The following is a 57,127-nucleotide window of genomic DNA, read 5'->3' as shown; positions in this document are numbered from 1 at the left end:
GCCGACCTCCTCCATCGTGGAGCGGAACGCCTCGACGAGGTGATGCGGGAGATGCCGGACGAAGCCGACGGTGTCGGCGAGGGTGTAGAGCCGCCCGCTGGGCGTCTCGGCCCGTCGGACGGTCGGGTCCAGAGTGGCGAACAGGGCGTTCTCCACCAGGACACCGGCGCCGGTCAGGCGGTTGAGCAGGGAGGACTTGCCGGCGTTGGTGTAACCGGCGATGGCGACCGAGGGGACCTTGTTGCGCCGGCGTTCCTGGCGCTTGATGTCCCGGCCGGTCTTCATCTCCGCGATCTCCCGGCGCATTTTCGCCATCTTCTCGCGGATCCTCCGCCGGTCCGTCTCGATCTTGGTCTCACCGGGACCACGGGTGGCCATACCGCCGCCCGCCGAACCGGAGCCACCGCCACCCATCTGCCGGGAGAGCGACTGACCCCAGCCACGGAGCCGGGGCAGCATGTACTGCATCTGCGCCAGCGCGACCTGCGCCTTGCCCTCCCGGGACTTGGCGTGCTGGGCGAAGATGTCGAGGATCAGAGCGGTCCGGTCGACCACCTTGACCTTGACGACATCCTCCAGGTGGATCAGCTGGCCCGGGGAGAGCTCACCGTCACACACCACGGTGTCCGCCCCGGATTCGAGCACGATGTCCCGCAGCTCCAGGGCCTTGCCCGAGCCGATGTACGTGGCCGGGTCGGGCTTGTCACGGCGCTGGATGACGCCGTCGAGCACCAGGGCGCCGGCGGTCTCGGCGAGGGCGGCGAGCTCGGCGAGCGAGTTCTCCGCTTCCTGGACCGTGCCGGTGGTCCAGACGCCGACGAGCACCACCCGCTCCAGGCGGAGCTGTCGGTACTCGACCTCGGTGACGTCCTCGAGCTCGGTGGAAAGGCCCGCTACACGGCGTAGTGCGGCACGTGCCGAGCGGTCGTACTGGTCGCCGTCACGCTCCCCGTCGATCTCGTGGCTCCAGGCGACGTCCTCTTCCATCAGGGCGTTCGCCCGAAGGCTCTCGGGGAGGCGCTGCCGGTCCTGCGGAAGGGAAGAAGAGGAGGTCATTTGATCCTTCGCGTCGTTGGGAAGCCCTCACGGGGACCTGGCGGTCCCACCGGGACTGTCGTCGTGGCGACCGTCGCGGTGGTGCCGCGGCCGTCGCTGGTGTCAACGTCCGAGCCGTCCCGGAGATTCCCGGGCCGGGCCGGTGCCGACCCCACGATGGTCCCACGACCGGCAGGGGCCGTCACGCGGGTTTCCCGGGGTTTGCGGCGGCTCCCTTGGGTCCTGCGGGGGCCGGAGCGGCTCCCTTGGCCCCGGGACCGGGGGCGACCCCCTTGGGCGCCGGCTTGTCCGCGCCCTTCCTGGGCTGCCACTGCGGCTGCCCCGGCATCGGCGGGGTCCGGTCGCCGTAGAGCCATCCCTGGAAGAAGTCGGTGAGGTTCTCTCCGGAGACCTGGGAGGCCAGCTGGACGAAGTCGGCGGTGTCGGCCACACCGTCGCGGTGCCGGGTCACCCACTCGCGTTCGATCCGGTCGAAGGCGGCGGGGCCGATCTTCTGCCGCAGCGCGTAGAGGACCACCGCACTGCCGTCGTAGACGATCGGGCGGAAGATGCTGATCTTCTGCCCCGGGCTGGGAGTCTTGGGCGCGGCGGGCGGCCCGCCCTCGGCGCGCCAGCCGTCGGACTGTTCGTAGGCGTGGCGCATACGGGCCTCCAGAGAGGCCCGGCGGTCGCCCTTCTCCTGGGCGTAGAGGGCCTCGTACCAGGTGGCATGGGCCTCGTTGAGCCAGACGTCGGACCAGCGGCGCGGGCTGACGCTGTTGCCGAACCACTGGTGGGCCAGTTCGTGCACCATCACGGACTCGACGTACCAGGCTGGCAGCTGGTCGGTGGTGAACAGGGCCTTCTCGAAGAGCGACAGGGTCTGGGTCTCCAGCTCGAACCCGGTCCTCGCGTTGGCGATCAGCACCCCGTACGCCTCGAAGGGGAACGGACCGATCTTGCGCTCCATCCAGGCCACATGGCCCGGGGTCTTGGCCAGCCAGTGCGCCAGGGTGGCCCGGTCCGCGGTCGGTACGACATCGCGGAGGGGCAGACCGTGCGGCCCGTGGCGCAGCAGCACGCTGGACTTCCCGATGGAGACCTGCGCCAGCTCGGTGGCCATGGGGTGGGTGGTGCGGTACGTCCAGGTGCGGCGCCCCGCGCGGGTGCCGGGGCGCAGGGGCAGCCCGTTGGCGACGGCGGTCAGCTGCTGGGGCGCGGTGATGTGGAAGGTGAAGAGCGCTTTGTCGGAGGGGTGGTCGTTGCAGGGGAAGACACGGTGCGCGGCGTCGGCCTGGTTGGCCATCGCGAGCCCGTCGGAGGTGCGGATCCAGCCGCCGTCGCTTTTGCCGCGGGGGTCGCTGGTGTGCTCGATGGAGATCTTCAGTTCCTGCCCCCGGGAGACGTGGAAGGCCGGGATGAGCACCAGGTCCTCGCCGTGCTGCTCGTGCCGGGCGGCCAGGCCGCCGATCTTCACGGAGCGGACGGCGGCGCGGGCGAAATCGAGGTTGAGGTGGTCGAGCTCGCTGGTGGCGCGGGCGGTGATCTCGGTGGTGGCGTTCAGCGGCCGGTCGTTGTGGCCGGAGTAGTCCAGGGTGACGTCATAGGACGTGACGTCGTAGCCGGTGTTGCCGAGGGTGGGGAAAAGGCGGTCGCCGAGGCCCTGCGGCCCCACGGCCGGCGGCTCGGCCACGCCGAGGGTGGCCAGGGCGGCCAGCCCGAGGGCGGTGGCCCGCAGACCGGTCGACCGGCCCCGCCCGCTCGGGCCACGGGACAGGGCGGGGACGGGGCGGTCGGGGTCGCGGGACGGGCGGCGCAAGGGAAGGGACATGAACTACGGCTACCAACGCGGCCCCCTCCCCCGCGGGTGACGGGGCAAACGGCACCCGAACGGGCGGCGGATCGGGCATCCGTCTTACGCCGCCGGACGGAGGCGCTGCCGACGGGCCGTCAGCTGTCGGCCCCCTGGGCCCTTCAGGGACGCAGGGCCGCGGGCTGCCGGGACCGGCCGGCGCGCAACACGTCGAAGACGCCGGGCACTTGGCGCATGGCGCGCATCAGGGACGGCAGCCCGGCGGCGTTCGGGAGATGCAGCGTGTAGGTGTGGCGGACCCGCTGCTCGTGCGGGGGTTCGACGGCGGCCGACACCACGGCGGCGCCCTGGGAGGCGATGGCTTCGGTGAGGTCGGCCAGGAGGTGCGGCCGGCTGAAGGCCTCGGCCAGGAGGGTGACCCGGCAGCCGTGGCCGCCCTGGCCGGCGCCGCGCCAGCGCACCCCGACCGGCTGCCGGCCGGTGGCCGCCATCCGCGCCACGACGGGGCACAGGGCGCGGTGCACGGTGACCGTGCCGCCACGTACGGCGAAGCCGGTGACGGCGTCCGGCGGCACCGGGGTGCAGCAGCGGGCCAGCCGCACCGCCGCACCGGGCAGATCCGCCACCGCGAGGGCCGAGGCGGGGACGACCGGGTCCGCTCCGGGGCGGTCGTGCCCCGTGCTGCGGCGGTCGGCGGGAGGCGCCGCCGTCAGCCCCTCGCCGGGGCCTGCCGGGCGGGCGCAGGACTCCCGTGATCCGGCCAGCCACCGGGCGATGGCCAGCCGGGCGGCCGGGGTACGGGCGTGCTCGAGCCATTCGGGAGAGGGACCGGCCGCGGAGTCCGGAGCCATCAGCAGCTGCAGGCTGTCGCCGTCGTGCAGGACGGTGGAGAGGGTGGCGAGCCGGCCGTTGACGCGGGCGCCGATGCAGCAGTGCGCCGCCTCGCCGTGCCGTTCGTACGCGGCGTCCACGCAACTCGCTCCGGCGGGCAGGCCGATGACGCCGCCCGTGCCGCCGGACGAGCCGTCCGGCGGGGCGTCGGTGCAGAAGACGGTGATCTCCCGGTCCTGGGCGAGATCGTCCCGCAGGGAGGTCCAGAACGTGTCCGGGTCGGGGGTGGTGCGCTGCCACTCCAGCAGCCGGGAGAGCCATCCGGGGCGGGTCGGGTCGGCCCGCTCGCCCTCCGGGGCGTCCACGCCGTCCGTGGGGGCGTAGGGGTTGCCGAGCGCGATCACCCCGGCCTCGGCGACCCGGTGCATCTGGTGCGTACGGATCAGGGTCTCGGCGACCTCCCCGGACGGGCCGGTGACCGCGGTGTGCAGTGACTGGTAGAGGTTGAACTTGGGGGCCGCGATGAAGTCCTTGAACTCGGAGATCACCGGGGTGAAGCAGGTGTGCAGCTCGCCGAGGACGGCGTAACAGTCGGCATCCTCGGCCACCAGCACCAGCAGCCGCCCCAGGTCCGCGCCGGTCAGCTCACGGCGGGCGAGGCGCACCCGGTGGACGGAGACGAAGTGCCGGGGCCTGACGAGGACTTCGGCGTCGATACCGGCCTCGTCGAGGACCGTGCGTACCCGCTGCGCGAGGGCGGCGAGCGGATCGGGCCGGGAGGTGTACTCCATGACCAGGGCCCGGGTGGTGGCGTACTCCTCCGGGTGCAGGATCGCGAAGACCAGGTCCTCCAGCTCGGCCTTCAGCGCCTGGACGCCGAGGCGTTCGGCGAGCGGGATCAGCACATCGCGGGTCACCTTGGCGATCCGGGCCTGCTTCTCGGGGCGCATCACGCCGAGGGTGCGCATGTTGTGCAGCCGGTCGGCGAGCTTGATGGACATCACCCGGACGTCGTTGCCGGTCGCCACCAGCATCTTGCGGAAGGTCTCCGGCTCGGCGGCCGCACCGTAGTCGACCTTCTCCAGCTTGGTGACGCCGTCGACGAGATAGCAGACCTCGGCGCCGAACAGGTCCCGCACCAGATCCAGTGTCACTTCCGTGTCCTCGACGGTGTCGTGGAGCAGGGAGGCGGTCAACGTCGTGGTCTCCGCGCCGAGTTCGGCGAGGATGAGGGTCACCGCGAGCGGGTGGGTGATGTACGGCTCGCCGCTCTTGCGCAGCTGGCCGCGGTGCGAGGACTCGGCGAGCAGATAGGCCTTGGTGAGGGTGTCCAGGTCGGCGTCGGGGTGGTGGCCGCGGTGCACCTTGGCGACGTGTTCGAGGGCGTGCGGGAGGCCGTCGCGCGGGGCCGGGCCGAGCAGCGCGGCGCGGCCGATGCGGCGCAGCCCTCTGAGTTCCAGTCGGCGGCGGCCGCGCTTGCGGCCCGCTGCTCCAGGATTACCAGGGTTAGTGGCCTCTGCGCTCATGGGCACCTCCGGCAGCGTCGACCGGCGGTGGGACGCGTCAGTTCGGGCGTCCGGGCCGGTGCTTGATGCTACCGAGCCCATCACGCACCGCTGTCCACCTCTCGCCCAGCGTGATACGGATCACCCGTTCGAGCGAATCCTTTGGCCGGAACCGCCTCTCGGACAGGGCCCGGGAGCCGGAACGCCGCAGGTCACGTCAGGCGAGCGCGGCGGCCAGCCAGGCGGGGTCGAAGGTACCCTCGGCGACGATCTCGGCCGGGCCGGTCATCTCGACCGTGCCGTCGGGCTGCTCGGTGATCGAGAGGCTGCCGCCGAGCACATCGACCGTGTACGTGACGGGCGCAGCGGTCTCGGCGGGGTCCAGCCCGTCCCGGCGGGCGGTGGCGACGGCCACCGCGCAGGCGCCGGTGCCACAGGAGCGGGTCTCGCCCGAGCCGCGCTCATGGACCCGCATCGCCACATGGCGCGGCCCCCGGTCGACGACGAACTCGATGTTCACGCCGTCCGGATAAACCGACGCTGGGCTGAACGGCGGTACGGCCAGCAGGTCGCCGGCGTGGGCCAGATCCTCGACGAAGGCGATCGCGTGCGGATTGCCCATGTTCACGTTGCGGGCCGGCCAGCTGCGGCCGCCCAGTGTGACGACGACGCTCTCCTCGGGGAGTTCGGCGCGGCCCATGGAGACCGTGACATCGCCGGTCTTGGCGACGTGGACGCGGCGTACGCCGGCGCGGGTGGCGATGGCGAGGTCGCCGGCCTCGACCAGGCCGGCGTACAGCAGATAGCGCGCGAAGACACGGACGCCGTTGCCGCACATCTCGGCGATCGAGCCGTCACCGTTGCGGTAGTCCATGAACCACTCGGCCTCGTCGGCCTGGGCCTGCGCCTCGGGGTGTGCGGCGGAGCGAACGACGTGCAGCACGCCGTCGCCGCCGAGGCCGGCCCGCCGGTCGCAGATCCTGGCGACAGCGGTCGCGGAAAGGTCGAGCCGGCCGTCCGGGTCGGGGACGATCACGAAGTCGTTCTCGGTGCCGTGGCCCTTGAGGAAGGCGATGCGCTGCGTGCTGGTCACCCTTGCATCGTACGGGGAGGGCGGGCGGAGCGACTGTACGGGCCCTGGGGGAAGGGGGTGGGCGGCGGGGAAAAGACGGGCGGCATGAAACGGGGGCGGCATAAAAAGGGAAGCGGCACAAAAACGGCCTGCCTACCACCAGCCGGCCCAGGCCTGCCACAAGCGGCAACGGCAGCCAACGGCAACCCGCCCGGCTGAGCCGCCCCCTGCGTCAGCGCAGCCGGGCCACGCGCCAGATGGCCAGCGACGCCGGAATGGCCACCAGGACGGCGTAGATCAGCACCACGCGCCAGCCGACGCGGCGGCCGGAGCCCTGCGCCGGGAGGCCGGGCCAGGTGTGGCCGACGCGGCGGGCGGCCATCATGCCCCAGCCTGCGGCGCAGCAGCACAGCAGCAGGCCGAGCATCGCGATCATCGCGCCGCCGTCGCCGCCCAGCTCGAAGGCGAGGGGGAAGGCGAACATCAGCGAGCCGAGGGCGGCGAGCGCGACGATCGGCGCCAGCTGCCACAGCCGCAGCCGGCGCGGCGGGCGCAGCTCCCGGAAGGACTCGCCGCCCTCGCCGGGGCCGTCGGCGCCGGATTCCGGGGCGTCGGAGTCGTCCAGGGCGTCGGGGTCGTCCAAGGCGTCGGTGAGCGGTCCGCTGCCGGCACCGCCGGCGCCGGACAGGCTGTCGTCGGGGTCCGGACCGTCATCGGTCAGGGGTGCCGTGTCGGCGCCGCTGTCCGGTTGCTGCGCTCCGTTGCGAGGGCCGGCCTCCATTGCCACGCGCCCTCCCCACTGCAGACTGCACGCCTCGATCGAAGGTCGATGATGACACGCCCTCAGGGGCCCGGATGACGGCCGGAGCGTCCCGATGCCATGACGTGATCAGGCTGTGACCGGTCGTTCGAGCAACGCCAGTGCCTGCTCCGGAAGTTCCCCCCGGTGCTCGGCGGCGCCGCTGAGCCAGTGGACCCGCGGGTCCCGGCGGAACCACGAGTCCTGGCGGCGCGCGAAGCGCTTGGTGGCGCGCACCGTCTCGTCACGCGCCTCCTGGTCGGTGCACTCCCCCGCGAGCTGGGCGAGCACCTGCTGGTAGCCGAGCGCCCGGGAGGCCGTACGGCCCTCGCGCAGCCCCTCGGCCTCCAGCCGGCGCACCTCGTCGACCAGGCCCGCCTCCCACATGCGGTCGACCCGCCGCGCGATCCGCTCGTCGAGCTCGGGGCGCGCGACATCAACGCCGATCTGCAGGGTGTCGTAGACCGCTTCATGGCCGGGGAGGTTGGCGGTGAAGGGGCGGCCGGTGATCTCGATGACCTCCAGGGCGCGCACGATGCGGCGGCCGTTGCTCGCCAGGATCGCGCGGCCGGCCTCGGGGTCGGCGGCGGCCAGCCGGGCGTGCAGGGCGCCGCTGCCCGATGCGGCCAGTTCGGCCTCCAGGCGGGCGCGTACCTCGGGGTCGGTGCCGGGGAAGTCGAGCGCGTCGATGGCACCGCGTACGTAGAGGCCGGAGCCGCCGACCAGGACCGGGGTGCGGCCCTCGGCGAGCAGCCGGTCGATCTCGGCGCGGGCCAGCCGCTGGTACTCGGCGACGCTGGCGGCGCGGGTCACGTCCCAGATGTCCAGGAGGCGGTGCGGAACGCCCTGCTGCTCCTCGGGCGTGAGTTTGGCGGTGCCGATGTCCATGCCGCGGTAGAGCTGCATGGAATCGGCGTTGATGACCTCGCCCCCCACGTGCTGCGCGAGCGCGACGCCCAGATCGGACTTTCCGGCCGCGGTGGGACCGACGACGGCGATGACCCGCGGAGCGGGAACGGCGGTGTTCACCCCGTCAGTCTTGCAAACATCACGCCCCCATCTCGAACGAGCGACGTGACGGGCCACCGGTGACCTCGTTGCCTGTTGCGAGGTCCCGAGAGCCGGAGCAGCACCCGGCCGCCCGCGGGCGGCGCAACGGTCCGCTCCCGGGCGGCCGGGGATTTCGCCATATGAAGAGCGTAGGAGCAGTTATGGGCGTGTTTTCGCGGTTTCGCCGCCGTAAGTCCGAAGCGATGCCGGAGGAAGGCGCCGCTACGGCGGTGACGGCCGAGGCGGAGGAGCCGACAGCGCCGGCGGCTTCGGCGGACACCGGGGATACCGGGGATGCCGGCGACTCCGCGGACGATGCGGAGCGCCCGGCAGCGGCCGAAGCGGAGGATGCGGGGGCCCCGGAGGCGTCCGGTGACACGACGGCGGCGGACGCCGGGGCGCCGCGGGCGGAGCAGGCCGGCGAGAGCGCCGGGATCCCCCGGCAGCAGTCGGCGGAGGCCGCCGCGGACAGCGAGAGCACCCGGCACCAGGCGCGCTGACCGGAGCACCGCCACAACGGCCGCGAGGCGCTGCAGCCCGCGGCCGTTGCCGTACCCGTCGTGCGGTCGCGCTACGACCAGGCCGCCACGAAGTAGCCCACGCCGTAGGGGGCCTCCTCGCGGAGCAGCCGGCCGCTCAGGCCCGCGCCCCGGGCCGCCCCCGCCAGGACCTGCCAGCAGGCCCGTCCGGACGCCTGGAGGCCGGCGGCCGGCTCCTCGTCGAGCGCGGCCAGCGCGGCGATGTCGGCGTCGCCCAGGGCGCGGGCCACCCCGGCGTCGAAGGCCTCGGCCCGCTCGTCGAAGTAGCCGGGCGCCTTCACCGTCCGGCAGGCGCTGCCGTCCCCCATCACCAGCAGTGCGACCCGGGGAGCGGCCGCGGCGATCTCCTGGCCCATCGCGAGACAACGGTCGCGGGGCAGCGACTGTGCCACCCCGAGCGCCTCCACGGGGGCGTCGTCCCAGTCCGTACGGGACAGCAGCCAGGCCCCGACGGACAGCGACGGCGGAAGGTCCCGGTCCGGTGCCCTCTCCGCGGCGCCCAGCGGCACTTCGAGATCCACCCCGAAGCCGCGGAAGGAGCCGATGGTGCCCTGGGGGTACGGGCCGCGGCCGGCCTCGTCGACGGGCCCGAGGACGACCAGCCGGTCGGGACGGGCCGCGGCGAGCACGCCGACCGCGTCCAGACAGGCGGCGCGCAGCGCATCGAGTTCGGGTGCCGCCCCGGCGGCCACCTCCGGGACGAGCAGCGGCGGGCAGGGGCTGACGGCGGCGGCTACGAGCATGACACGCAGCGTAACGCCCCTGGTGCGGGACCGGTCGCCGTGCCCTGCGGGCCGCCCGGCGCGGGCCGGGTCAGTCGCAGCCGCAGCCGGCGGCGGGCGCCGGGCTCGGCGCCGGGGCCCCGATGGTGGGCAGGCCCAGCAGCACGCCCTTGGGCTTCTCCGCCGGGGCGGCGTTGCGCTTCTCCCAGGCGTCCCCGGCCCGGGTACGGCGGACGCCCTGGGCCGGGCCCTCCGCCAGGAGGTGGTGCGGAGCGGCGTAGGTGATCTCGACGGTCACCACATCGCCGGGGCGGACCGGCTCGTCGGGGCGGGTGAAGTGGACCAGTCGGTTGTCGGGGGCGCGGCCGGACAGGCGGTGGGTCGCCTCGTCCTTGCGGCCCTCGCCCTCGGCGACCAGGACCTCCAGGGTGCGGCCGACCTGCTTCTTGTTCTCCGCCCAGGAGATCTCCTCCTGGAGGGCGACCAGGCGCTCGTAGCGTTCCTGGACGACGGCCTTGGGGATCTGGCCGTCCATGTCGGCGGCCGGGGTCCCGGGGCGCTTGGAGTACTGGAAGGTGAAGGCCTGGGTGAAGCGGGACTCGCGGACCGTGTGCAGGGTCTGCTCGAAGTCCTCCTCGGTCTCGCCCGGGAAGCCGACAATGATGTCCGTGGAGATGGCGGCGTCCGGCATCGCGGCGCGCACCTTCTCGATGATGCCGAGGAAGCGCTCCTGGCGGTACGAGCGGCGCATCGCCTTGAGGACGGTGTCCGAGCCGGACTGGAGCGGCATGTGGAGCTGCGGCATGACGTTGGGCGTCTCGGCCATGGCGGCGATGACGTCGTCGGTGAAGTCGCGGGGGTGCGGCGAGGTGAAGCGGACCCGCTCCAGGCCCTCGATCGTGCCGCAGGCGCGCAGCAGCTTGCTGAACGCCTCGCGGTCGCCGATGTCGGAGCCGTAGGCGTTGACGTTCTGGCCGAGCAGGGTGATCTCGCTGACGCCCTCGGCGACCAGTGCTTCGATCTCGGCGAGGATGTCGCCGGGCCTGCGGTCCTTCTCCTTGCCGCGCAGCGCGGGCACGATGCAGAAGGTGCAGGTGTTGTTGCAGCCCACGGAGATGGAGACCCAGGCCGCGTAGGCGCTCTCCCGCCGGGTGGGCAGGGTCGAGGGGAACGCCTCCAACGATTCGGCGATCTCGACCTGCGCCTCTTCCTGGACGCGGGCACGCTCCAGCAGCACCGGCAGCTTGCCGATGTTGTGCGTCCCGAAGACCACATCGACCCAGGGGGCCTTCTTGACGATGGTGTCGCGGTCCTTCTGGGCGAGGCAGCCGCCCACGGCGATCTGCATACCGGGCCGCGCGGCCTTCTTCGGGGCGAGCTGGCCGAGGTTGCCGTAGAGCCGGTTGTCGGCGTTCTCCCGCACCGCGCAGGTGTTGAAGACCACTACATCGGCGCCGTCACCCTCGCCGTCCTTGGGAGCGGGCACGTATCCGGCCTCTTCCAGCAGGCCGGACAGCCGCTCGGAGTCGTGGACGTTCATCTGGCACCCGTAGGTGCGGATCTCGTAACTCTTGTTGACGCCCACTGCCTGGCTCCGGTCGCTGCTGCTCATGCCACAAGGGTAGGCGGTGCCGGAAGTACCTCCCGACGCCGGAGGCCCGCGCGGGATCATCCGGCTCCGGGCGCAGCAGGGCGGGGCGGGTGACCGCTCACAGGGCCAGCACGAGGGCGGCGCCGAGGCCGCCGGCCCCCAGGGCGAAGGCGGCGCTGCGCCAGCCGCCGTGCCCCCAGCGGAAGGGCCGGTCGAGAGCGAAGCGGCCGGGTCCGGTGGCCGCGACGGTCAGCGCGACGACGGCGATGATCAGCGGATATTCGAAGCCGCCGGTCTCCGTCCAGAGCCCCTTGGGCGCCGCGAGGGCCACGGCGTTGATCATCACGCCGATCAGTGCGGCGGCTGCCAGGGGGGTGAGCAGACCGGCGGCGAGGCCGAGGCCGCCGAGGAGCTCCGAGGCTCCGGCGAGGCCGGCGAAGAAGGGGCCGGGGCGGTAGCCGATGGCCTCGAAGCCCTTGGCGGTGGCGTCGAGCCCGTGGCCGCCGAAGAGACCGAAGAGCTTCTGGGCGCCATGGCCGGCCAGGATCAGTCCCACGGTCAGCCGCAGAAGGAGCAGCCCGACATCGGCGGCGGCCGGGGGCGGGCGGACGGCTTCGGACCTGGCACGGGTGTCGGACCGCAGTTCGGTGCGCGGTTTCATGAGGTGTCGCTTCCCGCACCGGCGCGTCTGGGGGCCGCGGTGTGGGGCACCGGCGCCGGTGCGCTCAGGGTGGAGGGATTCTCTCGGTGTGCGCGCCGCCGGGCGCGCGGTGGGGACGTGCCGGGTCCCCGCTGGGTCATGAGGTGGGAAGGGGCGGCCCGCTGCCGCCGGAGCGGATCGGGCGCCACTTCGCCACCGTAACTCCTGCTGATCTGCGTGCAAGCCTCAGGCGGCGGCGCTCGGGCCCGGCACCCGGCCCCGGCACCCGGGCCATGGCGCCCGGCCGCTGCCGGCGCGCGAGCCGAGGGCGGCCGGCGGTGCCGCACCCACAGCCGGGAGAGCCGGTCCGGCCACCGCTGATATCGCCGGACCGGGCCCCACCCCTCCCCTTCCCGCCGCGGTCCTGGCAGGATCCCGCCCATGGTCACAGCACTCCCCCGCACCGGCCGCCGAGCCGCCCAGGCGGCGATCGCGGCACTGGTCGCCCTCGGGCTGGGGCTGTGGTGGCTGATGTCGATGGGCGGTACGCCCGTTCCCCGGGGGCAGGTGACGCTGGCGACGGGTGTGCCGACCGGCGTCTATGCGCGCTACGGGGAGCTGCTGAAGCAGGATCTGGCCCATGACATGCCCGAGGTGGATCTGCGGCTGACCCGCAGCGAGGGCTCCATCGACAATCTGCGGCAGCTGATCGCGGGGCGTGCGGAGTACACCATCGCGACGGCCGACGCGGTGGCCGCGTACAAGGTCAGGGGCGAGCCGGGCGCGGACCGGCTGCGGGCCTGCGCGCGGCTGTACGACGACTACATGCAGCTGGTGGTGCCGAAGGGCTCCGCGGTGCGCTCGACGAAGGATCTGCGGCGGCTGCGGGTGGGTGTCGGGGCCGACAGCTCCGGCGTCCAGCTGATCACCCGGCGGCTGGTGGAGGCGGCCGGGCTGGACTTCGACAGGGACATCGAACCGGTGCGGGTCGGCATCGACCGGATGCCGGAGCTGCTGGAGCAGCACAAGCTGGATGCGTTCTTCTGGTCCGGCGGGCTGCCGACGACGGCGGTGCAGCGGCTGGCGCAGCGCTTCCCGGTGCGGCTGGTCCAGCTCGGGGATCTGAGCGAGGCGCTGCACCGGCAGGGGGAGCGCACCCGCTACTACCGGGCCGCGGTGATGCCCGCCGACGCCTACCCGATGGCCCAGGGCGGGCAGGCGGTGAAGACGATCGCGGTGGCGAATCTGCTGGTGACGACGGACCGCGAGGATGCCGCACTGACCGAGGGCATCACCCGGACCGTCATCGACAGCCGGGACTGGATCGGCCGCCAGGTGCATGCCGCGCAGAGGGTGGATCTGCGGACGGCGGTGTTCACCGACCCGCTGGAGCTGCACACCGGCGCCCGGCGCTATTACGTGTCCCAGAAGCCTTGAATTACGTGTTCCAGAAGCCCTGATTTACGTGTCCCAGAGGCCTGAGGCGTCCGCCCCGGGGACCGCAGGGCGTGCCCGGGAACGGACCGGGGCCCGCACCGGACGTGCCGGTGCGGGCCCCGATCGCGGGACGCGAGGTGCGTCAGGCGGCGACGATGTTCTCCGCCTGCGGGCCCTTGGGGCCCTGGGTCACGTCGAAGGTGACCTTCTGGCCCTCGAGGAGCTCACGGAAGCCCTGCGCGGCGATGTTCGAGTAGTGGGCGAAGACATCGGGGCCGCCGCCGTCCTGCTCGATGAAGCCGAAGCCCTTTTCCGAGTTGAACCACTTGACGGTGCCGGAAGCCATGTTTTTCTCCTTCATGGGGCAAGCCGGAGACCACACTGCGCGGCCTCCTTGTCGCCGAGATGATTGCCCCACACCGGAACAGGTCCGGATAACAAGGAACGCCCGGGGCTTCCAGCCACCGGGCGCGCACAAAGTTCATGGGTACCACAACTGCAACGTCATTGACGGTAGCACAGTCAGCCGGACTGTCCAGCGCCCCGCACGGCTCCCCTCACGGTGCGGTGCGCGGCACGGTGACGGTGACCTTCAGCCCGTGCGGCGGATGCGGGGCATAGGCGATGGTGGCGCCGCCCGCGGTGAGCAGGGCGCGGGTGATCGACAGGCCGAGTCCCGAACCGGAGACGTTCTGGTGGCGGCTGCTGCGCCAGAAGCGGTCACCGACCCGGGAGAGCTCGTCGTCGGTCAGGCCGGGGCCCCGGTCGGTGACGGTGACGTGGACACGCTCGCCGTCGGGTGCGACGCCGACGGTGACCGGACGGCCCTGCGGGGTGAACTTCAGGGCGTTGTCGATCACGGCGTCCAGGGCGCTGGAGAGGGCCACCGGGTCGGCCCAGCCGGTGACGGCGCTCTGCCCCTCGTAGGTGAGGCCGACGCCCTTGTCGTCGGCCAGCGGGCGCCAGGAGTCGACGCGTTCCACGGCCAGCGCCGCGACATCGGTGAGCTGGAGGTCGGCGGCGGTGTGTTCGGCGAGGGCGAGATCGAGCAGATCGTCCAGGACCCGGGCCAGCCGTTTGCCCTCGGTGCGGACCGAGGCGATCTCCGCGTTGCCGTCGGGGAGTTCGAGGGCCAGCAGCTCGATCCGCAGCAGCAGCGCGGACAGCGGGTTGCGCAGCTGGTGGGACGCATCGGCGACGAAGGCGCGCTGCTGCTCCAGGACGTCCTCGACGTTGTCGGCCATCTCGTTGAAGGAACGGGCCAGCCGGCGCAGCTCCGGCGGGCCTGCGGTGACGGCGACCCGGGCGTTCATCCGGCCGGTGGCGATGTCGTGGCTGGCCGCGTCCAGGACCCGTACGGGCCGCAGCACCCAGCCCGTGAGGCGGAAGGCCGCGGCGACGGCGACGAGCATGGCCGCGCACTCGCCGGCCGCGATCAGCAGCCAGCCGCGCAGGACGTGCGAACGCATCTGCCCCGTGGGCGAGTCGGTCATGACGACGGCGACCACATCGCCGTCGCGGATCACCGGTGAGGCGACCGGGATGCGGCCATTGTCGTCCCAGGGCCAGACCTGATGCGGGTCATGGCTGCGGCGGCCGGCCAGCGCCTCACTGAAGGCTCGTGCGGCCTCACCGTCATGGGGTACCGGCAGGCCGGCGGGAGCGGCGGCCATGGGGGTGCGATCACGGTAGAAGACACCGGCACGTATGCCGTAGAGGTTGTAGTAGCGCGCGAGCTCGGTACGGAGGGTGGCGCGCCGCTCGTCCTCCTCCGGGGTCTTGTTCCGGGCGTCCGCGTCGGGGCGGGCGGTGACGAACTGGGCGAGGGAGGCGAAGCGGGCGGCGTCGTCGATGCGGTCGACGACCACCCGCTGCTGCTCCACCCCGGCCGTGATGACGCCGAGCGGGATGCCGAGCGCGAGCAGGACACCGGCCATGAGGACGATGAGGAGCGGGAGGAGTCGGGTGCGCACGTGGTCGCGGCGGCCGTCAGGAGGCCGGGGCGGCGGACGTCCGCACCCCCGGGCCGGTGGCCGGGACGACCAGGCGGTAGCCGACGCCGCGCACCGTCTCGATCAGCGCGGGCATGCGCAGTTTGGCGCGGAGTGAGGCGATATGCACCTCCAGGGTCCGGCCGGTGCCCTCCCAGCTCGTGCGCCACACCTCGCTGATGATCTGCTCCCGGCGGAAGACCACCCCGGGGCGCTGGGCGAGCAGTGCGAGCAGGTCGAACTCCTTGCGGGTGAGCGGGACCGCGGAGCCGTCCACCGACACCTGGCGGGTGGAGAGTTCGACGGTGACCGCGCCCAGCCGCAGCGCCTCGTCGGAGGCGCCCTCCTCGGCGGGCTGCTCACCGCCGCCGGGCGCGGTGCGCCGGCTCACCGCGTGGATACGGGCCAGCAGCTCACCGGTGTCGTACGGCTTGACGACATAGTCGTCCGCGCCGAGGTTGAGGCCGTGGATGCGGGAGCGCACATCGGAGCGCGCGGTGACCATGATGACGGGGGTCGCGCAGAGCTTGCGGATCCGGCCGCACACCTCGAAACCGTCCTGGTCGGGCAGCCCGAGGTCGAGCAGCACCACCGCGAACGGCTCCGCGGCGTCGGGCAGCAGGGCCTTGAGCGCGTCCTCGCCGTTGCGCGCGTGCACGACGGCCAGGCCGTGCTTGGCGAGCACCGCGGAAAGGGCCGCGGCCACATGATCGTCATCCTCGACGAGCAGCAGTCTCATCAGGCCTCCTCCCGGGTGCATGCGTACAGGCCACAGGGCATCTACGGCGATAGGAGGCCTACGCGTCAAGAGGCGGCCACCTCCGCGCCGCCATCCGTTACCCAGCCGGTACGCCCATGACACCACCATTGCTCCGTGTCCACCCCCGGCACCGCGCTTCACACACGGCGTCCTGTCGCGGCCGGATCGTTATGCTCAAGTTCCCCTCAGATGTAATGACGCTGGTCGCAGGGCATTACTAGGGTCCTCCCAACCGAGGAGGACGGAGCTACACGCCGATGAGCGAAGTATCGGTGACCAAGAACGCCGAGGGTCCCGCGCCGGCAGGGGACCAGCTGGTCGTGCTGGACAACGTGAACAAGCACTTCGGCGCGCTGCACGTGCTCCAGGACATCGACCTGACGATCAACCGCGGCGAGGTTGTCGTCGTGATCGGGCCTTCGGGCTCCGGCAAGTCGACGCTCTGCCGCACGATCAACCGCCTGGAGACCGTCGACAGCGGCAGCATCTCGATCGACGGGAAGCCGCTGCCGCAGGAGGGCCGCGAACTGGCCCGGCTGCGCGCCGACGTGGGCATGGTCTTCCAGTCCTTCAACCTTTTCGCGCACAAGACGGTGCTCGAGAACGTGATGCTGGGCCAGACCAAGGTCCGCAAAACGGACAAGCCGGAGGCCGCGAAGAAGGCCCGCGCCCTGCTCGACCGGGTCGGCGTCGGCACCCAGGCGGACAAGTACCCCGCACAGCTCTCCGGCGGTCAGCAGCAGCGGGTGGCGATCGCCCGTGCGCTGGCGATGGACCCGAAGGTGATGCTGTTCGACGAGCCGACCTCCGCGCTCGACCCGGAAATGATCAACGAGGTGCTGGACGTCATGCAGCAGCTCGCCCGGGACGGCATGACGATGGTCGTGGTCACTCATGAGATGGGGTTCGCGCGCTCCGCGGCGAACCGGGTCGTCTTCATGGCGGACGGCCGCATCGTCGAAGAGGCCGAGCCGAACCAGTTCTTCAACAACCCGCGCAGCGACCGCGCCAAGGACTTCCTGTCGAAGATCCTCCACCACTGAGGCCGCAGTTGGGCCACCATCATTGCCAACACTTGTTGAACCAAAGGATGTTCACCATGAGGATTCGTAAGACGGCTGCGGCCGGTGCGGTGGTGCTCGCGCTGGCGGCGACGGCGACCGCCTGTGGCGGCGAGAAGGGTGCGGCGGGCGACAAGCCGGCCGGCGGCGATGTCTTCAGCGGCAACTACAAGGTCGCCTCGGCGCCGAAGATCTCCTCGCCCGTGCTGAAGAAGGCACAGAAGGCCAAGAAGATCGTCATCGGTGTCAAGGCCGACCAGCCGTTCCTGGGCTTCAAGGACACCACCGGCAAGTACTCCGGCTTCGACATCGAGATCGCCAAGATGGTCGCCGCCGACCTCGGCTTCTCCGAGAAGCAGATCGAGTTCAAGACGATCGACTCCAACGTCCGTGAGACCACCATCTCCAACGGCCAGGTCGACTACTACGTCGGTACCTACACGATCAACGACGAGCGCAAGAAGCAGATCGGCTTCGCGGGCCCCTACTACACGGCCGGCGCGGACCTCCTGGTGAGCAAGGACAACAAGGACATCACCGGGCCGGAGACCCTGAAGGGCAAGAAGGTCTGCTCGATCGTCGGCTCCACTCCGCTGCAGGAGATCAAGAAGAAGAAGTACGGCGCCAACACCAGCGAGCAGTCCAAGTACTCGGACTGTGTGAAGTCCCTGCTGGACGGCCAGGTCGACGCGGTCACCACCGACGACGCGATCCTCAAGGGCTACGCCGCACAGCGCCCCGAGAAGCTCCGGGTCGTCGGCAAGGCGTTCACCAAGGAGCCCTACGGCGTCGGCATGAACAAGGACGACAAGGCCCTGCGCAACGCGATCACCGATGCGCTGGAGAACCACATCAAGAACGGTGACTACAAGAAGGCGTACGACGGCACACTCGGCAAGTCGAAGTCGAAGTTCGTCGCCCCGGAGACGCCGCTGCCTCGCTACTGAGGCGCTCGCGAACCCACCGGACCGTGCCGCCCCGTACGCCCGCCGCGGCGGGTGTGCGGGGCGCGCTGCCTTCGCCCGCTGCTGAATCTCTTCCCGCCGTCGACCCGATGACCGCTACCGCGGAGACCCCATGAACGTACTCCTCGATTATCTGCCCGAGTTCCGGGACGGATTCCTCGGAACCCTGGCGATCACCGCGTCCAGCGCCCTGCTCGCGCTGGTACTCGGTGTGCTCATAGCCGGTTTCCGGGTCTCTCCGATTCCGCCGCTGCGCGCCTTCGGGACGGCCTGGGTCACGGTGCTGCGCAACACACCGCTGACGCTGCTCTTCCTCGTCGCCTTCTTCGTCGTACCGCAGGTCCTCTTCCAGGGCGCAAGCCCGTACGTGCTGGCCACCCTGGCGCTCGGCTTCTACACCTCCTCCTTCGTGTGCGAGGCGGTGCGGTCCGGCATCAACACCGTGCCGCTGGGACAGGCGGAGGCCGCACGCAGCCTCGGCATGACGTTCTCCCAGACGCTGGGCCAGATCGTGCTCCCGCAGGCCACGCGCACCGTACTGCCCCCGCTGAGCAGCATCTTCATCGCGCTGACGAAGAACTCCGCGATCGCCGGGGCGTTCGGCTACGGCGAGCTGTTCAACGTCTCCAAGCTGCTCAACGACAAGGGCTACGCGATCGCCTGGATCTTCCTGTGGACCGCGCTCGCCTACCTCATCATCACCTTCGCCCTCAGCGCCCTCTTCCGGCTGCTGGAGCGCCGTATGGGGGTCGCCCGATGAGCGGACGCGAGGGGCGGACCAGCACGACGTGGGTGCCACGCACAGGCGGGGCGGAACAAAGCGAGGTAAGGGCATGAGCGGCGCCAGCGTTCTCTACGACGTACCAGGACCGAAGGCGAAGACACGCAACCGCGTCTACTCCGTCGTCGGCGCGCTCGCGGTGCTGGCGCTGATCGCCTTCGTCGTGATGCGGCTGAACACCCAGGGCCAGCTCGCGCCCGAGGTGTGGAACATCTTCAACAACGCCGGTGTGCGGACCAATATCCGCGACGGTCTGCTGACGACGCTTCAGGTCTTCGCGGTCGCGGCGGTGCTGTCGCTGGTGCTGGGCGTGCTGCTCGCGGTGGCGCGGCTCTCGGACCACAAGCCGGTCCGCTTGCTGGCGACCGGGTTCATCGAGCTCTTCCGCGCCGTTCCGCTGCTGATCACCATCTACGCGCTGTGGGTGATCCTCCTCAGCAACCGGGAGAGCATCGGCCTGACCGGGGACCAGCCGCAGTTCTGGGCACTGGTCATCGGGCTGACGGTCTACAACGGCTCGGTGCAGGCCGAAGTGCTGCGGGCCGGTATCAACTCCGTGCCCACGGGGCAGCGCGAGGCCGCGTACGCACTGGGCATGAGCAAGACGCAGGTCATGACGACGGTGCTGATCCCGCAGGCCGTGCGGGCCATGCTGCCGACGATCATCAGCCAGCTCGTGGTCACCCTGAAGGACACCTCCCTCGGCTACATCATCACCTTCGAGGAACTGCTCTTCACCGCCCGCCAGATGAGCACCAACATCATCGTCAACGGCAACGACACCTATGTGCCGTTCATCATCGTCACCGGCAGCATCTACGTCGCGATGTGCCTGGCGCTGTCCGCCCTCGCCAACTGGATCGAGCGGCGCGGCCGGCGGGCCAAGACGGGCATCGGTGTCGCCGCGGCCGGCGAGCCGGTGGCGGCCACCGACGCGATGGAGGTCTCCGACGCGGTGCCCGACGGGCCGGTCGCCACGAAGGACTGACGGCACCCCGGGCCGCCCCGCGGCCGATAACGATCCGTCCGGAGGCGGTGGCACCCTCGCCACCGCCTCCGTCGCTTGACGCGAGCGGTCGCAGTGGGTTGCATACGCTGTGTGATCACGCACCGGGCTCCAACTGCCAGTTCCCGCATGTCCCGTACGCACCAGCGGCCCCGGGGAGCTGCGCCGTGGACCCGGTGATCGTCGTCGGGGGCGGCCCGGTCGGCCTCTCCCTCTCGCTCGCCCTCGCCCGCCTCGGCGTGCCCATCGTCGTCCTCGACGAGACCACCGGCCAGGAGGAGACCCGGCCCGCCCGCACCGTCGTGCTCCGCCCGGACACCGCCGCCTTCGTCGCCCGGCTCGGCTGTGCCGACACCCTGGAGAGCGCCGGCACCCACTGGACGGCCTGGCGCACGATGCGCCGCCGGCGCCTGCGGGAACGCGTCACCTTCACCCCGCGGACCCCGGACGGCCCCGCCGCCCCCGCCACCGCCTCCCCGGTCCATCTCCCGCAGCACGCGCTCACCCGCGCCCTGCGCGCCGCACTCGCCCACGAGAAGCTCGCCGAGGTCGTCACCGGCAGCCGGCTGGCCGATCTCGAACAGGACGAGCACGGCGTCAGCGCCCACACCCGCGGCCCCAACGGGACGTGGTGGCGCGGGAGTTACCTCATCGGCTGTGACGGCCCCCGGTCCACCGTCCGCAAGCTGCTGGACATCCGCTTCCCGGGCCGTACCGCTGTCGAACGGCATGCGGTGGCCGCACTGCGCTGCGAGCTCCCCTGGCCCGGCGAGGCCCTGCTGCACCGCTCTCCGCCCCGGCAGGGCGGCGGACCGGGCAGCGAGGTCTCCGCCCGACCACTGGCCGGCCATGTCTGGCGGCTGGACTGGCTGCTGCCGCCGGGGCGCGAACTGGTCACACCGGACGCCCTGGTCGCCCGGATCCGCGACTCGCTGGCCGGCTGGACCAGCGAGTCCCCGGCGGGCCCGGCCGACGGGACCGGCGCGGAGGGCGACGGCGCACTCCCCCGGGGACGCGGCCACGGCCGGCTGGTCCCGCCGTACGAACTCCTCGACACGGGTGTGCACACCGTCCACCACCGGCTGGCCCGGGACTGGCGGCAGGGCCGTGCCTTCCTCGCCGGGGACGCCGCACATCTGCTGGGCGCGCTCGGCACCCAGGGGCTGGACGAGGGACTGCGGGACGCCGAGAACCTCGCCTGGAAGCTGGGGCTGGCCTGGCATCACGGCGCGTCCGACGTGCTGCTCGACAGCTACCAGGCCGAGCGCCGGGGCGCGGTCGCGGCCCGGCTGCGCGCGGCGGACCAGGCGCTGCCGCTGCTCCGGGACGGCCGCGCGGTCCGCTGGCGGACCGTCCTTCCGGGCGCCGCGCGCGGCCGCAGCACCCTGCTGACCGACGGCCACCTGGGCCGCGGCCCGCTCGGCGCACCCCCGGTCTATGCCCGCACCCCGCTGGCGCCGCCCGCCGAGCACAGCGGCGGCCTCCTCGTCGAGACACCGCCCGGCGGGCCGGTCGCGGATGTGGCGGTGACCGCGTCGGACGGCTCGGTGGTACGGCTGCGCGACCGGCTCGGGCGCGGACTGCTGGTGGTGCTGGTGGCACCCGGCACCGGCGTCTGGGACCGTCGGCACTGGCAGTCGGCGGGCCTGATGCCCCGGCTGGCCGACGCGGTCGGCGCACTGCCGATGGACGCCGAGATCCTGGTCACCGAGGCCTATCCCGGCGCGGCCGCGCACACCGTGCTGCTCGTGCGGCCGGACGGCCATCTGGTCACCGCGCTGTCCGGTGTCCGCCCGGCCGAGATGTCGGCGTGCGCGAACGCGGTGCGGGGCGGGGCCCACGGGCCGGTGACCGGGTCCGGCCGGGCCCGGCGGTCCGGGGAGGGCGCGGCGTCCGGGGACGGGGAGACCGGGGAGGGAGAGGCCCGGGAGGGAGAGGCCGGCAGGGTCGAGACCGGGGACGGGGAAGCCGGGGACGGGAAGGCTTCCGCGGTTGACCCTCTGGGAAGCTCCATGCTTCACTCCGAGAGTGACTGATCACAGCTCGCGATTCTGGCGGAGGGTCCATCTCGACCTGGTCCGCTATGCGGGCTGCATGTGTCGTCCGTCCTGTTGATCCGCATCTCCCTCCCCGCGCGGCCGCCCGCCTCTGTCCGGCAGCCGCGCCTCTTCGCGATCACTCAGGACGGTTTCCGTGCCCGACGTACATACCCCTGCGCGCCCGCCTGCCACCGGCAGTGACGGCGGGCCCAGCGCCTCCGAACTCCTCGACTTCGCCCGCCGGGCCGCCACCGACCCGGCCCTCGTCGCTTCGCTCCCGCTCGACCCCGAAGGCCGTACCTGGATCCGGCTGGACGGGCCGGGCGGCAGCGAGGCCTGGCTGATCGGCTGGCCGCCCGGCACCGGCACCGGCTGGCACGACCACGGCGGCTCCCGCGGCGCCTTCGCGGCGGCCGCGGGTGAGCTGACGGAACAGTCGCTCGCCGCCGCGCTGCCCACCGAGGGCTGGAAGACCCTGGAACTCGCCGACGACGTGGACCGGGAGCGCCGGCTCAGCGACGGGCGCGGCCGGGCGTTCGGCCCGCACCATGTGCATCAGGTGCTCAACCTCTCCGCGGACACCCATGCGGTGTCGGTGCATGCCTACTACCCGCCGCTGCCGCTGATGCGCCGCTACAGCCGCACCGGGCAGGTACTGCGGCTCGAAGCGGTCGAGCAGCCGGAGGAATGGACATGAGCGCGATCGACGCGCTGCTGGCGCAGGCCCGGCGCGAGCTGGGGCACCGGGTGGATCCCCGGGAGGCCGCCGCCGTCCAGGAGGCGGGCGGGCTGCTGGTGGACATCCGCTATGCGGAGCTGCGGGAGCGCGACGGCAGCATCCCCGGCGCACTGATCGTCGAGCGCAACGAGCTGGAGTGGCGACTCGACCCGACGGGCGAACACCGCGCCCCGGAAGCGACGCACCACGACCTTCCGGTCGTGGTCATCTGCAACGAGGGCTACGCCTCAAGTCTCGCCGCGCTCTCCCTGCGCCAGTTGGGGCTGCACCGGGCAACCGATCTGACCGGCGGATTCCAGGCCTGGCGGGGGGCGGGGTTGGCGGTGGGGGGCTGAGGTTGGGGGGCGGGGTTGGCGGGTGCCGGGGTGGTGTGCGGAGCCTGCTTCGTCGTCCCCCGGCTCGGTCAGTTGCCCTTGCCCTCAGTGCTGCTCTCCGCGGGGCGCGGAGTGATCCGGCCCGCGCCCGCGGTGCTCCTGGCGTACGCCCCGACGCGGGGCCCGGCCACCGGCCCCGCCGTGTGCGCTGACGGCCGCCATGCCGGCCGCCGCCCCTCAGACATCCGGCAGACAGTGCTGCTCCAGAAGATCCGGATCCTCGCCTTCCTCCTCCAACGCCTGTTTGACGACGCGGAGGGCGAGGCCCTCCGCGTAGCCCTTGCGGGCCAGCATTCCGGCCAGGCGGCGAAGGCGCTTTTCGCGGTCCAGGCCTCTGGTGGAGCGCAGTTTGCGCTCCACCAACTCGCGGGCGGTGGACTCCTCCTGCTCGGAGTCGAGGCGGCCGACGGCCACATCGATGAGGGCGGAGTCCACCCCCTTGGTGCGTAGTTCACGGGCCAGGGCACGGCGGGCCAGGCCGCGCCCGTGGTGGCGGGACTCCACCCAGGCGTCGGCGAAGGCCGCGTCGTCGATCAGCCCGACGTCCTCGAAGCGGGACAGCACCTCATCCGCGGCCTCCTCGGGGATGCCCCGTCGGCGCAGGGCGTCCTCGAGCTGCTTGCGCGTACGCGGATTCCCGGTGAGCAGGCGCAGGCAGATGGCCCGCGCCTGCTCCTCGGGCGTACGCGGTGGCCCCGACTCGGCCCTCGACGAGGAGGGACCACCGCTGTCCTCACGGCCATGACGGCCCCTACGGCCGCTACGGGTCTCGGCGTCACCGTCAGCGCTGTGCGTCTCGTCCTCGCTGCCCGGCCATTCCGTTCGCCGCGTCATGGCGGGCTAGCTCTTGGCCGCGGTGGCCTTGGAACCCTTGGCGCCCTTGGCCGCCGGTGCCGGAGTCGCGGCAGCCGGTTCGGCCGCCGCCACCGCGGCGTCCCCGCCGGGCTCCACCGCCGGATCCTGCGGCTTCACACCGATGCCGAGCTTCTCCTTGATCTTCTTTTCGATCTCGTTGGCGAGATCCGGGTTGTCCTTGAGGAAGTTGCGGGCGTTCTCCTTGCCCTGGCCGAGCTGGTCGCCTTCGTAGGTGTACCAAGCGCCGGACTTGCGGATGAAGCCGTGCTCCACCCCCATGTCGATCAGACCGCCCTCGCGGCTGATGCCCTGGCCGTAGAGGATGTCGAACTCGGCCTGCTTGAAGGGCGGGGAGACCTTGTTCTTGACGACCTTGACGCGGGTGCGGTTGCCGACCGCGTCCGTGCCGTCCTTGAGGGTTTCGATGCGGCGGATGTCGAGGCGCACCGAGGCGTAGAACTTCAGCGCACGGCCACCGGTCGTGGTCTCCGGCGAGCCGAACATCACGCCGATCTTCTCGCGGAGCTGGTTGATGAAGATCGCGGTGGTCTTGGACTGGTTGAGCGCGCTGGTGATCTTGCGCAGTGCCTGGCTCATCAGCCGGGCCTGGAGGCCGACGTGGGAGTCGCCCATCTCGCCCTCGATCTCGGCCCGCGGCACCAGGGCGGCGACGGAGTCGATCACGATGAGGTCGAGCGCGCCGGAGCGGACCAGCATGTCCGTGATCTCCAGGGCCTGCTCGCCGTTGTCCGGCTGGGACAGGATCAGGGCGTCGGTGTCCACGCCGAGCTTCTTGGCGTACTCCGGGTCGAGGGCGTGCTCGGCGTCGATGAACGCGACGGAGCCGCCGGCCTTCTGGGCGTTCGCGACGGCGTGCAGGGTCAGGGTCGTCTTACCGGAGGACTCCGGGCCGTAGACCTCGACCACGCGGCCGCGGGGGATGCCGCCGACGCCGAGCGCGACGTCAAGCGCGGTGGATCCGGTGGGGATGACCTCAATGGGTTCGTTCGGCCGCTCCCCCATGCGCATCACGGCGCCCTTGCCGAATTGCCGTTCAATCTGTGCGAGCGCGGCGTCCAGCGCCTTCTCGCGGTCGGTGCCTGCCATGGGTTCCACCCGATTTGCTTGAGTCGATCGCTTCACGTCCATGACGCTAACGCCTGCCACTGACAATGCGCCCGGACCCGGCCCCGGCCTGTGGATAACTCCGCGAAAAGCCCGGGAACAGAGGCCAGATCTCCCATGAGAATGGATGTTCGATTTTGGTGTCAAGCGGCACCACCCCTACGTCTCGGCTCCCTACGCCATCGACGCGGAGCCGCCGTCCTGTGCCGGGGTGACCTTTCCGCAGTGTCGTGCACGCCGTCGTCGCGGTCCCCGCTGCGGCGGGAGGGAAGTCGCAGGTCAGGCATTCGTGTCACATTCTGCCGAGCTGTGCCGTCATGAGTGTGCAAGCATCGAAAACGCCAGAGGAGATCACCATGAGTGCCCGTTTGGACGCCTTCAGCAGCCCGACCGCAGCCAAGGTCTTCCAGCACATCATCGCGGCAGGCAAGGCGCTCGAGGACTCGACGCTGCCGGCCGCGACGCAGGAGCTGGTGAAGCTCCGCGCCAGCCAGATCAACGGGTGCGGTTTCTGCACCGACATGCACAGCAAGGACGCCGCCGCTGCCGGGGAGACCGCGGTGCGTCTCCACCTGGTCGCGGCCTGGCGGGAGGCCACGGTCTTCACCGAGGCCGAACGCGCCGCGCTGGAGCTGACGGAGCAGGGCACCCGCATCGCCGACGCGGCCGGCGGGGTCACGGACGAGGCCTGGGCGAACGCCGCCAAGCACTACGACGAGGAGCAGTTGGCCGCCCTGGTGTGCGCCATCGCCCTCATCAACGCCTTCAACCGGGCGAACGTCATGATCCAGCAGCCCGCCGGCGACTACCAGCCCGGCCAGTTCGGATAACCCGGAGGGCCTGGCCGGACTGCTGGTGCCCCCGCGGCTGCCACAGCGACGCCCCCGGGCACCCCTCACCGGGGCCCGGGGCGCCGCTGTGGTCCGCCCGGCGGTCCGGCTGGTCCAGCGCGAGCCGGCCTGCCCGGCGCAGGTCAGCCGCTGCCCCTGACACACGCTTCGAGGGCACCCGCTCAACGTCCGGCAGCACAGGACAGCCGCCCCGCGCGATGCCCGCCTGCCCCTCCGATGGCGCGCTCCTCCGTCAGCTGACGTCCTGGTCCGCCGCCGGGGTGCCGCCCGCCTTCCGGTCCTCCAGCGGAGCCGGCGGCTGTGTGTCGTGGAGGTTCCGCCGCAGGCGGGCCAGGGCCCTGACACCGCGCCCGCGCCTGCCGTGGACCCGCGGGTCGTCGGTGACCTCGTACCGCTTCACGTACGCGCCGAGGAAGGCCTGCAGTGTCGCCGTCGCCGGGATCGCGATCAGCGCGCCCACCGCGCCCATCAGGGCCGTGCCGGCGACGACCGAGCCGAAGGCGACGGCGGGATGGATATCCACCGTCTTGGCGGTGATCCGAGGCTGCAGGACGTAGTTCTCGAACTGCTGGTAGATCACGACGAAACCGAAGACCCACAGGGCGTACCAGGGGTCGACGGTGAACGCGATCAGGATGGGCAGGGCGCCCGCGAGATAGGTCCCTATGGTCGGGATGAACTGGGAGACCAGGCCCACCCACATGCCCAGTGCCGGGGCGTACGGCACTCCCAGGATCTCCAGCAGCACATAGTGCGCGATGCCGGAGATCAGCGCCATCAGTCCGCGCGAGTAGAGGTATCCGCCGGTCTTGGCGACCGCGATCTCCCAGGCGCGCAGCACCTCCGTCTGACGGTGCGGCGGCAGCACGGAGCACAGCGCGCGGCGCAGCCGGGGGCCGTCGGCGGCGAAGTAGAAGGAGAACAGGGCCACCGTCAGAAGGTTGAACAGACTGCCCAGCACCGTCGCGGAGACGGCCAGCACGTTGTTGGCGCTGTCCGTGACGTACTTCTGCAGCCAGTCGGATTTGAGCAGATTGTTCTGCACCTGGACCCGCGAGAGGTGGGTGTGCAGGGTGTTGTTGATCCAGCTGATCACGGAGTCCAGGTACTGCGGGAACTCCGCGACCATGTTGGCTATCTGGCCGGCGAGCATGGAGCCCAGGAGCGCGAAGAATCCGGCCGCGGCGACGAGGATGCTCAGGAAGACCAGACCGGTGGCCAGCCCGCGGCGCACGCCCCGGGCCGCCATCCAGTCGACGGCCGGTTCGACGGCCAGCGCCAGGAAGAACGCGATCAGCACGTTCAGCAGCAGGCTGATCAGCTGGTGGAATCCCCAGGTAGCGAGCTGGAAGCAGGCCACCAGGGCGAGCGCGAGCACCATGGCGCGCGGCAGCCAGCGCGGCATCCGCGCATCGGGCCGGTCCTCGGGGCGTGGGACGTCGTTGCTGGTGATCTCATCTGACTCGGGCACGGAGCCAAGTGTCGCGTACGGCCATGACACTCCCGGTCCTGGGCCGTGTCCCCGGCGGCGGTGCCCGGCCGCCGGGCCCGCTGGCGCCCAGGTCAGAGCCCTGCGAAGGGCCCCTTTCAGTGTTTGTCGGGCGGCACATCCATGACCGAGCAGACCACCCGCCACACCTCTTTGGCGCTCCACCCCGCGTCCAGCGCCTCGTGAACGGTCCGGCCGCCGAGGCCGGACATCACATGATCGCGCGCGAAGGAGTCGGCATACGCCGCACCGAAGTGATCCGCCATCCGCTGCCAGAAGACCGTCAACCGCATGCCCTCAGTATCCCGCCCTGGGAGGGCAGCAGTCGCGAGCCAGTGCCACCGGGAGAAAACGGCCCTACGGTCAGCCCATGGCCGAAAACGTAAGCTCACCTTCGACTCCTCTGGCGCGTGCCGAGCGATTCGTCTGGCTGACCGCCCGGGTGCTCGAGCAGCGGCTCTTCGAGTACCACTTCCTGGGCGGCGGCGCCGACCCCGTGGAGACCGCGCTCGCCGCTTACCGCAACGACGACGACGGCTTCGGCCACGCCCTGGAGCCCGATCTCCGTGGCCCGGTCAGCCAGCCGCTGCACACCGCGCACGCCCTGAAGGTCCTCGATCTGATCGGGCGGTGCGACGGCCGCCAGGTGGAGCGGATCTGCCGCTATCTGACGAAGATCTCCACCCCGGAGGGCGCGCTGCCCGCGCTGCACCCTTCGCTGCGCGGCTATCCGGCCGCGCCCTGGATCCCGGTGGTCGACGATCCACCGAGCGCGCTGCTGGCCACCGGTCCCGTGGTGGGTGTTCTGCACCGCAACGAGGTGTGGCACGCCTGGCTGTTCCGGGCCACGGACTACTGCTGGGCGGCCGTGGAGTCGATGGAGGAGACCCACCCGTACGAGGTCGAGGCGGCGGTGGCCTTCCTGGACGGCGCCCCGGACCGGCCGCGGGCCGCCGCGGCGGCGCAGCGGCTCGGCCGGCTCGTACGGGACCGTCGTCTGGTGCTGCTGGACCCGGCGGAGTCCGAGGACGTCCCGGTGGCGCCGGGGTACGCCCCCGGGGAGCACCACCTGGCGTACGACTTCGCGCCCGCGCCCGGCTCGCTGGCCCGCGACTGGTTCACCGACGAGGAGATGGAGCGGGCGCTGGACCACCTTGTCGCGCTCCAGGAGGCGGACGGCGGCTGGCCGGTCAACTGGCGGGTGTGGGCCCCCGGGACGGCGCTGGAGAGCCGCCCGATGGTGACGCTCAGGGCGCTGCTGACCCTCCGGGCGTACGGGCGTCCCCTCTAGGTGCCTCCCCCAGCGCTCACCCTCCCAGGGCCCGCACCCCTGCGGTGACCACCACGGCGACGCCGACGACCAGGAGGAACGGCGCCCGCAGGACGAGCGCGACGGCCGCGGCGGCCACCCCCGCGGCCTTGGGGTCGAGCATCAGGTGGCTGCCGTCGCTGAAGGTCTGCTGGGCCGTGAGCGCGGCCAGCAGGGCCACCGGCAGCAGCGCGGCCAGCCGCTTGATGAGCGGGCGCTCCAGCAGGCCGGCGGGCGCCGCCAGGCCGAGGTACTTGACCAGGTAGCAGCCGACGGCGGTGACGGCGATCGCGATCCAGACGCTCATCCCCGGTCCTCCTCGGTGGCGGTGCGGCTCTCGGGGGTTCCGTCCGGGCCCGCGGGCGGCCCGGCGGTGCCGGCCCGCCCGGCGCCCGGCTCCTGCGCCGTACCGGCCTCCTCCGCCCGACCGCGGCGCCCCTGTACGGCGAGGACGGCAGGTGCGGCGAGCGCCGAGACCAGCACCGGTACACCGGTGGGCAGCAGCGGCAGCGTCACCATGACCAGCACCACGGCCAGACCGGCCGCGAACCGTTCCACGGTGTCCTTGAGCATCGGCGCGAGCAGCGCCAGGAAGACCGCGGGGGCGGCCGCGTCCAGCCCCCAGGCGTCGGTGTCGCCGAGCGCCTCGGCGCCCAGGGCACCGGCGAGGGTGGTGAGGTTCCACAGCGTGTAGAGGGTCAGCCCGGTGACGGTGAAGCCCAGCCGGGCGGTGCGCCGGTCGGGCTGGGCCAGGGTGACGGCCGAGGTTTCGTCGATGACCCAGTGGGCGGCGAAGGGTTTGACCGTGGACCGGTACCCGAGGACGGCGGACAGCCGCAGCCCGTAGAAGGCGTTGCGGGCGCCCAGGAAAAACGCGCCGGCCGCGGCGGTGAGCGGGTTGCCACCCGCCGCCAGCGCGCCGACCAGGGCGAACTGCGAGGCGCCGGTGAACACCAGCAGGCTGAGCGCGCAGGTCTGCAGGAGGCTGAGCCCGGCGCCGGCCGACGTCACGCCGAAGGCGAATCCGGAAAGGCCGACGGCGACACCGACGCCGAGCGCGTCCCTGATGACGGCTGCGTCGGATGTCGCGGGCGGTACCGGCGGCGGCGCGGCCCGCTCCGTGGTGCGTATCTCTGTCTGTTCTGCCACGCCCCGGACCTTAGGATCCGGGATCCTCGCACGTCTTGTACGTTCTTGCGCCCGGCGCGCGCACTGCCCGCACCGTGCCCCGCGAGGTCTGTCCCGCTCGTTCTGCCCGGCCCTGGGGGTCTCCCTCTAGGCCGAGCGCTCCCTCCGGTACGCGCCGGGCGGTACGCCGACGATCCGGGTGAAGTGCCGGTTCAGATGCGGCTGGTCGGTGAAGCCGACGGCGACGGCCGTATCGGCGGGTGTGCGGCCCGCTTCCAGAAGGCTGCGGGCGCGGCGCACCCGGGCGTCGGTGAGCCAGGTGTGCGGCGGCATGCCGTACGCGCCCTTGAAGGCGCGCAGCAGCGCGAACGGGCTGGTACCGAGTTCCTGCGCCAGCCTCTCCAGGGAGGGCGGGTCGGCCATCCGCTCCTCCAGGACGGCCCGGGCGCGGGCGGCGGTCCGGGCGCCCGCGGTGCGGGGCGTACACGCCGGGAGCGGGCCGCCGTAGCGGCGCAGCAGCCGGGCGACGGCGAGCCGCAGCAGGCTGTCGGCGGCCAGCGCGTTGCCGGTCTCGGCGGCCCGGTGGATTTCGGTGATCATGCCGCCGAGCTGCGGGTCCTCGGCGACCGTCCGGTCGAATCCCGCGGTGCCGCGCAGTGCCGTGGTCTCCTCGGCGATCTCCGCGACGACCTCGTAGGACGGGTAGAGCGTGGCGTAGGCCCAGCCCTCGGGTGCGCCCGCCCGCGCGGTGTGCGCGACCTCCGGGTTGATCATGATGAGGCCGCCGTGCCCGGCCCGGACGGTGCCCTGCCGGAGCCCGACCTCCTCGATGCCGGAGGTCACCGCGCAGACCACATAGCCGTCGTGCGCGTGGCGGGGGAAGGAGTGCCGGACGTAGCGGGCCCGCAGCAGGTCGAGGCCGGGCAGCCCGTCGTAGCGCCAGTGGCGCGCCCACTCACCGCTCGCCCGCGGCACGGCGGCCGCGCCGGGCCCGCCGTCGGCCGCGCACTCCCCGCTGACCATGACCATGCCGCCATTCTGCGTCCGCCGGGTGGCCGCCGACCTGCATGTCCGAAGCGTGGACGGCCGCGGCAGGCCCGGCCGGCGCGGCGCGCGGGGACCGCGTTGTCAGTGGTCCGGTGCACGATGGGGGACATGGCCCAGGCAGCGCTCGACTCGTTCTCCCCCGCGACCCGCGGTTGGTTCGCCGGGGCGTTCAGCGCGCCCACGGCCGCGCAGGAGGGTGCCTGGCAGGCGATCGGCGCAGGCTCCGATGTCCTCGTGGTGGCGCCGACGGGCTCCGGCAAGACACTCGCCGCCTTCCTCGCGTCGCTGGACGCGCTGGCGAGCGCCCCTCCGCCCGCCGAGCCGAAGAAGCGCTGCCGGGTGCTGTATGTCTCACCGCTGAAGGCGCTGGCCGTCGACGTCGAGCGCAATCTGCGCAGTCCGCTGACGGGCATCCGTCAGGAGTCGGTCCGCCTCGGGCTGCCGGAGCCGGACATCACGGTCGGCATCCGCTCCGGGGACACCCCGCCCGCCGAGCGCCGGTCGATCGCCAACCGCCCGCCGGACATCCTCATCACCACGCCCGAGTCGCTGTTTCTGATGCTGACGTCCTCGGCCCGGGAGGCGCTGGCGGGCGTCGAGACGGTGATCCTGGACGAGGTCCATGCCGTCGCCGGCACGAAGCGCGGGGCGCATCTGGCGCTGTCCCTGGAGCGGCTGGACGAGCTACTGGACCGCCCGGCGCGACGGATCGGGCTGTCGGCGACGGTCCGCCCGGTGGAGGAGGTGGCCCGCTATCTGTCGCCGCGGCGCCGGGTGGAGATCGTCCAGCCGCCGTCCGGCAAGCGCTTCAACCTCTCCGTGGTCGTCCCGGTGGAGGACATGGGCGAGCTGGGCGGCTCGCCCGTCCAGGAGGGCGACACCGGTGAGAAGCCGTCCATCTGGCCGCAGGTGGAGGAGAAGATCGCCGATCTCGTCCAGGCCCATCGCTCCACGATCGTCTTCGCCAACTCCCGCCGTCTGGCGGAGCGGCTGTGCAACCGCCTCAACGAGATCGCCTACGAGCGGTCAACGGGTGAGGCCCTGCCCGAGCACCATTCCCCGGCGGAGCTGATGGCCGAGGCCGGTGCCGCCAAGGGCGCGCCGGCGCTGCTGGCCCGTGCCCACCACGGCTCGGTGTCCAAGGAGCAACGCGCCCAGGTGGAGGAGGACTTGAAGGCGGGCCGGCTGCCCGCCGTCGTCGCCACGTCCAGTCTGGAGCTGGGCATCGACATGGGCGCGGTCGATCTGGTCGTCCAGGTGGAGTCGCCGCCTTCGGTCGCTTCCGGTCTGCAGCGCGTCGGCCGGGCCGGGCATCAGGTCGGCGCGGTCTCGACGGGCATCGTCTTCCCCAAGTACCGCGGCGATCTGGTGCAGGCCGCCGTGGTCACCGAGCGGATGCGCTCCGGCGCCATCGAGGCGCTGCGGGTGCCGGCCAATCCGCTGGACGTCCTCGCCCAGCAGCTCGTCGCCATGGCCGCGATGGACACCTGGGACGTCGAGGAGCTGCTGACCCTGGTCCGGCGGGCCGCCCCGTTCGCCGCCCTCCCGGAGTCGGCGTTCACGGCCGTGCTGGACATGCTCGCCGGCCGCTATCCCTCCGATGCCTTCGCCGAGCTGCGGCCGCGGCTGGTGTGGGACCGCGTCGCGCACACCGTCACGGGCCGCCCCGGGGCCCAGCGGCTGGCCGTCACCTCCGGCGGCACGATCCCCGACCGCGGCCTGTTCGGGGTGTTCCTGGCGGGCGGTGACTCCGGTAAGGGCGGTGGCGGGCGACGGGTGGGCGAGCTCGACGAGGAGATGGTCTACGAGTCCCGCGTCGGCGATGTCTTCACGCTCGGCACGACGTCCTGGCGCATCGAGGACATCACCCGTGACCGCGTGCTGGTCACCCCCGCCCCCGGGGTGCCGGGGCGGCTGCCCTTCTGGAAGGGCGACCAGCTGGGCCGCCCCCTGGAACTGGGCCGCGCGCTCGGCGCGTTCCTCCGCGAGATCGGCTCGCTCGCGCCGGAGGACGCCGGGGCCCGGCTGTCCGCCGCCGGGCTGGACGACTGGGCGGTGTCCAATGTGCTGAGCTATCTCGCCGAGCAGAAGCAGGCCTGCGGCCATGTCCCCGATGACCGCACGATCGTCGTGGAGCGGTTCCGCGACGAGCTCGGCGACTGGCGGGTGGTCATCCACTCCCCGTTCGGTGCGCAGGTCCACGCCCCCTGGGCACTGGCCCTCGGCGCCCGTCTCGCCGAACGCCACGGCATGGACGCCCAGGTGATGCATGCCGACGACGGCATCGTGCTGCGGCTGCCCGACGCCGATCTGATGGGCCTCGATCTGCTCGACGGCGACAGCGGTTTCGACCCGTCCGCCGGCCCGCTCGGCCGCGGCACGGAGTACGACCCCGAGCAGTCCCCCGTGGGGGCCGCCGATGTCTCCTTCGACCAGGGCGAGGTCGACCAGCTCGTCACGGACCAGGTCGGCGGCTCCGCGCTGTTCGCCTCCCGGTTCCGGGAATGTGCCGCCCGCGCCCTCCTGCTGCCGCGGCGCAGCCCCGGCAAGCGCACCCCACTGTGGCAGCAGCGCCAGCGGGCCGCCCAACTCCTCCAGGTGGCGAGCGAGTTCGGCTCCTTCCCGATCGTGCTGGAGGCCGTCCGCGAATGCCTCCAGGACGTCTTCGACGTCCCGGGCCTGACGGAGCTGATGGGGGACATCGAGGCCCGCCGGGTCCGCCTCGTGGAGGTCACCACCCCCGAGCCGTCCCCGTTCGCCCGCTCGCTGCTGTTCGGCTATGTCGCCCAGTTCCTGTACGAGGGCGACTCCCCGCTCGCCGAGCGCCGCGCCGCCGCCCTCTCCCTGGACTCCCGGCTGCTCGCCGAGTTGCTCGGCCAGGCCGAGCTGCGCGAGCTGCTGGACGCCGAGGTGCTGGCCGAGCTGGAGCGCGAGCTGCAGTGGCGGACGGACGACCGGCGCGTCAAGGACGTCGAGGGCGTCGCCGACGTCCTGCGGCTGCTGGGGCCGCTGACCGACGCCGAGCTGGCCGAGCGCGGCGCGGACCCGGCATGGCCCCGGGAGCTGGCCGCCACCCGCCGCGCCCTCTCCGTGCGGATCGCCGGCGCCGACCACTGGGCCGCCGTCGAGGACGCCGGCCGGCTCCGTGACGCGCTGGGCACGGCGCTGCCGGTCGGTGTCCCGGAGTCGTTCACCGAACCGGTCAAGGACCCGCTCGGTGATCTGCTGTCCCGCTACGCCCGCACCCACGGCCCGTTCACCTCCGAGCAGGCCGCCGCCCGCTTCGGCCTCGGGGCAGCCGTCACCGACGGGGCGCTGCAGCGTCTCGCCGCCGCCGGCCGGGTGGTCCAGGGCGAGTTCCATCCGGCGGGCATCGGCCAGGAGTGGTGTGACGCCCAGGTGCTGCGCAGACTGCGCCGCCGCTCCCTCGCCGCGCTGCGCGAGGAGCTGGAACCGGTGCCGCCCGCCGCGCTCGCCGCCTTCCTCCCCCAGTGGCAGCACGTCAGCGCACCCCGCCCGGCACCGGTCGCCGGGATGCCGGCACCACTCGGCGGCGCCTCGCACAGTCTGCGCGGCATCGACGGCCTGGTGCGCGCCATCGAGCAGCTCCAGGGCGCGCCGGTGCCCGCCTCCGCCCTGGAAAAGCTGGTGCTGCCGTCCCGCGTCGGCGGCTACACCCCCGCCCTGCTGGACGAACTCACCGCGACCGGAGAGGTGTTGTGGGCCGGCGCCGGTGCGCTCCCCGGCAAGGACGGCTGGCTCTCCCTCCATCTCGCCGACTCCGCCCCGCTGCTGCTCCCACCGCCGCTCCCGCTGGAGCTGACCGCGCTGCACGAGTCGCTGCTGACCGCCCTCGCCCCCGGATACGGCCTGTTCTTCCGTCAGCTCGCCGACCAGGTCCGCGCCACCACCCACCCGGACGCCACCGATCCGCAATTGGCCGACGCGCTGTGGGACCTGGCCTGGTCGGGCCGGCTGACCAACGACACCCTCGCCCCGCTGCGCGCCCTCCTCGGCTCGGGCCGTACGGCCGGCTCGACCGCCCACCGCGCCCGCCGCGCCGTCCCACGGGGCCGGTACGGCTCCCTTACCGCAGCCGCGGGCCGCGGCGCACGGCCCACCGCCTCCCGCTCCGGTCCGCCGACAGTGGGTGGCCGCTGGTCGCTCCTGCCCACCACCGAGCCGGACCCCACCCACCGCGCCCATGCCCTGGCCCGTGCCCTCCTGGACCGGCACGGCATCGTCACCCGTGGCGCGGTCGCCGCCGAGGGGGTCGAGGGCGGGTTCTCGGCCGCATACCGGGTGCTGGCCGCCTTCGAAGAGTCCGGTCAGGCGCGTCGCGGCTATGTGGTGGAGGGGCTGGGCGCCGCCCAGTTCGCGATGGACGGCGCGGTGGACCGGCTGCGTGCGGTCAGTACCCAGCGGGAGCGCACCGCCGATGAGGCACTGCCGGACGGCGGCCCGGCGCAGGCCCGGCGCGGCGGCCCGCAGCGCGCCGTCGTCCTGGCCGCCGCCGACCCCGCCAACGCCTACGGCGCCGCCCTGCCCTGGCCCGAGCCGCCCGAGGGCTCGACCCACAAACCCGGCCGCAAGGCGGGCTCCCTGGTCGTCCTCGTCGACGGCGAGCTGACGCTCTACATGGAGCGCGGCGGCAAGACCCTGCTCATGTGGCCGCTCGGCCATGAACCGGACCGGGCCGCCACGGACCCCCGCCTCCAGCTCGCCGTCGAGGCACTCACGGATGCCGCCCGCGCCGGCGCCCTGGGCACCATCACCACCGAACGCATCAACGGCACCGCGGCCCTCACCTCCCCCTTCGCCACCACCCTGGAGTCCGCCGGCTTCCACCCGACCCCCCGGGGGCTGCGCCTGCGCGGGTGACCGCAACGGCGCCCCGCCCAGCCCCGGCACACCGGCCGAAGGCCCCGGCTCCCGGCTCCCGGCTCCCGGCTCCCGGCTCCCGGCTCCCGGCTCCCGGCTCCCGGCTCCCGGCTCCCGGCTCCCGGCTCCCGGCTCCCGGCATGATGGTGGCATGCCCGAAGGTGACACCGTCTGGCGCCTGGCCCGGCGACTCCACGATGCGCTGACCAGTGGTCCGCTGACCCGCTGCGACCTGCGCGTCCCCCGGCTGGCGACGGTGGATCTCACCGGCCGCCGGGTGCTGGACGTCCTCCCCCGCGGCAAACACCTCCTCACTCACTTCGAGGGCGGCCTCACCCTCCACTTCCATCTGCGGATGGACGGCGCATGGAAGATCTACGCCCCGGCCGAGCGCTGGCGCGGCGGCCCCGCCCACCAGATCAGGGCCGTCCTTGGCACCGCGGACCACACCGCGGTCGGCTACCGCCTCCCCGTGCTCGACCTCCTGCGCACCGCCGACGAGTCCCGGGTCGTCGGCCATCTGGGACCCGATCTCCTCGGCCCGGACTGGGACCCCGCCGAAGCCCTGCGCCGACTGCTCGCCACCCCGGAGCGCCCCCTCGGCGAGGCCCTTCTCGACCAGCGCAATCTCGCCGGAATCGGCAATGTCTACAAATCCGAGCTGTGCTTCCTGCTGGGCGCCTCGCCCTGGCTCCCCCTGGGAGCGCTGCCCCAGCCAGATCGCGTGCCCACGCTCGCCAAGAAGCTCCTCGAGGCCAACAAGCGACGCCCCGCCCGTATCACCACGCCCAGCGCCCGCCCCGATCGACGGCTGTGGGTCTACGGCCGGGCCGGCCGCCCCTGCCTGCGCTGCGGCACCGGGGTCCGCACCGCCGACCAGGACCCCACCGCCGAGGAACGCGTCACCTACTGGTGCCCCACCTGCCAGCCGGACCCACCGGACAGCCGCCCCGCCGGCTGACCCGAAGCACCTCCCGCACACCAATTGACGCACCGTCAGATCTCTCCCTACCCTCGCACCATGCCTCTCCCGGCGTACGACCTCACGGGCCGCACCGCGCTCGTCACCGGCGCGGCGAGCGGTATCGGCCGCGCCACCGCCACCCTCCTCGCCGCGGCCGGAGCCACCGTCCACTGCGCCGATCTCGACGAACGGGGCGCGCAGGCGACCGCAGCGGCCATCACCGCGGCAGCGGGAGCCGCACACGCCCATCAGCTCGATGTCACCCGGCGCGACCAGGTCGCCGCCGCCGTCGACGCCGCCCGCAGCGCCACCGGCCGTCTCGACGTGATGGCGAACATCGCCGGCATCATGCACTCCGCCCCCGTCCTGGAGACCGAGGACGCGGATCTGGACCGGGTCTGGAACACCAACTTCAAAGGCGTGCTGTACGGCTGCCAGGAGGCCGCCCGCGCCATGATCGCCACCGCCACCCGGGGCTCTCTCGTGAACATGGCCTCCGGCGCGATCGACACCGGCGCCCCCGGCCTGCTCTCCTACGGCGCCGCCAAGGCCGCCGTCGTGCAGCTCACCAAGACCCTGGCCACCGAGGTCGGCCGGCACGGCATCCGCGTCAACGCCGTCGCCCCGGGCTGGATCCGTACCGCGATGACCGACCGCCACACCGCGGAGGCACAGCAGCAGGCGGAGGGACCGATGATCCGGATGTCGCCGCTGGGGCGGGTGGGGGAGCCGGCGGACGTCGCCCACACCGTGCTGCACCTGGCGTCGGACGCCTCGTCCTTCATGACCGGCCAGGTCCTCCGCCCGAACGGTGGCGTCGCCATGCCCTGGTGAGCGCCCCCCGGCCGGCCCGGACCCGCAGGGCCGCCCGTTCCATGACGCGATGACCCATACCGTCGCTCCGCCTCGCCCGCGGAACGCAGTGCACCGGCAGCAGACTGAGCCCCCAGCCGCCCAGCATCACGGCCCCTTCGACCACCCCCGCCGACTGCGGCCACACCACCAGCCGGACCGCGGCCCACCACCACAGCCCCCCGACGACGGCCCCGGATATCCAGCGGCCCGGCACGGTGCGCGGACGCCGTCCGGCCGGTCCGCGGGCCGCGAAGTCACGCCACCCCATGGCTGCCTCCTCCGGCCGACGCTAGACGGGTCCCGCCGCCCGGCGGGAGGGCGCACCGGGGCATTTCCGGCGCGCAGCCGGCCCCGCAAGCCCCGGACCGGGCCTCGACGCCGCCGGCCCCGGCAGGCACACCCTTGAGCCCGGAGCCCTCACCGCACCGCGCCGTCCGTCACTGGGCCTCGGCCTGGAACATCCAGTGATGCTTCTCCAGGTCGGCGGTCAGCCCGATGAGGATGTCCTGGCTGACCGGGTCCGGGTCCGCGGTGGCGGTGATCCGCTCGCGCATCCGGCCGATGACCGCGCCCAGCGCGTCCACCATCGCCCGCACCACATCCCCGTCCTTGATCCAGCCGTCCTTGACCTCGCCGATGCCGCTGGTCTTGGCGACGGTGACCGCCCGCCCGTCAGGGGACACCCCGATCGCCGCCGCCCGCTCGGCCACCGTGTCGGCGTGCTGCCGTCCGCTGGTGACCACCTCGTCGAGCTGGAGATGGACGGAGCGGAAGCGCGGACCGATGACGTTCCAGTGCACCTGCTTCGCGACGAGGGAGAGATCCACCAGGTCGACGAGCGCTCCCTGCAGGGCGTTCCCGACGATGCCGCGGTCCTCGTCGGACAGTGTGCTCTTGACGACAGACATCCAGATACTCCTGTTCGGGCGATTTATCCGATTTAGTCATCGTACAAATGAATCGCCCGTTCCGAGCTGCCCGGACGGTCCGGCCGAGCGCCCGCCGAGGCCCGGTCCGCCGCGCACACCCGCCCCCGTACGGGCAGCACAAAGCCCCGGCAGGCTGCTGCCCGCCGGGGCTTCGATGCGTACGAACAGGGGTGTCAGGCCGCGACGACATCCACGACGTCTGCCGGGGACTTGATGGTCACGCGGTCCTCCGGCACACCGGCCAGGGACGTGACGGACACCGAATTGAGCTTCGGCCGCACCGGTGCGGGCACCGGGTCGCTCGCGGCCGCGGACGCTGCCAGCTCGGCGAGTGCCAGCTCGTCGCTGACCTCCCGCATGAGCTCGGACATGCGCACATCCAGCGCGTCACAGATCGACGAGAGCAGTTCGGAGGAGGCCTCCTTCTGCCCCCTCTCGACCTCGGACAAATAGCCGAGCGATACCCGGGCGGAGGAAGAGACCTCGCGCAGGGTTCGGCCCTGGCGCTGACGCTGTCGGCGCAGCACGTCACCCAGCAGGCGACGAAGCAGAATCATCGCTGGCTCCCTCCTCGGACCTCGGATCCGGATCCTTCTCGCCCCACCGTACCGCCTCGGGCGGTACCAGTGCCGGGCGCAAGTACGTGTTCACTCAGGGCTGCAAACATCCATTCCCCCCGTGTTGTTCCGTATCCTGTGCCCGCGTATTTTCTGTCAGTTCGCTCAACAACAGTGCGAGCACGGCGCGAATGGTGTCCTGGCGGATCCGGTCACGATCCCCCGCCAGCGACAGCCGGCGCACCGCTCCGGCACCGCCCGGTCCCTGGACCGCCACGAAAACGGTGCCCACCGGATGCCCGTCCTGAGGATCGGGGCCGGCCACCCCTGTGGTGGCAAGGCCCCAGTCGGCGCCCAGCACCCGCCGGACACCGCCCGCCATCTGCCGGGCGACCTCGCCGTCCACGGCACCGCGCGCGGCCAGCAGGGCGCCGTCCACGCCCAGCACCTCCCGCTTGACCTCGGTCGCATACGCCGTGACCGAGCCCCGGACCACCCTTGAGGCCCCCGGAACCGCGGTCAGCGCGCCCGCCACCAGTCCACCGGTCAGCGATTCGGCCACGGCCAGGCTCTGGCCCCGCCCGGCGAGCATCTCCAGCACCCCGGCGGCGGCAGAACCCGGCCCGCTCACCGGGCCGCGTCCCGCTCGGCGCGCACGGCCCGCTCCCGGGCCAGCCCGGCCCGGCGCAGCACCACGGCCTGCCGGACGTAGTCGAGTCCGGTGACGACGGTCAGCACCACGGCCACCGCCATCACCCACCAGCGGAAGGTGGCCAGCGGGCCGGTCAGCACCAGGACGTACATACCGACGGCGGTGCCCTGCGCCAATGTCTTGATTTTGCCGCCACGACTGGCCGGAATGACCCCGTGCTTGATCACCCAGAACCGCATCAGCGTGATGCCGAGCTCCCGGAAGAGGATCACTCCGGTCACCCACCAGGGCAGATCACCCAGCACCGACAGACAGATCAGCGCGGCCCCCATGATCGCCTTGTCCGCGATCGGGTCGGCGATCTTGCCGAAGTCGGTGACCAGGTTGTAGGCGCGCGCCAGATGCCCGTCGAAAATGTCGGTGATCATGGCGACGGCGAACGCGGCCCAGGCAAAGACGCGCCAGACCGGATCCGTTCCGTCGTCGTGCATCAGCAGCAGCACGAAGGCCGGGACCAGCACCAGCCGCAGCATCGTCAGGACGTTGGCGATGTTCCACAGCCCGGCCTGCCGGACGACCGGCGCCGTGCGCGGGCCACCAGCTGCGGATGCCGGGACTCCGGTCATCTGCCCGCCTCCTCGGTACACCCCGTGCCCTCCAGCGACAGCACCTCCGCGACGAGGTCCACCCCCTCGCTCGCCACCACCTTTGCTTCGACCATACGACCGGGCGCCAGTTCCTGGTCGGTCGACAGCAGGGTGACGCCGTCGGTCTCCGGCGCCTGGTGCGCGGCCCGCCCGACGACACCGTCCTCGTCGTCGGTCCGGTCGACCAGCACCCGCACCGTCTCGCCGATCCGCTCCTCGGCGCGCTGCGCGGTCAGCTCCTCGGCCAGCCGCGACACCCGCGCCAGCCGCTCGGCGACCACGTCCGGGTCGACCTTGTCCCCGTACGAGGCGGCCTCGGTGCCGTCCTCGTCGGAGTAGCCGAAGACGCCGATGGCATCGAGCCGGGCCTCGGTGATGAACCGCTCCAGCTCCGCCAGGTCGCTCTCGCTCTCGCCGGGGAAGCCGACGATGAAGTTGGAGCGGGCACCGGCCTGCGGCGCCTTGGTGCGGATCGTCTCCAGCAGTTCCAGGAAGCTCTCGGTGCCGCCGAAGCGGCGCATGGAGCGCAGCACACCGGGCGCCGAGTGCTGGAAGGACAGATCGAAGTAGGGCGCCACCTTGTCGGTACCGGTCAGCACCTCGATCAGGCCGGGCCGCATCTCCGCGGGCTGCAGATAACTGACCCGGATCCGCTCGATGCCGTCGACGGCGGCCAGCTCCGGCAGCAGCGTCTCCAGCAGCCGGATGTCGCCGAGGTCCTTGCCGTAGGAGGTGTTGTTCTCGGAGACCAGCATGATCTCCTTGACCCCCTCCCCGGCCAGCCAGCGCGTCTCCCCGAGCACATCGGAGGGCCGGCGGGAGATGAAGGAGCCGCGGAAGGACGGGATGGCGCAGAACGAGCAGCGCCGGTCGCAGCCGGAGGCCAGCTTCACCGAGGCCACCGGGCTGCTGCCGAGACGGCGGCGCAGCGGCGCCCGCGGCCCGGAGGCCGGTGCGAGGCCCTCCGGCAGATCCTCGGGCGGAGTGTCCTGGGCGTGGCCGGGCAGCGCGACCTCGGCGGCGTCCTGGCGCTCGGCCGGGCTGATCGGCAGCAGCTTGCGGCGGTCGCGCGGGGTGTGCGAGGCGTGGATGCCGCCGCTCAGGATGGTCTGCAGGCGGCCGGAGATGTCGCTGTAGTCATCGAAGCCGAGCACACCGTCCGCCTCGGGCAGCGCCTCGGCGAGCTCCTTGCCGTAGCGCTCGGCCATACAGCCGACGGCCACCACGGCCTGGGTTCTGCCCTGATCCTTCAGATCGTTGGCTTCCAGCAGGGCATCGACGGAGTCCTTCTTGGCGGCCTCGACGAAACCACAGGTGTTGACGACGGCGACATCGGCTTCGGCGGCTTCCTCGACGAGCTCCCAGCCGTCCGCTGCCAGGCGGCCTGCGAGCTCCTCCGAGTCCACCTCGTTACGGGCGCAGCCAAGAGTGACAAGGGCGACGGTACGGCGTTCGGGCATAGGCCTCAGCCTACTTTGTCCCGGCCACCCCCTTGGCGCGCAGGTCTCCACCGCCGGCCCCGGACCCCCGGGCCGGGCGGCGGACGCCCCCTGAGAAGGGCACTCAGCCCGCCTGGGGATCCCCAGGCGTGTAGCTGAGCCGCTCGACGGTGCCCTTCTCGCCGACCCGCTTGACCTCCTTGCCGTTGACGTACAGCTGCACGGCTCCGGCGTTACCGAGGACCAGGTCGATCCGCTTCTTGTCGGTGATGGTCTTGGACTCGCCCCGCTTGAGCAGACCGTCCTCCAGGAGCTTGCCGTTGGCGTCCTTGGCGGAGATCCAGCTCTGGCCGTCGCGGGCGGTCACCTTGATCGTGACCTTGTCCTTCGGCAGCCCGGCAACGGCGCTGTCGGAGGGCTCGGGGTCGGGCTTGATGGGCGGCTTGATCGTGGACGGATGGCGGGTGGGCGCCGGCGCCGGCTTCGCATGGGCGTCGCCGGCCGCGATCGGGCCGCCACCGCTCTTGTCGCCGCCCGTGAAGAGCGTGAAGCCCGCGAAGCCGACCACGGCGACGATCGCCGCGACCATCGCCGCGGTCCAATTGGGGCGGCGCGGCTCGGAGCGGATCCGTTCGGCCTCGAAGAGCGGCGCGGCGGGGGTCGGCGCGGGCCGGCCGCCGTGCTCGGCGTCGAACTGGTCGATCAGAGGTCGGGGGTCGAGGGATACGGCGCGGGCGAGCGCCCGGATGTGCCCCCGGGCGTAGACGTCGCCGCCACAGCGGGAGAAGTCGTCCTGCTCGATCGCGTGCACGAGGGGAATGCGCACCCGTGTCGTCGTACTGACCTCTTCGACGGTCAGTCCCGCTCCGATACGGGCCTTCTGGAGGGCAGCACCGACGGAAGGCCGGTCTGCTTCGGGGGAGTTGCCGATGGACACGGAGGCGCCTTTCGAGCGTGTAGCCACCTGCTGGAAGCTCAGTCTAGGGGTGGAGCGAAAGGGTCGGGCAAGCGGGAGAGCAGACTTTGTACGCCATCGGAACGCCGTCGGCGGTGCCCTGGGGCTCGATGGTGAAGCATCGTTCCCTCATCTCCCTCAACTTGACGTATCAGCAGGAGAAACGGTTGCTTTCTGCTCGCGTACGGGTGACCCGGATGTCTGTGCTACTCGGTAGCCTCCCCCCGGATCACCGCCAGCACTCCGTCCAGTTCGTCAGGCTTCACAAGAACGTCACGAGCCTTCGATCCCTCACTCGGCCCGACGATGTTCCGCGACTCCATCAGGTCCATCAGCCGCCCGGCCTTGGCGAACCCCACCCGCAGCTTGCGCTGGAGCATCGACGTCGACCCGAATTGGGTGGAAACCACCAGCTCAGCGGCCTGGCACAACAGATCGAGGTCATCGCCGATGTCCTCGTCGATCTCCTTCTTCTTGGCCGTCCCGACGGTGACGTCGTCCCGGAAGACGGGCGCCATCTGGTCCTTGCAGTGCTGGACGACGGCCGCGACCTCCGCCTCGGTCACGAACGCGCCCTGCATGCGCACCGGCTTGTTGGCGCCCATCGGCAGGAACAGTCCGTCGCCCTTGCCGATCAGCTTCTCGGCGCCCGGCTGGTCGAGGATGACCCGGCTGTCGGCGAGCGACGAGGTGGCGAACGCGAGCCGGGAGGGCACATTGGCCTTGATCAGGCCGGTGACCACATCGACGGACGGGCGCTGGGTGGCGAGCACCAGATGGATGCCTGCCGCGCGGGCGAGCTGGGTAATGCGGACGATCGAGTCCTCCACATCGCGCGGCGCGACCATCATCAGGTCCGCCAGCTCGTCGACGATCACCAGCAGATACGGGTACGGCGCCAGCTCGCGCTCGCTGCCCTCCGGTGAGCTGACCTTGCCGCTGCGCACCGCCTCGTTGAAGTCGTCGATGTGCCGGAAGCCGTAGGCCGCGAGATCGTCGTAGCGCAGGTCCATCTCGCGCACCACCCACTGCAGCGCCTCGGCGGCCCGCTTGGGGTTGGTGATGATCGGCGTGATCAGATGCGGGATGCCCTCGTACGCGGTCAGCTCGACGCGCTTGGGGTCGACCAGCACCATCCGGACGTCCTCCGGCGTGGCCCGCACCATGACCGAGGTGATCAGGCAGTTGATGCAGGAGGACTTGCCGGAGCCGGTGGCACCGGCCACCAGGACGTGCGGCATCTTCGTCATATTGGCCATGACGTAGCCGCCCTCGACGTCCTTGCCGAGCGCCACCAGCATCGGATGCTCATCGCCCGCGGCGTCGGCCAGCCGCAGCACATCGCCGAGGTTGACCATCTCGCGGTCGGTGTTGGGGATCTCGATGCCGACCGCGGACTTGCCGGGGATCGGGCTGATGATGCGGACGTCGGGGCTGGCCACCGCGTAGGCGATGTTCTTGGCCAGCGCGGTGATCTTCTCGACCTTGACGGCCGGGCCGAGCTCGACCTCGTAGCGGGTGACCGTCGGGCCCCGGGTGAAACCGGTGACCGCGGCATCGACCTTGAACTCCTGGAAGACCGTGGTCAGCGCGGTCACTATGGCGTCGTTCGCGGCACTGCGGGTCTTGCCGGGCCCGCCCCGCGAGAGCAGGTCCAGCGAGGGCAGCGAGTAGGTGATGTCGCCGGACAGCTGGAGCTGCTCGGCGCGGGCCGGCAGCTCGCCCGAGTGCTCCGGCGGGGCCTTGGTGAAGTCCGGCACGGCGGGCGTGCGCTCGGCCGCGGGCGGCTCCGCGCCGCGGGCCGGCGGCACCGTGCCGCTCTCCCCCGCGGTGTCCTCGCCGTCGTGGCCCCGGCGCTCCCCGGAGATGCTGCTGCTGAGGCCGGCGACGAGCGGTGAGGGCTGGACGCCGTGCAGCACCGCGCCGTCCAGCGCGGCGGCGGCCGCGGCGGCGACATCCACCGCGTCCATCGGCCGGTCCGGGGCGGGCGGTGCGGAGGTCCGGCGCGGCCGGCGCCGCTTGGCCAGGGCCGCTTCCTCTATCGCGTCCGGATCGTTCGCGGCCGGTGCGGCGGCGCTGCGGCGCGGCTTGCGGGCGGGCTGCTCGCGCCACTCCTCCGCATAGTCCTCGACTTCGTCGTAGTCCTCCTCGGCCACCACGGGGTGCACCACACCGAGCTTGATGCCGAGCGCCCGCAGCCGCTGCGGGATGGCGTTCACCGGCGTCGCGGTGACCACCAGCAGCCCGAAGAGGGTGAGCAGCGCCAGCAGCGCCACCGCCAGGGTCTGTCCGACGGTGAAGATCAGCGGCTTGGACGCGACCCACCCGAGATAGCCGCCGGCGTCCTGTATGGCGGCCAGACCGTCGTCCCGGCCCGGCGAGCCGCAGGCCATCGCGACCTGCCCGAGGACGCCGACGACCAGGGCGGACAGCCCGATGACGATCCGGCCGTTGGCCTCCGGCTTCTCAGGGTGCCGGATGAGGCGTACAGCGATGCCGCCCAGCAGTATCGGCACGACCAGATCGAGCCGGCCGAACGCCCCGGTCACCAGCAGTTCGACGAGATCGCCCACCGGGCCGCTGAGATTGGACCAGGTACCCGCCGCGATCACCAGCGCCAGCCCGAGCAACAACAGTGCCAGCCCGTCCTTGCGGTGCGCCGGATCGAGGTTCTTCGCGCCGCGGCCCACACCGCGGAACATCGCCCCGATGCCGTGCGCGAGCCCCAGCCAGCAGGCGCGGGCGAGGCGGTAGACACCACCGGTGGGTGACGGCGCCGGTTTGGGAGCGGGCTTCTTGGCGGGGGCCCTCTTGGCCGGTGCCTTCTTCGCCGCCGCCTTCTTGGCCGGTGGCTTGGCGGGCGATTTCTTCGCAGCGGTCTTCTTGGCGGCGCCCACGGTCCGTCCGGCGCGCTGCTTCGAGGGGCCCGCCGTGCTCTGGGTTCCCTTGCCGGACGTACGTGAGGCCATGGCGACGAGATTACAGGCGAAAGCAGGCATGACACGAGCGCACGGCGCTTCACCCGAACGTGTCGCGCGCCCGTCTCATGAAGGGGCGTCAGTTCACCCCGTGGCGCTTCCCGACCCCGGCTCCAGGGCGTCCAGTGCCCTGCGCAGTCCGGTCAGTTTGCGCTCCAGATGCGCCGCGGTGGCCACCGCCGCCGCGTCCGCCGTCTCGTCCAGCTGCTTGGACAGCGCCTCGGCCTGCTCCTCGACCGCGGCCAGCCGCGCGGAGAGCTCGGCGAGCAGCCCCGCGGACTCCCTCGCCTCGTCGGCGCTCGGCCGCCCGCCCTCCAGCTGCAGCCTCAGCAGGGAGGCCTGCTCCCGCAGTTGGCAGTTCTTCATGTACAGCTCGACGAACACCGAGACCTTGGCCCGCAGCACCCACGGATCGAACGGCTTGGAAATGTAGTCCACCGCGCCGGCCGCGTATCCGCGGAAGGTGTGATGCGGGCCGTGGTTGATGGCCGTGAGGAAGATGATCGGGATGTCGCGGGTCCGCTCGCGCCGCTTGATGTGCGCGGCGGTCTCGAACCCGTCCATCCCCGGCATCTGCACATCGAGCAGAATCACCGCGAAATCGTCCGTGAGCAGTGCTTTGAGCGCTTCCTCCCCGGACGATGCCCGCACCAGTGTCTGATCGAGCGCAGAGAGGATCGCCTCCAGCGCCAGCAGATTCTCCGGCCGGTCATCGACCAGGAGGATCTTGGCCTTCTGCACCATGGCCCGTCCTCCTCGCCCCGGCATGGAACCGGACGCCGCCCCAGGGGACGACTCCGTCACGCCGCCCGTCCTTGTGCCGGTCATGGTAGCTGCACCCCGCCTGTCGCCACACCCTGTCACCGCGATGTCACTGTGCACGTAGCAGAAACGCAGACAGAGACCAGAAGGTTCCCCGTATCCCACGCTTCCACACGTCCACGGCAACACTGAGTCAGCACGCGATGATCCCCTTACGCCTCCATACTGGACGCTCCGTCACTCCGCGCGCATCCATTGCTCCATGACCGACAACAGATGATCGGTATCCACCGGCTTGGTCACGTAGTCGGAGGCTCCGGAGTCGATGCTCTTCTCCCGGTCGCCCTTCATCGCCTTCGCGGTCAGCGCGATGATGGGCAGTCCGGCGAACTGCGGCATCCGGCGGATCGCCGCCGTGGTCGCATAGCCGTCCATCTCCGGCATCATGATGTCCATCAGGACCAGGACGATGTCGTCGTGCTGCTCCAGCACCTCGATGCCCTCGCGCCCGTTCTCCGCGTACAGCACCGACAGCCCGTGCTGCTCCAGGACACTGGTGAGCGCGAAGACATTGCGGATGTCGTCATCGACGATCAGCACCTTCTCGCCGTGGAAACCGCCCTCGAAGGCCGGGTCCACCAGATCCTGGCCGTTGCCGATCCAGGGCTCCTCCGCGGGTGCCTGCGGGGCCGGCTGCGGCGGCGCCTGCGGGGCCGGCTGCGGAGCCGGGGACGGCTGCCGCCCGGAGAGCTCGAAGCGCCGCGGGGTCCCGGAAATCGCCCGGCGGCGGCGCCGGTTGAGACTGGAGCCCTGCTCGTGGTCCAGCTGCTCCTCGGCCTCCTGCTGCCCGACCTCCACCTCGCGCGCCTCCGCGTCCATCGCGATCCCGCCGGCCACCAGCTGCGGGTAGCCCTGCGGCGGCAGCCCGCCCGGGTTGTGCGGCAGGTAGAGCGTGAACGTGGAGCCGCGGTTGGGCTCGCTCGCGGCATGGATCTCGCCGCCCAGCAGCCGGGCGATCTCCCGGCTGATGGACAGCCCCAGGCCCGTACCGCCGTACTTGCGGCTGGTCGTGCCGTCCGCCTGCTTGAACGCCTCGAAGATGACCCGCATCTTGCTGGACGCGATGCCGATACCGGTGTCGGTCACCGAGAAGGCGATCATGTCCGCGTCCGGGTCGCGCAGGGAACCGTGCTCCAGCAGCTGCTCCCTGATCGCCACCGGAACATCCGCACCGGCCGGCCGGATCACCAGCTCGACGGCGCCGCTGTCGGTGAACTTCACCGCGTTGGACAGCAGATTGCGCAGCACCTGCAGCAGCCGCTGCTCGTCGGTGTGCAGCGTCGCCGGCAGCTCCGGGGAGACCCGCACGGAGAAGTCGAGTCCCTTTTCCGCGGTGAGCGGCCGGAACGTCGCCTCCACGTAGTCGACGAGCTGGACCAGCGCGATCCGCGTCGGGCTGACGTCCATCTTGCCGGCCTCGACCTTGGACAGGTCCAGAATGTCGTTGATCAGCTGGAGCAGGTCGGAACCGGCGCCATGGATGGTTTCGGCGAATTCGACCTGCTTCGGGGAGAGATTCCCCTCGGCATTATCGGCCAGCAATTTGGCCAGAATCAGCAGGGAGTTGAGCGGCGTACGCAGCTCGTGCGACATGTTCGCCAGGAACTCCGACTTGTAGCGCATCGAGACCGCGAGCTGCTCGGCACGCTCCTCCAGGACCTGCCGCGCCTCCTCGATCTCGGTGTTCTTCACCTCGATGTCGCGGTTCTGTGCGCGCAGCTGCTCGGCCTTCTCCTCCAGCTCGGTGTTGGACAGCTCCAGCGCCTTCTGGCGGCTCTCCAGCTCGCCCGACCGCTCCTTGAGCTGCTCGGTCAGCTCCTGCGACTGCTTGAGCAGCACCTCGGTCTTGGTGTTCACCGAGATGGTGTTGACGCTGGTCGCGATCATCTCGGCGATCTGGCTGAGGAAGTCCTTCTGGATCTGGGTGAACGGCTGGAAGGACGCCAGCTCGATCACCCCGAGCACCTTGTCCTCGAACAGCACCGGCAGCACGATCACATTCGCCGGCGGCGCCTCACCCAGCCCGGAGGCGATCTTGAGATAGCCGGACGGGACGTTCTCCACCAGGATCGTGCGCCCCTCCTCCGCGGCCGTGCCGATCAGCGTCTCGCCCGGCCGGAAGGTCGTCGGCATCCCGCCCATGGCGTAGCCGTACGAGCCCATCAGCCGCAGCTCGTACGCGCCGGCCTCGCCGCCGTCCGCGCCGATCTCCTGGCTGTCGGGCTGCGCCGCGAGGAAGAACGCGCCGTGCTGGGCGGAGACCGCGGGCGAGAGCTCGCTCATGATGAGCGTGGCGACGTCCTTGAGGTCGCGCCGGCCCTGCATCAGACCGGAGATCCGGGCGAGATTGCCCTTGAGCCAGTCCTGTTCCTCGTTGGCGAGGGTGGTCTCCCGGAGCGTGGAGATCATGGTGTTGACGTTGTCCTGGAGCTCCAGGATCTCGCCGGCCGCGTCCACATCGATACGGACGTTGTGATCGCCGAGGGTGACCGCCGCGGCGACCGCGGCGATGGCCCGCACCTGACGGGTCAGGTTGCCCGCCATCTCGTTCACCGATTCGGTCAGGTCCCGCCAGGTACCGGCCACACCGCGCACCTGCGCCTGCCCGCCGAGCTGGCCTTCCGTACCCACCTCGCGGGCCACCCTGGTGACCTGTTCGGCGAACGACGAGAGCTGGTCGACCATCGTGTTGATGGTGGTCTTCAGCGCGAGGATCTCGCCCCGCGCATCGATGTCGATCTTCTTGGTCAGATCACCCTTGGCAATGGCGGTGGTGACCATGGCGATGTTGCGGACCTGGCCGGTCAGGTTGTTGGCCATCGAGTTCACGGACTCGGTGAGGTCCTTCCACGTACCGGCGACGCCGGGGACGCGGGCCTGACCGCCCAGGATGCCGTCGGTGCCCACCTCACGGGCCACCCGGGTGACCTCGTCGGCGAACGACGACAGCGTCGTGACCATCGTGTTGACCGTGTCGGCGAGCTGCGCGACCTCGCCGCGCGCCTCGACTGTGACCTTCTTGGTCAGGTCTCCGTTGGCGACCGCCGCCGAGACCTGGGAGATGTTGCGCACCTGGATGGTCAGGTTGTTGGCCATCAGGTTCACGTTGTCGCTGAGATCCAGCCAGATACCGGTGGCACCCGGCACCCGCGCCTGACCGCCCAACTGCCCCTCGGTGCCCACTTCACGGGCCACCCGGGTCACCTGCTCGGCGAATGACGACAGCTGGTCGACCATCGTGTTGACGGTCGTGACCAGTTCGAGGATCTCGCCCTTGGCGTCGACGGTGATCTTCTTGGAGAGATCACCGCGGGCCACCGCGGTCGTCACCTCGGCGATGTTGCGCACCTGCGAGGTCAGGTTGTTCGCCATGAAGTTGACGGACTGGGTGAGGTCCTTCCACGTACCGCTGACGCCCTGCACCTCGGCCTGGCCGCCCAGGATGCCCTCGGTGCCCACCTCGCGGGCGACCCGGGTGACCTGCTCCGCGAACGAGGAGAGCTGGTCGACCATGGTGTTCAGGGTGTTCTTCAGCTCCAGGATCTCGCCCCGGGCGTCCACGTCGATCTTCTGCGACAGATCACCGCGCGCGACCGCCGTGGCGACCTGCGCGATGTTCCGGACCTGAGCCGTCAGGTTGCCGGCCATGCCGTTCACGGAGTCGGTCAGATCGCGCCAGACACCCGCGACGCCCGGCACCTGTGCCTGGCCGCCCAGCCTGCCGTCCGTACCGACCTCCCGGGCGACCCGGGTGACCTGGTCGGCGAAGGCGGAGAGCTGATCCACCATCGTGTTGATGGTGTTCTTCAGCTCCAGGATCTCGCCGCGCGCGTCCACGTCGATCTTCTGCGACAGGTCGCCCCGGGCGACCGCCGTCGTCACCTGCGCGATCTGCCGCACCTGTGAAGTCAGGTTCCCCGCCATGAAGTTGACGGAGTCGGTCAGTTCCTTCCAGGTGCCGCTGACGCCGTCCACCCGGGCCTGGCCGCCCAGCCGGCCCTCCGTGCCCACGTCCCTGGCCATCCGGGTGACCTGGTCGGCGAACGAGGACAGCTGATCCACCATGGTGTTCACGGTGTTCTTCAGCTGCAGCATCTCGCCGGAGACATCGACGGTGACCTTCTGCGACAGATCACCGTTGGCCACCGCGGTCGTGACCTGCGCGATGTTGCGCACCTGCCCGGTCAGGTTGCGGAAGGCGGTGTTCACGGAGTCCGTGAGGTCCTTCCACGTCCCCGCGGCACCGGGCACCGCCGCCTGGCCGCCCAGCTCGCCCTCGACGCCGATCTCCCGCGCCACGCGCGTCACTTCGGCGCCGAACGACGACAGCTGACCCACCATCGTGTTGACGGTGTTCTTCAACTCCAGCATTTCACCGGCCACATCGACGGTGACCGTCTGCGAGAGATCACCGTTGGCGACCGCCGTCGTCACCTGCGCGATGTCCCGCACCTGCGCCGTCAGGTTGCGGAAGGCGGTGTTCACCGAATCGGTGAGGTCCTTCCACGTACCGGCCGCGCCCGGCACCTGCGCCTGACCGCCGAGCTGGCCCTCGGCGCCGACCTCGTTCGCCACCCGCGTCACTTCGTCCGCGAAGGTCCGCAGCGTCTCGGTCATGGTGTTGATCGTGTCGGCCAGCTGCGCGACCTCGCCGCGTGCACTGACCGTGACCTTCTGCGACAGATCGCCGTTCGCGACGGCGGTGGTGACCTGGGCGATCCCGCGCACCTGCGCGGTGAGGTTGCCGGCCATGAGATTGACCGAATCCGTCAGGTCCTTCCACACGCCGGCGACGCCGGGGACCTGCGCCTGACCGCCGAGTTCGCCCTCCGTACCGACCTCGCGGGCGACCCGCGTCACCTCGGAGGCGAACGAGGAGAGCTGGTCCACCATCGTGTTGACGGTGTTCTTCAGCTCCAGCATCTCGCCGGCGACATGGACGGTCACCTTGCGCGACAGATCACCCTTGGCCACCGCGGTGGTGACGAGAGCAATGTCACGCACCTGCGCCGTCAGACGGGACGCCATGGTGTTGACGGATTCCGTGAGGTCCTTCCACGAACCCGACATTCCGCGCACCCGCGCCTGACCGCCGAGCTTGCCCTCCGTACCGACCTCACTGGCCACTCTCGTGACCTCGTCGGTGAACGCGGAGAGCTGATCCACCAGCCCGTTGACCGTACGGCCGACCTTCAGGAATTCACCCCTCAGGGGGTGCTCCGAAGAGCTGTCCGAACTGCGCGAGCGCAGATCCATCCGCTGTTCCAGGTCGCCCTCGGACACCGCCGACAGCACCCGTCCCACCTCGGAGACGGGCCGTACGAGGTCGTCGACCAGCGCATTCGAGGCGTCGATGGCCGCGGCCCAGGAGCCCTCGGCGGCGCCGACCTCCAGCCGTTCCGTGAGCTTTCCCTCACGGCCGACGACCCGGCGCACCCGCGCCAGCTCGCCCGTGAGATGCAGATTGCGGTCCGCCACCTCGTTGAAGACCGCCGCGATCTCCGACATGACGCCATCGCCGGAAACCGTGAGCCGTTTGCGGAAGTTCCCGTCCCGCATGGCCACCAACGCGACCAACAGCCGATTCAGCGCAGCCGTATCCACTTCGGTCGTCCCGTTGTTCCGGGATCGTCCGCCTTTCGCGCGTGTGCTTGCGCCCCGCGCCGCTGCGCCAGACTCCACGTTGTCCCTCCCGCAGGGTCGACCGTTCTACCCGGGCTTTCTCTTGATACTTGCCCAGTGTTTCACCATGGCTCAACCAGGCCATAACAGTTCGGCAGCATCGCACACCGTCCCGGTGCACGATTGGGGCGGAAACACACGTGACCGGCATCCTTGGGTGCGGCGAAGGTAAGTAACCTGGCATACGGCTGTCCACCGCCCCGGCCATCGAGCGCCGGCGGTGGGGCGAGCACAACAGGTATTCGGAGGGGCGCCGCGACCATGGGGGAGCAGATCACCGACACACGCATGAGGAGACCAGTGATCACCGCGCGGGCCGCCGCAACCTTCGAGCCGGTCGGGCGCTCGGTCGCCACTGCCCGTGCATTCGTCCGCGACACTCTCCAGGGCTGGGGCTGCGCCGACATCGTCGACGACGCCGTCGTCCTGACGAGTGAGCTGGTCACCAACGCCGTGGTGCATGCCGGCACCGCCGCCGATGTGCTGTGTCTGCGCAACGACGGCGGAGTACGGATCTCCGTCGCCGACCGCTACCCCGAACGGGAGATTCCGCTCCAGAACGCCGTCCAGGTCGTCGTCCACCCCGACCGCGAGGGCGGCCGCGGCCTGCTGCTGTGCGGCGCACTGGCCTCCCGCTGGGGCGTCGAGTACACCGCCGCACAAAAACACGTGTGGTTCCAGCTCGATCTCCCCGAGCGCCCGGCCGGCACCCGTTCCGCGGGCCCCGCGCTGCCCGTCGACGCCCTCCCGGTCACCGACGCCCGCGTCCGCGTCGCCGTGATCCAGATCGACCGCGGCGGCTGCGTCAGTTTCTGGAACGAGGACGCCCAGGACCTCTTCGCCTACGACCCCGAGCAGGTCATCGGCAAACCGCTCACCGACTTCGCCGCCTGGCCGCACACCCCCGGCACCGGCACCGGCATCGTCGAGGCGCTCCAGCTGTCCCGCTGGGAGGGCTCCTACGGCATAAGGGGCGCCGACGGCCGGGTCGTCCCCGTCTACGCCTCCCACCTGCGCGTCCGCGACGCCGACGGCGAGGCCTCCACGGTCTGCCTCCTGGTGCGCGACCACGAACGCGCGATCCTGCAGAGCCCCCAGCGCACACCCGCCCCGGACGCCGCCTCCCAGACCGCCCAGTCGGAGGGACGCCCCTCCGACCCGTTCGAGGTCTTCATCGGCTCCCCGGCCCCGGACGACCTCGACGGCCTGCTCCAGCGCACCGTCGAACGCGCCCGCGACATGCTCGACGGCGATGCCGCCTACCTCCTCCTGGCCACCGACGACGAGACCGAGCTGGAGGTCCGCGCCTCCACGGGCCTGCCCTCCGCCCGGCAGCGGTTCGCCCGCGTCCCCGTCGAGGCCGGATCCGGACGCTACGGCTCCGCCCGGATGCCCGCCGTCCACGAGGACCTCACCGCCGTCCCCGGCGCCGTCCCCCTCCTCAGCGGCACGGGCATGCGCTCGGTCGTCACCGTCCCGCTGAAGGTCGAGGGCCGGCTGACCGGCTCCCTCGGCGTCGCCGCGGAGGGCGCCGGCCGCTACACGAACGAGGAAGCGCTACGGCTCCAGTTCGCCGCCGACCGCATCGCCCTCGCCGTCGAACGCGCCCGCCTGACCGAGCTGGAGAAGCTGCGCCGCGGCTCCCTCTCCTTCCTCGTCGAGGCCTCCGACCTGCTGGCCGGCACCCTCGACCGCGACCAGACCCTGGCCCTGATGGCGCAGATGACGGTCCCCACCCTCGCCACGTGGTGCGCCGTCTACACCGTCGCCGACCAGACCTCCGAACCCGAACTCTCGTATGTCCTGCACGAGGACGAGGACCGGATCGACGGCCTCAAGACCCTTCTGATGAAGGTCGATCCGCCCGAGCCGGTGCCCACCCCCGGCGCCCGTGTGTGGACCGCCCCCAGCGACGCCGCCCACGACGCCGCGCTGCGCACCTCGATGCGCAGCCTGGGCCTGGGCAACTCCGCCCGCCCCTCCACCGGTCCGGGCGCCACGCTCGCCACCGCCTCCGCCGTCGGCGGTGAGACCGTCGTGCTCCCCCTCGTCGCCCGCAACCGTGTCATCGGCATGCTCACCCTGGGCAAGCCCACCGAGGAACACTTCCGCCAGGAGATCCTGGAACTCGCCGAGGACCTCTCCCGCCGGGCCGCGCTCGCCCTCGACAACGCCCGCCTCTACTCCGAGCGGACGGCCATCAGCCAGTCCCTCCAGCGCAGTCTGCTGCCCCCTGAGCAGCCCGAGATCCCCGGTGTGGAGGTCGAGGTCATCTACCGCGCGGCCGGCGAGGGCAACGAGGTCGGCGGCGACTTCTACGACATCTTCCCGATCCGTGACGGCGTCTACGGCTTCGCCATCGGCGATGTCTGCGGTACGGGCCCGGAAGCCGCCGCCGTCACCGGCCTGGCCCGGCACGCGCTGCGCCTGCTCGCCCGCGAGGGCTTCGGCGGCCCCGCCGTCCTGGAGCGCCTGAACGCCGCCATCCTCGACGAGGGCGCCCGCAGCCGCTTCCTGACGCTCCTGTACGGCGAACTGTGGCCACAGGACGACGGCAGCGCCGTCCTCAAGGTCGTCTGCGCGGGCCATCCCCTCCCGCTCCGGCTGCGCCAGGACGGCACGGTCGAACCGGCCGCCGAACCCCAGCCGCTCCTCGGCGTCATGGACGACCTGGAGCTCTACGAACAGACCGTCACCCTCGACCCCGGCGACGTCCTGCTGTGCGTGACCGACGGCGTCACCGAACGCCGCGAGGGCACCCGCATGCTCGGCGACGACGGCCTCACCGACGTCCTGACGACCTGTACGGGGCTGACCGCCGGCGCCGTCGCCACCCGCGTACTGCGCGCCGTGGAACGCTTCGCCGCCGAACCCGCCTCCGACGACATGGCCATCCTCGCCATGCGCGTCCCTGAGTTCCAGGCAGGCTGACCAGGGGGGCAGCGGCCCGTGTGAACCGGATCACAGCCCACCGGCCGCTCCTCCTCCCCCCACCTGCACCCTTGCGTACGGTGCAGGGCACCCTTGCCCGCCCTGCACTGGAGTCATCCCCAACGGCCGCCCACGATACGGACCATGACTTCCACACCCGCCGGCTCGCCCGGCGATCTGCTGGCCGTCGTCAGCCAGACCGGTCCGACCGTCACCTTCTTCGACGCCGCCACCCACGAACGCCTCCAGGTGCTGCAACTCCCGCCGCAGCCCCACGAACTCTGCTTCGACCCGGACCACCGGCTGCTGTACTGCGCCAGCACCTACCGCTCCGGCTTCTACCACGCCCACGAAGGCCGGGCCCACCGGATCACCGTCATCGACGTCGACACCCGCACCATCGTCGACACCCTCGACACCACCCCCGACCACGCCCCGCACGGCCTGGCCCTCGACCGCGCCCGCGGCCGCCTGTACGTCAGCGTCGAGGCCACCGACACCGAGCCCGGCGGCGTCCTGGTCATCGACACCCGCACCCACGCCCGCCTCGGCCGCATCTCCACCATGGCCCCCGGCCCGCACTGGTTCGCCCTCACCCCCGACGGACGGTACGGCTACGCCACCAACAAGGAGGCCCCGTTCGTCTCCGTCGTCGACCTCGACCGCGGGGAGTGCACCGGCCGCATCCCCGTCCCCGGCAGCGAGGGCCTCACCATCGCCCCCGACGGCCGTCATGCCTACGTGGCGGCTCCCAAGGCCGACTTCGCCGCCCCGTCCTCGGCACCGACGGGTATCCGCGTCATCGACACCGCCACCCACGAAGTCATCCGCACCCTCCCCACCAAGGGACAGGTGATACCGGTGCACGCGACCTCGACCGGCCTGCTCCTCGCCGGCGAACTGCGCCCGGACACCACACCCGGCGGACCGCTCGGCGCCCAACTCCCCGGAGCCCTGACCGTCTTCCACGCCGATACGCTCACCCCCATCGGTGAGGTCGAGGTCGGCCGGCTCCCCCTCACCATCACCTCCTCCCCCGACGGCCGCCTCGGCTATGTCTCCGGAAATGTCTCCAGCACCGTGACCGTCGTCGACCTCACCACCCTCAGCCCGCTCGCCACCCTGGAAGTCGACCGCACCGACATCCCCGGCGCGCACGGCCTGGCCTATATCGAATCCCCGCAAGGCTGACGCGTACCGCGGCTACCGCGTCCGCATACGACAAAGGCCCCCGCCACTTGGCGGGGGCCTTTCTCCTCTGGAGCCCCAATACGGAATCGAACCGTAGACCTTCTCCTTACCATGGAGACGCTCTGCCGACTGAGCTATTGGGGCGCGGCAGCGGAATAGATATTACCCCAACTCGGCGACAGGTTCGAACCGCCGGGCACCACTCGCTAAAAGGCCGGCTGCAGCAATCCGCCCAGCGCGTTGCACGCACCGACCATCTTGTGCAGCTCCCGCCGCGACATCCCCGCATGCACGGGCAGCGCCAGCGTCTCGTCCACGGCCCGCTCGGTCTGCGGCAGAAACACATCCCGCCGCAGCCCCGGCATCCGGTACACCGGCGCCAGCACGGGCACCCTGCACGCCACACCCTTGGCCCGCAACGTCCGCGCGAACGCGTCCCGGTCCGGCCGCCCGTTGCCCGGCACCCGCACCACGTACTGCTCGTAGGTGTGCCCCGCCGCCGGCGTCGGCGTGCGGACCCCGTTGAGCCTGCCGTCCAGATACGCCGCATGCGCCCGCCGCAGGTCCGCGCCCTCCGGGTCCGCCCCGGGCTCGTCCTCCACCAGCACCAGCAGGCCGTGCCGCTGCCCCACTTCGCGGATCCAGCCGGCGTCCGCCCGCCGCCCGAAGCGGTTGACCGCCACGACAGCGGCGGTCTGACTGGTCACCACGTCCGCCACGGCGGCCGGATCGAGGCAATAATTGTCGCCGTCCACATCGGCGAACACCGGGACCGCGCCCAACTCCACCACGGCCCGGGCCACTTCGGCGCTTCCATACGCCGGCACCACGACCTCATCACCCGCACGCACACCGGCCGACTTGAGCGTTCCTACTGTCCGCATGAAACGGATCCTGGTCAGCTGAGATGAACGTCGAGTGACGCCCACCACCCGGGGGGCAGAACAAAAAAGCTCCGGTCCCTGAACCAAAGGTTCAGGGACCGGAGCTGAAAAATTGTTCGGCGGCGTCCTACTCTCCCACAGGGTCCCCCCTGCAGTACCATCGGCGCTGAAAGGCTTAGCTTCCGGGTTCGGAATGTAACCGGGCG

General features: G+C 71.6%; 46 protein-coding genes, 1 tRNA gene and 1 rRNA gene (1 of these 48 cut by a window edge). 17 read left to right on the top strand and 31 right to left on the bottom strand.

The annotated features are described in order from the left end of the window. From hflX to miaA, 6 genes are all read right to left on the bottom strand, one after another. A protein-coding gene (gene hflX / locus AB0C46_RS18625; RefSeq protein ID WP_362828879.1) for a GTPase HflX crosses the window boundary here: on the bottom strand, positions 1 to 1,056 show its 5' portion. It extends 432 nt beyond the left edge of the window; the window shows 1,056 of its 1,488 coding nt (coding positions 1–1,056); it begins with the start codon at positions 1,054 to 1,056; the stop codon falls past the left edge of the window. Positions 1,057 to 1,237: 181 nt separating this feature from the next. Continuing rightward, positions 1,238 to 2,866 (bottom strand): M1 family metallopeptidase, encoded by a 1,629-nt coding sequence (locus AB0C46_RS18620; RefSeq protein ID WP_362828878.1) that lies wholly within the window; start codon positions 2,864 to 2,866, stop codon positions 1,238 to 1,240. Positions 2,867 to 3,009: 143 nt separating this feature from the next. Further along, on the bottom strand, positions 3,010 to 5,205 hold the full coding sequence (locus tag AB0C46_RS18615; protein ID WP_362828876.1) for an HD domain-containing protein: 2,196 nt from the start codon (positions 5,203 to 5,205) through the stop codon (positions 3,010 to 3,012). A gap of 196 nt (positions 5,206 to 5,401) precedes the next feature. Beyond that, positions 5,402 to 6,277 (bottom strand): diaminopimelate epimerase, encoded by an 876-nt coding sequence (dapF, locus tag AB0C46_RS18610; RefSeq protein WP_362828875.1) that lies wholly within the window; start codon positions 6,275 to 6,277, stop codon positions 5,402 to 5,404. A gap of 211 nt (positions 6,278 to 6,488) precedes the next feature. Next, a complete protein-coding gene (locus tag AB0C46_RS18605) occupies positions 6,489 to 7,037 on the bottom strand; it encodes a hypothetical protein (RefSeq protein ID WP_362828982.1) in 549 nt (182 codons plus the stop codon). Between the two features lie 108 nt (positions 7,038 to 7,145). After that, on the bottom strand, positions 7,146 to 8,084 hold the full coding sequence (gene miaA, locus AB0C46_RS18600) for a tRNA (adenosine(37)-N6)-dimethylallyltransferase MiaA (RefSeq protein ID WP_362828873.1): 939 nt from the start codon (positions 8,082 to 8,084) through the stop codon (positions 7,146 to 7,148). Positions 8,085 to 8,272: 188 nt separating this feature from the next. Here miaA and AB0C46_RS18595 point away from each other — a divergent pair, with 188 nt between their 5' ends. Beyond that, on the top strand, positions 8,273 to 8,605 hold the full coding sequence (locus AB0C46_RS18595; RefSeq protein ID WP_362828872.1) for a hypothetical protein: 333 nt from the start codon (positions 8,273 to 8,275) through the stop codon (positions 8,603 to 8,605). 71 nt (positions 8,606 to 8,676) lie between these two features. Here AB0C46_RS18595 and AB0C46_RS18590 read toward each other — a convergent pair whose 3' ends face one another. The 3 genes from AB0C46_RS18590 to AB0C46_RS18580 form a co-directional block, all read right to left on the bottom strand. After that, positions 8,677 to 9,387, bottom strand: a complete 711-nt coding sequence (locus tag AB0C46_RS18590) for a class III extradiol dioxygenase subunit B-like domain-containing protein (protein WP_362828871.1) — start codon at positions 9,385 to 9,387, stop codon at positions 8,677 to 8,679. Positions 9,388 to 9,457: 70 nt separating this feature from the next. Beyond that, positions 9,458 to 10,978: a tRNA (N6-isopentenyl adenosine(37)-C2)-methylthiotransferase MiaB gene (miaB, locus tag AB0C46_RS18585; protein ID WP_362828870.1), complete on the bottom strand. Its 1,521-nt coding sequence runs from the start codon at positions 10,976 to 10,978 to the stop codon at positions 9,458 to 9,460. Between the two features lie 97 nt (positions 10,979 to 11,075). Next, positions 11,076 to 11,618, bottom strand: a complete 543-nt coding sequence (locus tag AB0C46_RS18580; RefSeq protein ID WP_362828869.1) for a DoxX family protein — start codon at positions 11,616 to 11,618, stop codon at positions 11,076 to 11,078. A 420-nt stretch (positions 11,619 to 12,038) separates the two neighbouring features. Here AB0C46_RS18580 and AB0C46_RS18575 point away from each other — a divergent pair, with 420 nt between their 5' ends. Further along, complete coding sequence (locus tag AB0C46_RS18575; protein ID WP_362828868.1) at positions 12,039 to 13,034, top strand: TAXI family TRAP transporter solute-binding subunit; 996 nt, start codon at positions 12,039 to 12,041, stop codon at positions 13,032 to 13,034. Positions 13,035 to 13,176: 142 nt separating this feature from the next. Here the strand turns inward: AB0C46_RS18575 and AB0C46_RS18570 are convergent, their stop codons facing one another. The 3 genes from AB0C46_RS18570 to AB0C46_RS18560 all read right to left on the bottom strand — a co-directional run bounded on the left by AB0C46_RS18570 (position 13,177) and on the right by AB0C46_RS18560 (position 15,764). Further along, the gene (locus AB0C46_RS18570; protein ID WP_006602702.1) at positions 13,177 to 13,380 is read right to left on the bottom strand and encodes a cold-shock protein; all 204 of its coding nucleotides are present in this window, start codon (positions 13,378 to 13,380) and stop codon (positions 13,177 to 13,179) included. A 211-nt stretch (positions 13,381 to 13,591) separates the two neighbouring features. Beyond that, positions 13,592 to 15,007 (bottom strand): HAMP domain-containing sensor histidine kinase, encoded by a 1,416-nt coding sequence (locus AB0C46_RS18565; protein WP_362828867.1) that lies wholly within the window; start codon positions 15,005 to 15,007, stop codon positions 13,592 to 13,594. A 16-nt stretch (positions 15,008 to 15,023) separates the two neighbouring features. Then, on the bottom strand, positions 15,024 to 15,764 hold the full coding sequence (locus AB0C46_RS18560) for a response regulator transcription factor (protein ID WP_362828865.1): 741 nt from the start codon (positions 15,762 to 15,764) through the stop codon (positions 15,024 to 15,026). Between the two features lie 278 nt (positions 15,765 to 16,042). On the opposite strand from AB0C46_RS18560, the gene AB0C46_RS18555 reads away from it, so the two are divergent. From AB0C46_RS18555 to AB0C46_RS18520, 8 genes are all read left to right on the top strand, one after another. Next, positions 16,043 to 16,828, top strand: a complete 786-nt coding sequence (locus AB0C46_RS18555; protein ID WP_362828864.1) for an amino acid ABC transporter ATP-binding protein — start codon at positions 16,043 to 16,045, stop codon at positions 16,826 to 16,828. 56 nt (positions 16,829 to 16,884) lie between these two features. Then, positions 16,885 to 17,793: a glutamate ABC transporter substrate-binding protein gene (locus AB0C46_RS18550; RefSeq protein ID WP_362828863.1), complete on the top strand. Its 909-nt coding sequence runs from the start codon at positions 16,885 to 16,887 to the stop codon at positions 17,791 to 17,793. 130 nt (positions 17,794 to 17,923) lie between these two features. After that, on the top strand, positions 17,924 to 18,571 hold the full coding sequence (locus tag AB0C46_RS18545; RefSeq protein WP_362828862.1) for an amino acid ABC transporter permease: 648 nt from the start codon (positions 17,924 to 17,926) through the stop codon (positions 18,569 to 18,571). A gap of 73 nt (positions 18,572 to 18,644) precedes the next feature. Continuing rightward, the gene (locus tag AB0C46_RS18540) at positions 18,645 to 19,580 is read left to right on the top strand and encodes an amino acid ABC transporter permease (RefSeq protein WP_362828860.1); all 936 of its coding nucleotides are present in this window, start codon (positions 18,645 to 18,647) and stop codon (positions 19,578 to 19,580) included. A 185-nt stretch (positions 19,581 to 19,765) separates the two neighbouring features. Continuing rightward, a complete protein-coding gene (locus AB0C46_RS18535; RefSeq protein WP_362828859.1) occupies positions 19,766 to 21,634 on the top strand; it encodes an FAD-dependent monooxygenase in 1,869 nt (622 codons plus the stop codon). Continuing rightward, complete coding sequence (locus tag AB0C46_RS18530) at positions 21,627 to 21,713, top strand: putative leader peptide (protein ID WP_311044721.1); 87 nt, start codon at positions 21,627 to 21,629, stop codon at positions 21,711 to 21,713. The genes AB0C46_RS18535 and AB0C46_RS18530 overlap by 8 nt, the downstream gene beginning before the upstream one ends. Positions 21,714 to 21,791: 78 nt before the next feature. After that, on the top strand, positions 21,792 to 22,334 hold the full coding sequence (locus AB0C46_RS18525; protein ID WP_362828858.1) for a cysteine dioxygenase: 543 nt from the start codon (positions 21,792 to 21,794) through the stop codon (positions 22,332 to 22,334). Then, positions 22,331 to 22,711, top strand: coding sequence for a rhodanese-like domain-containing protein (locus tag AB0C46_RS18520; RefSeq protein ID WP_362828857.1), 381 nt, complete (start codon positions 22,331 to 22,333; stop codon positions 22,709 to 22,711). Before AB0C46_RS18525 ends, AB0C46_RS18520 begins: the two co-directional genes overlap by 4 nt. Positions 22,712 to 22,927: 216 nt before the next feature. Here AB0C46_RS18520 and recX read toward each other — a convergent pair whose 3' ends face one another. Beyond that, positions 22,928 to 23,584, bottom strand: a complete 657-nt coding sequence (gene recX, locus AB0C46_RS18515) for a recombination regulator RecX (RefSeq protein WP_362828856.1) — start codon at positions 23,582 to 23,584, stop codon at positions 22,928 to 22,930. 6 nt (positions 23,585 to 23,590) lie between these two features. After that, a complete protein-coding gene (gene recA / locus AB0C46_RS18510; protein ID WP_362828855.1) occupies positions 23,591 to 24,712 on the bottom strand; it encodes a recombinase RecA in 1,122 nt (373 codons plus the stop codon). A gap of 374 nt (positions 24,713 to 25,086) precedes the next feature. Here recA and AB0C46_RS18505 point away from each other — a divergent pair, with 374 nt between their 5' ends. Then, positions 25,087 to 25,560 (top strand): carboxymuconolactone decarboxylase family protein, encoded by a 474-nt coding sequence (locus tag AB0C46_RS18505; protein ID WP_362828854.1) that lies wholly within the window; start codon positions 25,087 to 25,089, stop codon positions 25,558 to 25,560. Positions 25,561 to 25,813: 253 nt separating this feature from the next. On the opposite strand, the gene AB0C46_RS18500 is transcribed toward AB0C46_RS18505, so the two are convergent. Beyond that, on the bottom strand, positions 25,814 to 26,986 hold the full coding sequence (locus tag AB0C46_RS18500; RefSeq protein WP_362828981.1) for an AI-2E family transporter: 1,173 nt from the start codon (positions 26,984 to 26,986) through the stop codon (positions 25,814 to 25,816). Between the two features lie 182 nt (positions 26,987 to 27,168). Next, positions 27,169 to 27,363 carry a DUF3046 domain-containing protein gene (locus AB0C46_RS18495; protein ID WP_362828853.1) on the bottom strand — a complete coding sequence of 65 codons (195 nt, stop codon included), beginning with the start codon at positions 27,361 to 27,363 and terminating at the stop codon, positions 27,169 to 27,171. Positions 27,364 to 27,440: 77 nt separating this feature from the next. On the opposite strand from AB0C46_RS18495, the gene AB0C46_RS18490 reads away from it, so the two are divergent. Continuing rightward, positions 27,441 to 28,361 (top strand): hypothetical protein, encoded by a 921-nt coding sequence (locus tag AB0C46_RS18490; RefSeq protein WP_362828852.1) that lies wholly within the window; start codon positions 27,441 to 27,443, stop codon positions 28,359 to 28,361. Between the two features lie 16 nt (positions 28,362 to 28,377). On the opposite strand, the gene AB0C46_RS18485 is transcribed toward AB0C46_RS18490, so the two are convergent. The 3 genes from AB0C46_RS18485 to AB0C46_RS18475 all read right to left on the bottom strand — a co-directional run bounded on the left by AB0C46_RS18485 (position 28,378) and on the right by AB0C46_RS18475 (position 30,536). Further along, entirely contained in the window at positions 28,378 to 28,686 is a 309-nt protein-coding gene (locus AB0C46_RS18485) for an AzlD domain-containing protein (RefSeq protein ID WP_362828851.1), read from the bottom strand. Then, entirely contained in the window at positions 28,683 to 29,510 is an 828-nt protein-coding gene (locus tag AB0C46_RS18480; RefSeq protein WP_362828979.1) for an AzlC family ABC transporter permease, read from the bottom strand. The genes AB0C46_RS18485 and AB0C46_RS18480 overlap by 4 nt, the downstream gene beginning before the upstream one ends. 144 nt (positions 29,511 to 29,654) lie before the next feature. Next, positions 29,655 to 30,536 carry an AraC family transcriptional regulator gene (locus AB0C46_RS18475; protein WP_362828850.1) on the bottom strand — a complete coding sequence of 294 codons (882 nt, stop codon included), beginning with the start codon at positions 30,534 to 30,536 and terminating at the stop codon, positions 29,655 to 29,657. A 126-nt stretch (positions 30,537 to 30,662) separates the two neighbouring features. Here AB0C46_RS18475 and AB0C46_RS18470 point away from each other — a divergent pair, with 126 nt between their 5' ends. The 3 genes from AB0C46_RS18470 to AB0C46_RS18460 all read left to right on the top strand — a co-directional run bounded on the left by AB0C46_RS18470 (position 30,663) and on the right by AB0C46_RS18460 (position 37,233). Beyond that, entirely contained in the window at positions 30,663 to 35,435 is a 4,773-nt protein-coding gene (locus tag AB0C46_RS18470; protein WP_362828849.1) for a DEAD/DEAH box helicase, read from the top strand. Positions 35,436 to 35,586: 151 nt separating this feature from the next. Next, positions 35,587 to 36,396 carry a DNA-formamidopyrimidine glycosylase family protein gene (locus AB0C46_RS18465; protein WP_362828848.1) on the top strand — a complete coding sequence of 270 codons (810 nt, stop codon included), beginning with the start codon at positions 35,587 to 35,589 and terminating at the stop codon, positions 36,394 to 36,396. Positions 36,397 to 36,456: 60 nt separating this feature from the next. Continuing rightward, positions 36,457 to 37,233 carry an SDR family NAD(P)-dependent oxidoreductase gene (locus AB0C46_RS18460; protein WP_362828847.1) on the top strand — a complete coding sequence of 259 codons (777 nt, stop codon included), beginning with the start codon at positions 36,457 to 36,459 and terminating at the stop codon, positions 37,231 to 37,233. A gap of 458 nt (positions 37,234 to 37,691) precedes the next feature. On the opposite strand, the gene AB0C46_RS18455 is transcribed toward AB0C46_RS18460, so the two are convergent. From AB0C46_RS18455 to AB0C46_RS18415, 9 genes are all read right to left on the bottom strand, one after another. Then, positions 37,692 to 38,162, bottom strand: coding sequence for a DNA starvation/stationary phase protection protein (locus AB0C46_RS18455; RefSeq protein ID WP_362828846.1), 471 nt, complete (start codon positions 38,160 to 38,162; stop codon positions 37,692 to 37,694). A 194-nt stretch (positions 38,163 to 38,356) separates the two neighbouring features. Further along, entirely contained in the window at positions 38,357 to 38,740 is a 384-nt protein-coding gene (locus tag AB0C46_RS18450; protein ID WP_018092941.1) for a helix-turn-helix transcriptional regulator, read from the bottom strand. A 94-nt stretch (positions 38,741 to 38,834) separates the two neighbouring features. After that, on the bottom strand, positions 38,835 to 39,371 hold the full coding sequence (locus AB0C46_RS18445) for a nicotinamide-nucleotide amidohydrolase family protein (protein WP_362828845.1): 537 nt from the start codon (positions 39,369 to 39,371) through the stop codon (positions 38,835 to 38,837). Beyond that, the gene (gene pgsA / locus AB0C46_RS18440) at positions 39,368 to 40,018 is read right to left on the bottom strand and encodes a CDP-diacylglycerol--glycerol-3-phosphate 3-phosphatidyltransferase (protein ID WP_362828844.1); all 651 of its coding nucleotides are present in this window, start codon (positions 40,016 to 40,018) and stop codon (positions 39,368 to 39,370) included. Before pgsA ends, AB0C46_RS18445 begins: the two co-directional genes overlap by 4 nt. After that, entirely contained in the window at positions 40,015 to 41,499 is a 1,485-nt protein-coding gene (rimO, locus tag AB0C46_RS18435; protein WP_362828843.1) for a 30S ribosomal protein S12 methylthiotransferase RimO, read from the bottom strand. The genes pgsA and rimO overlap by 4 nt, the downstream gene beginning before the upstream one ends. A 103-nt stretch (positions 41,500 to 41,602) precedes the next feature. Continuing rightward, entirely contained in the window at positions 41,603 to 42,415 is an 813-nt protein-coding gene (locus AB0C46_RS18430) for a helix-turn-helix domain-containing protein (RefSeq protein ID WP_362828842.1), read from the bottom strand. 224 nt (positions 42,416 to 42,639) lie between these two features. Then, positions 42,640 to 45,402 carry a DNA translocase FtsK gene (locus tag AB0C46_RS18425; RefSeq protein ID WP_362828841.1) on the bottom strand — a complete coding sequence of 921 codons (2,763 nt, stop codon included), beginning with the start codon at positions 45,400 to 45,402 and terminating at the stop codon, positions 42,640 to 42,642. A gap of 93 nt (positions 45,403 to 45,495) precedes the next feature. Beyond that, entirely contained in the window at positions 45,496 to 46,155 is a 660-nt protein-coding gene (locus AB0C46_RS18420; protein ID WP_362828840.1) for a response regulator, read from the bottom strand. Positions 46,156 to 46,410: 255 nt separating this feature from the next. Then, positions 46,411 to 51,915 (bottom strand): HAMP domain-containing protein, encoded by a 5,505-nt coding sequence (locus AB0C46_RS18415; protein WP_362828839.1) that lies wholly within the window; start codon positions 51,913 to 51,915, stop codon positions 46,411 to 46,413. Between the two features lie 288 nt (positions 51,916 to 52,203). On the opposite strand from AB0C46_RS18415, the gene AB0C46_RS18410 reads away from it, so the two are divergent. Then, positions 52,204 to 54,846: a SpoIIE family protein phosphatase gene (locus AB0C46_RS18410; RefSeq protein WP_362828838.1), complete on the top strand. Its 2,643-nt coding sequence runs from the start codon at positions 52,204 to 52,206 to the stop codon at positions 54,844 to 54,846. 144 nt (positions 54,847 to 54,990) lie between these two features. After that, the gene (locus AB0C46_RS18405; protein ID WP_362828837.1) at positions 54,991 to 56,037 is read left to right on the top strand and encodes a YncE family protein; all 1,047 of its coding nucleotides are present in this window, start codon (positions 54,991 to 54,993) and stop codon (positions 56,035 to 56,037) included. Between the two features lie 68 nt (positions 56,038 to 56,105). On the opposite strand, the gene AB0C46_RS18400 is transcribed toward AB0C46_RS18405, so the two are convergent. The 3 genes from AB0C46_RS18400 to rrf form a co-directional block, all read right to left on the bottom strand. After that, positions 56,106 to 56,181 (bottom strand) — tRNA-Thr (locus AB0C46_RS18400). Between the two features lie 62 nt (positions 56,182 to 56,243). Beyond that, a complete protein-coding gene (locus AB0C46_RS18395) occupies positions 56,244 to 56,921 on the bottom strand; it encodes a DegT/DnrJ/EryC1/StrS family aminotransferase (protein WP_362828836.1) in 678 nt (225 codons plus the stop codon). Positions 56,922 to 57,035: 114 nt separating this feature from the next. Beyond that, positions 57,036 to 57,127, bottom strand: a 5S ribosomal RNA gene (gene rrf / locus AB0C46_RS18390); the annotation flags it as partial.

The sequence above is a fragment of the Streptomyces sp. NPDC048637 genome, assembly GCF_040650675.1.
Lineage (GTDB): Bacteria > Actinomycetota > Actinomycetes > Streptomycetales > Streptomycetaceae > Streptomyces.
This window is presented reverse-complemented; position numbering and strand designations above follow the sequence as displayed.

What these genes read in the sequence shown, in the direction of transcription:
- AB0C46_RS18615 (WP_362828876.1), bottom strand. Translation starts at nt 5,205, where the DNA reads ATGAGCGCAGAGGCCACTAACCCTGGTAATCCTGGAGCAGCGGGCCGC.
- AB0C46_RS18395 (WP_362828836.1), bottom strand. Translation starts at nt 56,921, where the DNA reads ATGCGGACAGTAGGAACGCTCAAGTCGGCCGGTGTGCGTGCGGGTGAT.
- AB0C46_RS18620 (WP_362828878.1), bottom strand. Translation starts at nt 2,866, where the DNA reads ATGTCCCTTCCCTTGCGCCGCCCGTCCCGCGACCCCGACCGCCCCGTC.
- AB0C46_RS18420 (WP_362828840.1), bottom strand. Translation starts at nt 46,155, where the DNA reads ATGGTGCAGAAGGCCAAGATCCTCCTGGTCGATGACCGGCCGGAGAAT.
- recA (WP_362828855.1), bottom strand. Translation starts at nt 24,712, where the DNA reads ATGGCAGGCACCGACCGCGAGAAGGCGCTGGACGCCGCGCTCGCACAG.
- AB0C46_RS18495 (WP_362828853.1), bottom strand. Translation starts at nt 27,363, where the DNA reads ATGCGGTTGACGGTCTTCTGGCAGCGGATGGCGGATCACTTCGGTGCG.
- AB0C46_RS18580 (WP_362828869.1), bottom strand. Translation starts at nt 11,618, where the DNA reads ATGAAACCGCGCACCGAACTGCGGTCCGACACCCGTGCCAGGTCCGAA.
- AB0C46_RS18405 (WP_362828837.1), top strand. Translation starts at nt 54,991, where the DNA reads ATGACTTCCACACCCGCCGGCTCGCCCGGCGATCTGCTGGCCGTCGTC.
- AB0C46_RS18460 (WP_362828847.1), top strand. Translation starts at nt 36,457, where the DNA reads ATGCCTCTCCCGGCGTACGACCTCACGGGCCGCACCGCGCTCGTCACC.
- miaB (WP_362828870.1), bottom strand. Translation starts at nt 10,978, where the DNA reads ATGAGCAGCAGCGACCGGAGCCAGGCAGTGGGCGTCAACAAGAGTTAC.
- AB0C46_RS18500 (WP_362828981.1), bottom strand. Translation starts at nt 26,986, where the DNA reads ATGCCGCGCTGGCTGCCGCGCGCCATGGTGCTCGCGCTCGCCCTGGTG.
- AB0C46_RS18575 (WP_362828868.1), top strand. Translation starts at nt 12,039, where the DNA reads ATGGTCACAGCACTCCCCCGCACCGGCCGCCGAGCCGCCCAGGCGGCG.
- AB0C46_RS18555 (WP_362828864.1), top strand. Translation starts at nt 16,043, where the DNA reads ATGAGCGAAGTATCGGTGACCAAGAACGCCGAGGGTCCCGCGCCGGCA.
- AB0C46_RS18520 (WP_362828857.1), top strand. Translation starts at nt 22,331, where the DNA reads ATGAGCGCGATCGACGCGCTGCTGGCGCAGGCCCGGCGCGAGCTGGGG.
- recX (WP_362828856.1), bottom strand. Translation starts at nt 23,584, where the DNA reads ATGACGCGGCGAACGGAATGGCCGGGCAGCGAGGACGAGACGCACAGC.
- AB0C46_RS18540 (WP_362828860.1), top strand. Translation starts at nt 18,645, where the DNA reads ATGAGCGGCGCCAGCGTTCTCTACGACGTACCAGGACCGAAGGCGAAG.
- rimO (WP_362828843.1), bottom strand. Translation starts at nt 41,499, where the DNA reads ATGCCCGAACGCCGTACCGTCGCCCTTGTCACTCTTGGCTGCGCCCGT.
- AB0C46_RS18410 (WP_362828838.1), top strand. Translation starts at nt 52,204, where the DNA reads ATGAGGAGACCAGTGATCACCGCGCGGGCCGCCGCAACCTTCGAGCCG.
- AB0C46_RS18505 (WP_362828854.1), top strand. Translation starts at nt 25,087, where the DNA reads ATGAGTGCCCGTTTGGACGCCTTCAGCAGCCCGACCGCAGCCAAGGTC.
- AB0C46_RS18485 (WP_362828851.1), bottom strand. Translation starts at nt 28,686, where the DNA reads ATGAGCGTCTGGATCGCGATCGCCGTCACCGCCGTCGGCTGCTACCTG.
- AB0C46_RS18560 (WP_362828865.1), bottom strand. Translation starts at nt 15,764, where the DNA reads ATGAGACTGCTGCTCGTCGAGGATGACGATCATGTGGCCGCGGCCCTT.
- AB0C46_RS18570 (WP_006602702.1), bottom strand. Translation starts at nt 13,380, where the DNA reads ATGGCTTCCGGCACCGTCAAGTGGTTCAACTCGGAAAAGGGCTTCGGC.
- AB0C46_RS18605 (WP_362828982.1), bottom strand. Translation starts at nt 7,037, where the DNA reads ATGGAGGCCGGCCCTCGCAACGGAGCGCAGCAACCGGACAGCGGCGCC.
- AB0C46_RS18425 (WP_362828841.1), bottom strand. Translation starts at nt 45,402, where the DNA reads ATGGCCTCACGTACGTCCGGCAAGGGAACCCAGAGCACGGCGGGCCCC.
- AB0C46_RS18475 (WP_362828850.1), bottom strand. Translation starts at nt 30,536, where the DNA reads ATGGTCATGGTCAGCGGGGAGTGCGCGGCCGACGGCGGGCCCGGCGCG.
- AB0C46_RS18490 (WP_362828852.1), top strand. Translation starts at nt 27,441, where the DNA reads ATGGCCGAAAACGTAAGCTCACCTTCGACTCCTCTGGCGCGTGCCGAG.
- AB0C46_RS18550 (WP_362828863.1), top strand. Translation starts at nt 16,885, where the DNA reads ATGAGGATTCGTAAGACGGCTGCGGCCGGTGCGGTGGTGCTCGCGCTG.
- AB0C46_RS18545 (WP_362828862.1), top strand. Translation starts at nt 17,924, where the DNA reads ATGAACGTACTCCTCGATTATCTGCCCGAGTTCCGGGACGGATTCCTC.
- AB0C46_RS18590 (WP_362828871.1), bottom strand. Translation starts at nt 9,387, where the DNA reads ATGCTCGTAGCCGCCGCCGTCAGCCCCTGCCCGCCGCTGCTCGTCCCG.
- AB0C46_RS18470 (WP_362828849.1), top strand. Translation starts at nt 30,663, where the DNA reads ATGGCCCAGGCAGCGCTCGACTCGTTCTCCCCCGCGACCCGCGGTTGG.
- AB0C46_RS18465 (WP_362828848.1), top strand. Translation starts at nt 35,587, where the DNA reads ATGCCCGAAGGTGACACCGTCTGGCGCCTGGCCCGGCGACTCCACGAT.
- pgsA (WP_362828844.1), bottom strand. Translation starts at nt 40,018, where the DNA reads ATGACCGGAGTCCCGGCATCCGCAGCTGGTGGCCCGCGCACGGCGCCG.
- AB0C46_RS18455 (WP_362828846.1), bottom strand. Translation starts at nt 38,162, where the DNA reads ATGTCTGTCGTCAAGAGCACACTGTCCGACGAGGACCGCGGCATCGTC.
- AB0C46_RS18450 (WP_018092941.1), bottom strand. Translation starts at nt 38,740, where the DNA reads ATGATTCTGCTTCGTCGCCTGCTGGGTGACGTGCTGCGCCGACAGCGT.